47 protein-coding genes, 1 tRNA gene and 1 pseudogene (1 of these 49 cut by a window edge) are annotated in these 56,649 nt (G+C 73.1%); 19 read left to right on the forward strand and 30 right to left on the reverse strand.

Going from position 1 to position 56,649, the window contains the following annotated elements:
• Positions 1 to 363 carry the 3' portion of an IclR family transcriptional regulator gene (locus tag QWJ13_RS08640; RefSeq protein ID WP_030246527.1) on the forward strand. It extends 351 nt beyond the left edge of the window, so 363 of the gene's 714 nt are visible here — the last part of the coding sequence; the start codon falls outside the window, past its left edge; it ends in the stop codon at positions 361 to 363.
• Positions 364 to 501: 138 nt separating this feature from the next.
• On the opposite strand, the gene aspS is transcribed toward QWJ13_RS08640, so the two are convergent.
• Positions 502 to 1,809, reverse strand: coding sequence for an aspartate--tRNA(Asn) ligase (gene aspS, locus QWJ13_RS08645; protein WP_316522082.1), 1,308 nt, complete (start codon positions 1,807 to 1,809; stop codon positions 502 to 504).
• Positions 1,810 to 2,059: 250 nt separating this feature from the next.
• Positions 2,060 to 2,266, reverse strand: a complete 207-nt coding sequence (locus QWJ13_RS08650) for an EF-hand domain-containing protein (protein WP_316522083.1) — start codon at positions 2,264 to 2,266, stop codon at positions 2,060 to 2,062.
• A gap of 134 nt (positions 2,267 to 2,400) precedes the next feature.
• Between QWJ13_RS08650 and QWJ13_RS08655 the strand changes: the two genes are divergently transcribed.
• A complete protein-coding gene (locus QWJ13_RS08655) occupies positions 2,401 to 3,039 on the forward strand; it encodes a nucleotidyltransferase domain-containing protein (RefSeq protein ID WP_316522084.1) in 639 nt (212 codons plus the stop codon).
• On the opposite strand, the gene QWJ13_RS08660 is transcribed toward QWJ13_RS08655, so the two are convergent.
• The 7 genes and pseudogenes from QWJ13_RS08660 to hisC all read right to left on the reverse strand — a co-directional run bounded on the left by QWJ13_RS08660 (position 3,040) and on the right by hisC (position 9,352).
• Positions 3,040 to 3,408 carry a hypothetical protein gene (locus tag QWJ13_RS08660; protein ID WP_316522086.1) on the reverse strand — a complete coding sequence of 123 codons (369 nt, stop codon included), beginning with the start codon at positions 3,406 to 3,408 and terminating at the stop codon, positions 3,040 to 3,042.
• Positions 3,409 to 3,506: 98 nt separating this feature from the next.
• A pseudogene (locus tag QWJ13_RS08665) lies at positions 3,507 to 3,614 on the reverse strand (GNAT family N-acetyltransferase); the annotation flags it as partial.
• 378 nt (positions 3,615 to 3,992) lie between these two features.
• Positions 3,993 to 4,577 carry a DUF5666 domain-containing protein gene (locus tag QWJ13_RS08670; RefSeq protein ID WP_316522088.1) on the reverse strand — a complete coding sequence of 195 codons (585 nt, stop codon included), beginning with the start codon at positions 4,575 to 4,577 and terminating at the stop codon, positions 3,993 to 3,995.
• A 12-nt stretch (positions 4,578 to 4,589) separates the two neighbouring features.
• Positions 4,590 to 5,801 (reverse strand): ABC transporter permease, encoded by a 1,212-nt coding sequence (locus QWJ13_RS08675; RefSeq protein ID WP_316522090.1) that lies wholly within the window; start codon positions 5,799 to 5,801, stop codon positions 4,590 to 4,592.
• Positions 5,798 to 6,607: an ABC transporter ATP-binding protein gene (locus tag QWJ13_RS08680; RefSeq protein WP_316522092.1), complete on the reverse strand. Its 810-nt coding sequence runs from the start codon at positions 6,605 to 6,607 to the stop codon at positions 5,798 to 5,800. The genes QWJ13_RS08675 and QWJ13_RS08680 overlap by 4 nt, the downstream gene beginning before the upstream one ends.
• Positions 6,608 to 6,615: 8 nt before the next feature.
• Positions 6,616 to 7,986, reverse strand: a complete 1,371-nt coding sequence (locus tag QWJ13_RS08685; protein ID WP_316522094.1) for an efflux RND transporter periplasmic adaptor subunit — start codon at positions 7,984 to 7,986, stop codon at positions 6,616 to 6,618.
• 289 nt (positions 7,987 to 8,275) lie between these two features.
• Positions 8,276 to 9,352, reverse strand: a complete 1,077-nt coding sequence (gene hisC / locus QWJ13_RS08690) for a histidinol-phosphate transaminase (RefSeq protein WP_316522095.1) — start codon at positions 9,350 to 9,352, stop codon at positions 8,276 to 8,278.
• 355 nt (positions 9,353 to 9,707) lie between these two features.
• Here hisC and QWJ13_RS08695 point away from each other — a divergent pair, with 355 nt between their 5' ends.
• The 3 genes from QWJ13_RS08695 (at position 9,708) to QWJ13_RS08705 (ending at position 13,707) form a co-directional block, all read left to right on the forward strand.
• Positions 9,708 to 10,865, forward strand: coding sequence for a LacI family DNA-binding transcriptional regulator (locus QWJ13_RS08695; protein ID WP_188296553.1), 1,158 nt, complete (start codon positions 9,708 to 9,710; stop codon positions 10,863 to 10,865).
• A gap of 237 nt (positions 10,866 to 11,102) precedes the next feature.
• The gene (locus QWJ13_RS08700; RefSeq protein WP_316522100.1) at positions 11,103 to 12,401 is read left to right on the forward strand and encodes a metallophosphoesterase; all 1,299 of its coding nucleotides are present in this window, start codon (positions 11,103 to 11,105) and stop codon (positions 12,399 to 12,401) included.
• Positions 12,402 to 12,690: 289 nt separating this feature from the next.
• Positions 12,691 to 13,707: a hypothetical protein gene (locus QWJ13_RS08705; protein ID WP_316522102.1), complete on the forward strand. Its 1,017-nt coding sequence runs from the start codon at positions 12,691 to 12,693 to the stop codon at positions 13,705 to 13,707.
• Between the two features lie 34 nt (positions 13,708 to 13,741).
• Here the strand turns inward: QWJ13_RS08705 and QWJ13_RS08710 are convergent, their stop codons facing one another.
• Genes QWJ13_RS08710 through QWJ13_RS08720 form a run of 3 tightly spaced genes read right to left on the reverse strand, consistent with a single transcriptional unit; the run spans position 13,742 to position 15,195 of the window.
• Positions 13,742 to 14,218, reverse strand: a complete 477-nt coding sequence (locus tag QWJ13_RS08710) for a hypothetical protein (RefSeq protein WP_316522105.1) — start codon at positions 14,216 to 14,218, stop codon at positions 13,742 to 13,744.
• A gap of 50 nt (positions 14,219 to 14,268) precedes the next feature.
• On the reverse strand, positions 14,269 to 15,015 hold the full coding sequence (locus QWJ13_RS08715) for a LysR substrate-binding domain-containing protein (protein WP_316522108.1): 747 nt from the start codon (positions 15,013 to 15,015) through the stop codon (positions 14,269 to 14,271).
• A 9-nt stretch (positions 15,016 to 15,024) separates the two neighbouring features.
• On the reverse strand, positions 15,025 to 15,195 hold the full coding sequence (locus QWJ13_RS08720) for a helix-turn-helix domain-containing protein (RefSeq protein WP_316522109.1): 171 nt from the start codon (positions 15,193 to 15,195) through the stop codon (positions 15,025 to 15,027).
• Positions 15,196 to 15,324: 129 nt separating this feature from the next.
• Here QWJ13_RS08720 and QWJ13_RS08725 point away from each other — a divergent pair, with 129 nt between their 5' ends.
• Positions 15,325 to 15,708, forward strand: a complete 384-nt coding sequence (locus QWJ13_RS08725; protein WP_316522112.1) for a VOC family protein — start codon at positions 15,325 to 15,327, stop codon at positions 15,706 to 15,708.
• A gap of 72 nt (positions 15,709 to 15,780) precedes the next feature.
• Here QWJ13_RS08725 and thiC read toward each other — a convergent pair whose 3' ends face one another.
• Positions 15,781 to 17,595, reverse strand: a complete 1,815-nt coding sequence (gene thiC / locus QWJ13_RS08730) for a phosphomethylpyrimidine synthase ThiC (RefSeq protein WP_316522113.1) — start codon at positions 17,593 to 17,595, stop codon at positions 15,781 to 15,783.
• A gap of 355 nt (positions 17,596 to 17,950) precedes the next feature.
• Here thiC and QWJ13_RS08735 point away from each other — a divergent pair, with 355 nt between their 5' ends.
• Positions 17,951 to 20,719, forward strand: a complete 2,769-nt coding sequence (locus QWJ13_RS08735; RefSeq protein ID WP_316522115.1) for a PKD domain-containing protein — start codon at positions 17,951 to 17,953, stop codon at positions 20,717 to 20,719.
• Between the two features lie 91 nt (positions 20,720 to 20,810).
• Here the strand turns inward: QWJ13_RS08735 and QWJ13_RS08740 are convergent, their stop codons facing one another.
• Both QWJ13_RS08740 and tenA read right to left on the reverse strand, forming a co-directional pair.
• Positions 20,811 to 21,011, reverse strand: a complete 201-nt coding sequence (locus QWJ13_RS08740) for a DUF5326 family protein (protein ID WP_316522118.1) — start codon at positions 21,009 to 21,011, stop codon at positions 20,811 to 20,813.
• A 408-nt stretch (positions 21,012 to 21,419) separates the two neighbouring features.
• The gene (gene tenA / locus QWJ13_RS08745) at positions 21,420 to 22,091 is read right to left on the reverse strand and encodes a thiaminase II (RefSeq protein ID WP_316522120.1); all 672 of its coding nucleotides are present in this window, start codon (positions 22,089 to 22,091) and stop codon (positions 21,420 to 21,422) included.
• Positions 22,092 to 22,202: 111 nt separating this feature from the next.
• On the opposite strand from tenA, the gene QWJ13_RS08750 reads away from it, so the two are divergent.
• Positions 22,203 to 22,583 carry a phage holin family protein gene (locus QWJ13_RS08750; protein WP_316522123.1) on the forward strand — a complete coding sequence of 127 codons (381 nt, stop codon included), beginning with the start codon at positions 22,203 to 22,205 and terminating at the stop codon, positions 22,581 to 22,583.
• A 103-nt stretch (positions 22,584 to 22,686) separates the two neighbouring features.
• Here QWJ13_RS08750 and QWJ13_RS08755 read toward each other — a convergent pair whose 3' ends face one another.
• The gene (locus QWJ13_RS08755) at positions 22,687 to 23,112 is read right to left on the reverse strand and encodes an SsgA family sporulation/cell division regulator (RefSeq protein ID WP_316522126.1); all 426 of its coding nucleotides are present in this window, start codon (positions 23,110 to 23,112) and stop codon (positions 22,687 to 22,689) included.
• 196 nt (positions 23,113 to 23,308) lie between these two features.
• Positions 23,309 to 24,067 (reverse strand): IclR family transcriptional regulator, encoded by a 759-nt coding sequence (locus QWJ13_RS08760; protein WP_316522127.1) that lies wholly within the window; start codon positions 24,065 to 24,067, stop codon positions 23,309 to 23,311.
• A 286-nt stretch (positions 24,068 to 24,353) separates the two neighbouring features.
• On the opposite strand from QWJ13_RS08760, the gene QWJ13_RS08765 reads away from it, so the two are divergent.
• Positions 24,354 to 24,923, forward strand: a complete 570-nt coding sequence (locus QWJ13_RS08765; RefSeq protein WP_316522129.1) for an NUDIX domain-containing protein — start codon at positions 24,354 to 24,356, stop codon at positions 24,921 to 24,923.
• A gap of 24 nt (positions 24,924 to 24,947) precedes the next feature.
• Here the strand turns inward: QWJ13_RS08765 and QWJ13_RS08770 are convergent, their stop codons facing one another.
• The 4 genes from QWJ13_RS08770 to pdhA all read right to left on the reverse strand — a co-directional run bounded on the left by QWJ13_RS08770 (position 24,948) and on the right by pdhA (position 30,176).
• Positions 24,948 to 26,504 (reverse strand): globin domain-containing protein, encoded by a 1,557-nt coding sequence (locus QWJ13_RS08770; protein ID WP_316522132.1) that lies wholly within the window; start codon positions 26,502 to 26,504, stop codon positions 24,948 to 24,950.
• A 203-nt stretch (positions 26,505 to 26,707) separates the two neighbouring features.
• Complete coding sequence (locus tag QWJ13_RS08775; RefSeq protein WP_316523934.1) at positions 26,708 to 28,036, reverse strand: dihydrolipoamide acetyltransferase family protein; 1,329 nt, start codon at positions 28,034 to 28,036, stop codon at positions 26,708 to 26,710.
• A 5-nt stretch (positions 28,037 to 28,041) separates the two neighbouring features.
• The gene (locus tag QWJ13_RS08780) at positions 28,042 to 29,004 is read right to left on the reverse strand and encodes an alpha-ketoacid dehydrogenase subunit beta (protein ID WP_316523936.1); all 963 of its coding nucleotides are present in this window, start codon (positions 29,002 to 29,004) and stop codon (positions 28,042 to 28,044) included.
• Positions 29,005 to 29,033: 29 nt separating this feature from the next.
• Positions 29,034 to 30,176, reverse strand: coding sequence for a pyruvate dehydrogenase (acetyl-transferring) E1 component subunit alpha (pdhA, locus tag QWJ13_RS08785; protein ID WP_432277463.1), 1,143 nt, complete (start codon positions 30,174 to 30,176; stop codon positions 29,034 to 29,036).
• 149 nt (positions 30,177 to 30,325) lie between these two features.
• Here pdhA and QWJ13_RS08790 point away from each other — a divergent pair, with 149 nt between their 5' ends.
• A complete protein-coding gene (locus QWJ13_RS08790; RefSeq protein WP_432277464.1) occupies positions 30,326 to 30,787 on the forward strand; it encodes an Lrp/AsnC family transcriptional regulator in 462 nt (153 codons plus the stop codon).
• Positions 30,788 to 30,796: 9 nt separating this feature from the next.
• On the opposite strand, the gene QWJ13_RS08795 is transcribed toward QWJ13_RS08790, so the two are convergent.
• The gene (locus QWJ13_RS08795) at positions 30,797 to 31,381 is read right to left on the reverse strand and encodes a TetR/AcrR family transcriptional regulator (protein WP_316522137.1); all 585 of its coding nucleotides are present in this window, start codon (positions 31,379 to 31,381) and stop codon (positions 30,797 to 30,799) included.
• A 128-nt stretch (positions 31,382 to 31,509) separates the two neighbouring features.
• On the opposite strand from QWJ13_RS08795, the gene QWJ13_RS08800 reads away from it, so the two are divergent.
• From QWJ13_RS08800 to QWJ13_RS08825, 6 genes are all read left to right on the forward strand, one after another.
• Positions 31,510 to 32,778 (forward strand): hypothetical protein, encoded by a 1,269-nt coding sequence (locus tag QWJ13_RS08800; RefSeq protein WP_316522140.1) that lies wholly within the window; start codon positions 31,510 to 31,512, stop codon positions 32,776 to 32,778.
• A gap of 161 nt (positions 32,779 to 32,939) precedes the next feature.
• Positions 32,940 to 34,640, forward strand: a complete 1,701-nt coding sequence (gene paaN, locus QWJ13_RS08805) for a phenylacetic acid degradation protein PaaN (protein WP_316522142.1) — start codon at positions 32,940 to 32,942, stop codon at positions 34,638 to 34,640.
• A 142-nt stretch (positions 34,641 to 34,782) separates the two neighbouring features.
• Positions 34,783 to 36,273: an FAD-dependent monooxygenase gene (locus QWJ13_RS08810; RefSeq protein ID WP_316522144.1), complete on the forward strand. Its 1,491-nt coding sequence runs from the start codon at positions 34,783 to 34,785 to the stop codon at positions 36,271 to 36,273.
• A 507-nt stretch (positions 36,274 to 36,780) separates the two neighbouring features.
• The gene (locus QWJ13_RS08815) at positions 36,781 to 38,952 is read left to right on the forward strand and encodes a protease pro-enzyme activation domain-containing protein (protein WP_316522147.1); all 2,172 of its coding nucleotides are present in this window, start codon (positions 36,781 to 36,783) and stop codon (positions 38,950 to 38,952) included.
• A gap of 279 nt (positions 38,953 to 39,231) precedes the next feature.
• Positions 39,232 to 40,242 carry an XRE family transcriptional regulator gene (locus QWJ13_RS08820; protein WP_316522149.1) on the forward strand — a complete coding sequence of 337 codons (1,011 nt, stop codon included), beginning with the start codon at positions 39,232 to 39,234 and terminating at the stop codon, positions 40,240 to 40,242.
• Positions 40,243 to 40,638: 396 nt separating this feature from the next.
• Positions 40,639 to 41,967, forward strand: a complete 1,329-nt coding sequence (locus QWJ13_RS08825) for a peptidoglycan-binding protein (RefSeq protein WP_316522151.1) — start codon at positions 40,639 to 40,641, stop codon at positions 41,965 to 41,967.
• 44 nt (positions 41,968 to 42,011) lie between these two features.
• Here QWJ13_RS08825 and QWJ13_RS08830 read toward each other — a convergent pair whose 3' ends face one another.
• The 5 genes from QWJ13_RS08830 to QWJ13_RS08850 form a co-directional block, all read right to left on the reverse strand.
• The gene (locus QWJ13_RS08830; RefSeq protein WP_316522153.1) at positions 42,012 to 42,761 is read right to left on the reverse strand and encodes a TrmH family RNA methyltransferase; all 750 of its coding nucleotides are present in this window, start codon (positions 42,759 to 42,761) and stop codon (positions 42,012 to 42,014) included.
• A 40-nt stretch (positions 42,762 to 42,801) separates the two neighbouring features.
• The gene (locus QWJ13_RS08835) at positions 42,802 to 44,907 is read right to left on the reverse strand and encodes an FUSC family protein (RefSeq protein ID WP_316522155.1); all 2,106 of its coding nucleotides are present in this window, start codon (positions 44,905 to 44,907) and stop codon (positions 42,802 to 42,804) included.
• A 9-nt stretch (positions 44,908 to 44,916) separates the two neighbouring features.
• Positions 44,917 to 46,098: an HTTM domain-containing protein gene (locus tag QWJ13_RS08840; RefSeq protein ID WP_316522157.1), complete on the reverse strand. Its 1,182-nt coding sequence runs from the start codon at positions 46,096 to 46,098 to the stop codon at positions 44,917 to 44,919.
• A complete protein-coding gene (locus tag QWJ13_RS08845) occupies positions 46,095 to 46,757 on the reverse strand; it encodes a DUF5819 family protein (RefSeq protein WP_316522161.1) in 663 nt (220 codons plus the stop codon). Before QWJ13_RS08845 ends, QWJ13_RS08840 begins: the two co-directional genes overlap by 4 nt.
• A gap of 107 nt (positions 46,758 to 46,864) precedes the next feature.
• Positions 46,865 to 48,046 carry a rhodanese-like domain-containing protein gene (locus QWJ13_RS08850; RefSeq protein ID WP_316522162.1) on the reverse strand — a complete coding sequence of 394 codons (1,182 nt, stop codon included), beginning with the start codon at positions 48,044 to 48,046 and terminating at the stop codon, positions 46,865 to 46,867.
• Between the two features lie 280 nt (positions 48,047 to 48,326).
• Between QWJ13_RS08850 and QWJ13_RS08855 the strand changes: the two genes are divergently transcribed.
• Complete coding sequence (locus QWJ13_RS08855; RefSeq protein WP_316522163.1) at positions 48,327 to 51,116, forward strand: ATP-binding SpoIIE family protein phosphatase; 2,790 nt, start codon at positions 48,327 to 48,329, stop codon at positions 51,114 to 51,116.
• A gap of 52 nt (positions 51,117 to 51,168) precedes the next feature.
• On the opposite strand, the gene QWJ13_RS08860 is transcribed toward QWJ13_RS08855, so the two are convergent.
• Together QWJ13_RS08860 and QWJ13_RS08865 are read right to left on the reverse strand one after the other, a co-directional pair.
• Positions 51,169 to 51,930, reverse strand: coding sequence for a hypothetical protein (locus tag QWJ13_RS08860; RefSeq protein ID WP_316522165.1), 762 nt, complete (start codon positions 51,928 to 51,930; stop codon positions 51,169 to 51,171).
• 208 nt (positions 51,931 to 52,138) lie between these two features.
• Positions 52,139 to 53,968 (reverse strand): phosphatidylglycerol lysyltransferase domain-containing protein, encoded by a 1,830-nt coding sequence (locus QWJ13_RS08865; protein WP_432277465.1) that lies wholly within the window; start codon positions 53,966 to 53,968, stop codon positions 52,139 to 52,141.
• 392 nt (positions 53,969 to 54,360) lie between these two features.
• Here QWJ13_RS08865 and QWJ13_RS08870 point away from each other — a divergent pair, with 392 nt between their 5' ends.
• Both QWJ13_RS08870 and QWJ13_RS08875 read left to right on the forward strand, forming a co-directional pair.
• Positions 54,361 to 55,014 (forward strand): response regulator, encoded by a 654-nt coding sequence (locus tag QWJ13_RS08870; RefSeq protein WP_316523942.1) that lies wholly within the window; start codon positions 54,361 to 54,363, stop codon positions 55,012 to 55,014.
• The gene (locus tag QWJ13_RS08875) at positions 55,011 to 56,159 is read left to right on the forward strand and encodes a sensor histidine kinase (protein WP_316522167.1); all 1,149 of its coding nucleotides are present in this window, start codon (positions 55,011 to 55,013) and stop codon (positions 56,157 to 56,159) included. The genes QWJ13_RS08870 and QWJ13_RS08875 overlap by 4 nt, the downstream gene beginning before the upstream one ends.
• Before the next feature lie 79 nt (positions 56,160 to 56,238).
• Here QWJ13_RS08875 and QWJ13_RS08880 read toward each other — a convergent pair.
• Positions 56,239 to 56,322 (reverse strand) — tRNA-Leu (locus QWJ13_RS08880).
• Positions 56,323 to 56,649 lie beyond the last annotated feature (327 nt).

Raw genomic sequence — 56,649 nt, forward strand, 5'->3', positions numbered from 1 at the left:
CTCTCCGGCCTGCGCGACACCGTCCCCGTCGGCAGCACCCTGCCCATGAAGGCCGGCTCCGCCGCCCAGGTCCTGCTGGCCTGGGAAGAGCCCGAGCGCCTCCACCGGGGCCTCCAGGGCGCCCGCTTCACCGCCACCGCGCTCAGCGGCGTCCGCCGCCGCGGCTGGGCCCAGTCCATCGGGGAGCGCGAGCCGGGCGTCGCGTCCGTCTCCGCCCCGGTGCGCGGGCCCTCCAACCGCGTGGTGGCCGCCGTCTCCGTGTCCGGCCCCATCGAACGGCTCACCCGCCACCCGGGCCGCCTGCACGCCCAGGCCATCATCGAAGCCGCCAACCGGCTCACCGAGGCCCTGCGCCGCAGCTGACGGAACGCGCCCGAAAAGGGCCGCGCCCGAGGAATCGATCTCCTCGGGCGCGGCCCTTTCGGCTTTCCTGCTGCTCTACCTGGTCTTCCCGTTCTCCCCGTTCTCCCCGTTCTCCCCGTTCTCCCCGTTCTCCCCGTTCTACGGTTCGAGACGGTGCGGACCCCGGAAGAGGAAAGTCGCCTCGCGGATCGACGGAAGGCCGAGCGCGAGCATCAGCAGCCGGCCGAGCCCGAGACCGAGACCGCCGTGCGGCGGGGTGCCGTAGCGGAAGCAGTCGAGGTACCCGGAGAGCGGCCCGGTGTCCATGCCCTTCTCCCGGGCCTGGGCGACCAGCCGGTCGTACCGGTGCTCGCGCTGGGCGCCGGTGGTGATCTCCACGCCCTTCCACAGCAGGTCGAAGGACTCGGTGACGGTCGGGTCGTCCTCCGGCCGCAGGTGGTAGAACGGCCGGACGGCGGCCGGGAAGCGGGTGACGAAGACGAACTCGTGCCCGGTCTCCTCGGCGATCAGCGCACTGAGCGCCCGCTCGCCCTCCGGGTCCAGGTCCTCCTTGACGCCCTCCGGGTCCCAGCCGGTGGCCCGCAGCCTGGCCAGCGCGTCGGTCATCGTGATCCGCGGGAACGGCCGCTGCGGCACGACGACTTGAGTGCCGAAGTGCTCGGCGATCGCCGTCCCGTGCCGCGCGTCCACGGCGGCCAGGACGCGGTGCAGCATCCGCTCCTCGAAGGCCATCACGTCCTCGACGCCGTCGATCCAGGCGATCTCGACGTCCACCCCGGTGAACTCGGTGGCGTGCCGGGAGGTGAAGGACGGCTCGGCCCGGAACACCGGCCCGATCTCGAAGACCCGGTCGATGCCGCCGGCGATGGCCATCTGCTTGTAGAACTGCGGGGATTGGGCCAGATAGGCGGTCCGGCCGAAGTAGCCGACCTCGAACACCTCGGCGCCCGACTCGGAGGCCGTCCCCATCAGCTTCGGCGTGTGCAGCTCGGTGAAGTCCTCCTCCGCCGCCACCTCGCGCATCGCCCGCTCGACGGTCGTCTGAACGTCGAAGACCAGGTGCTGGGCAGGGCGCCGGATGTCGAGGAAGCGCCAGTCCAGGCGCTGGTCGATGCCGGTCTTCTCGTCGATCGGCAGCCTGGGCTCGGCCGGCGAGACCACCTCCACCCGGGACGGGATGATCTCCAACTCCCCCAGCTTCACTTGGGGGTTGGCAACCACCCGGCCGGTGATCTTCACGGCGGACTCCACCGTCATGCCCTCGAAGGCCGCCTCGATGGCGTCGCCCTCCCCACCGCGTACATGGGTGACCTGCACGAGACCGGTGTGGTCGCGGACGAGGACGAACTGGATGCGCCGCTGGAGGCGAAGAGTGTTCACCCACCCGTAGACGGTGACCGTCTCTTCGAGGTGGGCATGGAGTTCTGAGACGAGGGTCCGCGTCATGGCGGCGACTCCCTGGGTTGCGGACGCGTTGGTCGCGCCACATCGACGGGCGGTAAACGGCCGCCCTGGGCAGGGATCACCGTAGTGGATCAAGCGCCCCGCAGTCCCCTGGTTTTCCGCCCGCTCGCCTCGCCGAGAGCCGAACCCGCCCGAAACGCGCGCACCGGCGGCTCCTTGCGGGGTGCAAGGAGCCGCCGGAACGAACTGCCGGGGGGGGGGGGGGAGCGGGCCGCCCCGGCGATAAAGCTGATTACCGGACGAACTCGGCGTATTCCTTGAAGCTGATCTCGCCGTCGCTGTTGTCGTCCGCCCACTTGAAGAGCGAGGCGGCGTTGGCGTCGCTCACCTTGGAGTTGCCGCCCTGGAGGTGGGTCTTGAGCTCCTCGGCGCTGATGACGCCGTCGCCGTCGGTGTCGATCTTGTCGAATTCGGCCTTCTTCTCGGCTTCGCTGCTCATGGGATTCCTTTCACGGGAAGGGTTTTCGCCTTCGGCAGCATAGGGCACGCGTCCGCGAATTCTGCCGAGTCCCATTTCCACATATTTAATTACTGCGGCTTCCGCCCTCCCCTTTGTGCGCGTACGTTGACGGGGTGACCGATTCCCTGCCGCCCGGCGGCCTTGTGTTCAGTGCGGACCAGCTGGAGGCCCGATGGGCGGATGCGTGGCGGCCCGAACAGGTCGCGGAACGGCTGGCCGGGGTGGAGGTGGCGTGGTGCGTGGCGGCGGGCTGGGCGCTCGACCTGTTCCGGGGGCGGCAGTCACGGCCGCACGGCGACCTGGAGATCGCGGTGCCGGCGGCCGGATTCCCGGAAATCCGGGGCCGCTTCCCCGAGTTGGTGTTCGACGCGGTGGGCTCCGGGCGGGTCTGGCCGGCGGCCGGCGCCGAAGCCCTGGCGGCGACCCACCAAACCTGGCTGCGGGATCCGACGAACGACCGGTTCCTGCTCGACGTCTTCCGCGAACCACATGACGGCGGGACCTGGATCTGCCGCCGGGACGAGCGCCTGCGCTTGCCGTACGCGCAGACCATCGAGCGAACGGATGACGGAATCCCCTACCTGGCACCGGAGTTGGTGCTGCTGTTCAAGGCGAAAGCGACGCGCCCCAAGGACCAGGCGGACTTCGACACCGTGCTGCCGCTGCTGAGCCCGGCGAGACGGGACGCCCTCGCCGGGTGGCTGGAGCTCGCCCACCCCGGACACCCGTGGCTGGCCGAACTGGCCGGGTAGCTACTGCTTGGAGGCCAGGGCACCCGTACGGGTGAGGACGGCGATGGCGACCAGGGCGAGGGCGGAGAGACCCTGGAGGACGGCGTACCAGGCCGGACAGAGGCCCGGGACGAGATCGACGCCGATGATCGCGATCGGCATGACGGTGGAGAGCGTCCGGAGGCGGTCGAAGGCCTGGTGGGAACCGTCGGCCGCGCGGGTGGCGAGGCGGTGGAGAAACGGCGCGACGGCGAGGAGGACCGCGCCTCGGATCCCCATGAACGGGGTCGCCTCGTGGCCGGTCACCGCCATCACGGCGACGGTGCCGAGAACGACGGCGCTGACGGCGCCGAACAGTACGACGCATTTCTTTACCGCGGTGAAGTCCATGGCCCTTGTCCCTCCGTGTCGTTGTGGAACCGACGCTACGGAGCGCGGAGCGAACGCCCTATGAGTCTGGCCCCACAGATCGGTGGGGCCAGACCTACTCACCTCTGTTCCCACGCCGCCTTGAGGAGCTCGTACTCGACCTCGCCGTGCTCGGAGCCCGGGATCGCGTCCGGCCAGTCCCCGAAGTAGCCACGGAGGAAGGACAGTCACATCGCGAATCAGAAATTCAAGAACAAGGTTCTCCAGGCGGATGAGCCGATCGTGAAATTCGCGCTGTTCGAGCCGTACAGCGGGCTGGACAGCCAGCGATGGACCCTCGTCGCCCCCTAGCTTGCGCGGGGGATGGGCGGAACGGCGTACGACCCAGGGCCCGGGTCGTACGCCGCAGGTCGTCAGGCGTTGGCGGTGGCCAGGTGGTCGAAGTCGCCGGCCTTCGCGGCCTGGAGGAAGGTGGCGAAGTCGGCGGGGCGGTACGGACGATGACGTCGCCCCGGGACGCGGTCTGGCACCAGTGAGCCGCGCACACGCGAAGGCCCTCGCCCACCGAAGGGGCGAGGGCCTCGCGGTCGTCCGACGGCGCCGGGTCAGCCGCCGGACGGGTTCCTGGGGGAGCCACCACTGAAGCCCCCGAATCCACCAGCGGCGGCCGCTCCTTCGACCAACTGACTCGCGGTGTAGCCACCGTTGGCGTCGGGGGTGCCGACGACGGTCACGCTCTGGCCGGGCTGGAGGTCGGCGACCTTGCCCTCCTTGTTGAGCTGGACCTTCGTCGCGTCGCCGGTGGTGACCTTGATGGTGTTGCCGTTCGAGTCGGTCAGGTAGACGGTGTCGCCGTCGACGGCCTTGACCGTGCCCCGCGCGAAGCCGCCCTGGCTGCTCTGACCCTGGCCTCGGCTACGACCGGATCCGTTCTGCGGGTAACCGGAAGCAGCAGCCGGACGAACGGACTTCCCACCCGACGTCCCCTGGTTCTGCTGGAACCACACGCCTCCCGCGAACGCCCCCGTGGCGATCACGCCGCCCGCCAGCACCAGGCTGAGCCAGGGCAGCTTCCGCCGTGGCGGCGCGGCCAGTTCGGCGCTCACGTCCCGCGCGTCCGGCGGGGTGGACAGCAGGGCGACCTGCTCGGCCGGGGTCCCGGCCGCGACCGTGGCGATCTCTTTGCTCATGGGTATCGGGTCCTACTCGTGCCGGAGGGCGTCGATCGGCCGCAGCGAGGCGGCCCGGTTGGCGGGGTAGCTGCCGAAGAACAGCCCGATGGCGACGGCGATGGCGAACGCGCCCAGCACCGATTCGGGGATCACCACCGGCTTGATGCCGACGATGCTGACGTGCGAGCCGGCGATCCCGGCGGCCACGCCCAACCCGGCGCCGATCACCGACAGCAGGGTCGACTCGGTGAGGAACTGCCCCAGGATCACCGCGCGCGGAGCGCCGAGCGCCTTGCGGATGCCGATCTCCCGGGTCCGCTCGGTGACCGTGACCAGCATGATGTTGGTGATCCCGATCCCGCCGACCAGCAGCGAGATCGCCGCCACCGCGCCGAGCAGCACGGTGAAGGTCTTCGTCGTGCTCTCCCTCGCCGTGAGCAGTGAGGACTGGCTGGTGATCCGGAAGTCCGCCTTCGCCGGGTCGGCGATCGCGTGCGTCCCGAGCAGGACGCGGGTGATCTCGGACTGGGCCGCCGTGGTGCTGTCCGCCGAGGAGGCCTGGACCAGGATCTGGTTGACCGAGCCGAAGCCGGTGAAGGCGTTCTGGACGGTCGGCAGCGGGGCGATCACCACGTCGTCCGGGTCGGTGAAGCCGCTGCCGCCCTTGGCCTGGAGCACGCCGACCACGGTGAACGGCGTGCCGCCGAGCACCACCGTCCTGCCGACCGGGTCCTCGACGTCGAACAGCTGCTTGGCCGTTGTGGCGCCGAGCACCGCGACCTTGCGCGAGGCGAGCACGTCGTCGTCGGTGAAGTACTCGCCGTGCGCGACCTTCTGGTTGGCGGTCTCGAAGTACGACGGGTACGTGCCGACGATCGAGCCGGGGCTGTACGCGATGTTCCCGTACAGCGCCGTGCCGCCGGTGGTGACCACCGGGGCGACGGACTTGATCGCGGCCGTGTCGGCGTCGGTCGCCAGCGCCTTGGCGTCCGCCACCGTGAGCTTCTTCACCGAGGAGGTGGCCCGGGAGCCGCCGCTGGCCGAACCGGAGCTCACCGTCAGCGAGTTGGTGCCGAGCGAGGTGATCGACTCCTTGACCGCGACCGATGAGCCGTTGCCGACCGCGAGCAGCAGGATCACCGAGGCCACGCCGATCAGCACCCCGAGCATGGTGAGCGCCGAGCGCACCTTGTTGGCGGCCAGGCCGCCGACCGCGAAGCGGAGCGTCTGCCAGAGGATCACGCGAGCACCTCCGCGACGTCCGGGCCGAGGCAGGGCGGCGGCCCCTCCACCGGGGCCTGCCGGAGGTCGCTCACGATCTGCCCGTCCACCAGCCGCAGCACCCGCTTGGCGTGCCGGGCGACCTCGTCCTCGTGGGTGATCAGCACGACCGTACGGCCGGTGGCGTTGAGCCCGTCGATCAGGGCCAGCACCTCCTCCGTCGAGTGGCTGTCGAGGTTGCCGGTCGGCTCGTCGGCGAGCAGCATCGCGGGCGCCGTCACCAGGGCCCGGGCCACCGCGACGCGCTGCTGCTGGCCGCCGGAGAGCTCGTTGGGCTTGTGGCCGGCCCGCTCGGCCAGCCCGACCAGGGAGAGCGCGGCCGTCGCCCGGCGGCGCCGTTCGGCGGTCCGGACGCCCGCGTAGGCGAGCGGCAGTTCGACCTGGGCGAGGGCGGTGGTGCGGGGCACCAGGTTGAAGGACTGGAAGACGAAGCCGATCTTGCGGTTGCGCACCAGGGCGAGCTGCTGCTCGTCCAGGTGGCCGACGTCGGTGCCGTCCAGCAGGTAGCGGCCGGAGGTCGGGACGTCCAGGCAGCCGAGGATGTTCATCAGGGTGGACTTGCCGGAGCCCGAACTGCCCATCACGGCGACGTAGTCGCCCTGTTCGATGTCCAGGTCGACGCCCTGCGGCTCGCCGCTCCGCGGGTCGGACGGGCCGCGCAGCGCGTGCACGGTGGCGTCGCCGTGCCCGTAGGACTTGGTGAGCCGGCGGATCCGGATCACCGGGACGGGCCGCGCGGGGACACGGTTGTCGATGACGTGACGCATGACCGGTCTCAGCCCCTGCCGCCGCGACCGGACCCGCCGTTGCCGGCTCCGCCGCCATTGCCGCTGCCGCTACCGCCCGGGAAGACACCGGTGCCGCCGCCCCGGTTGAGCCCCGGGAAGGAGGCGTTCGGGAAGCCGTTCCCGCCGCTGGTGGTGGGGAGTTCGACCTTGTCGCCCTCCTTCAGCCCGGACACCACCTGCACCGTGCTGTCGCCCTCGACGCCGACCCCGACGGTGACCCGCTCGGAGGCGCCGTCCGGCTGCACCAGCGTCGCGGTGCGCGACGTGCCCGTCCCGGACAGGGCGGAGGTGGGCAGCGAGAGCGCGTTGTCGGCCTCGCCGGTGATCACCTGGACGGTGGCGCTCAGGCCGGTGCGCAAGGCGCTGGTGTCGCCGCCGAGTCGGAGCGTGGCCGCGTACTGCACGGCGGACGAGCCGGCACTGCTGCTCCCACTGCTGGGAAGCGAACTGACCGACAGGACGGTCGCGTTGAGCTTGGTGTCGGACTGGGCGTTCAGGGTGACGGTGGCCGCCTCGCCCTTCTTCAGCTTGAGCGAGTCGAGTTCGGAGAAGTTGGCGGTGACCTGCATCCCGGTCGGGTTGGTGAGCACGATGAAGCCGCTCGGGGCGGAGGTCGAACTCGCGCTGCCGCCCGTCGACTTGGCGGCGGAGGACGAGGACGAGGACGAACCGGAGGCGGTGGCCCCGACGGTGTCGCCGACCTTGCCGGCGACCGAGGCGACGGTGCCGTCCACCGAGGCGGTCAGGGTCGTCCCGGCCAGCGCCGCCTGGGCGTTGGCGAGGTTGGTCTGCGCGGTGCTGACCTGCTGCTGGGCCTGGGCCACGGCCGCGTCGTCGACCTTGGTGGTGGTGATCGTGGTGGTCTGCGGAGCGGGCGTACTGCTCCCGCCCGCCCCGCGACCTCCACCATTACCACTTCCGGCGGCAGGAGTCGCCCCCGGGAGCGGTTCGGTGGTCGTGGTGGTGACGCCGGCCTGGGCCTTGGTGAGGTTGGCCTGGGCCGTGGTGAGGGCCGCCTGGGCCGCGTCCACCTGCTGCTGGGCCGCCGTGGTGTCGACGGTGGCGAGCACCTGGCCCTTCTTCACGGCGTCCCCGACCGCGACCTTGACCTCGACGAGCCGGCCGCCGGTGGTGAAGTCCTGGGCCGCGTCGGTCGGTGAGACCAGGGTGCCGGTTCCGGACACGGTGGCCAGGACCGTGCCCTTGGACACCGTCGCGGTACGGGCCGCGGGCTTCGCCGCAGCCGGGCCGGAACTGCCGCTGACCGTCGCGTACACCAGGGCTGCACCGCCCAGCAGGGCCACGCCGAGCGCGGAGTTGACGAGGACGACGCCTCGCCGCCGTGGGAGCACCTTCATGCCGGACAGCTTCCCGGGGAGCTCTTGCGGAGCCCTGGGCACGGACTGGGAGAAGACTGACCGGTCGAATCCGGGCATTTCAGACGGATGTCCCGTCCTCCGTCGACGCCTTGGCAGCTCCGTGGGCCGCCGTTGGCCGAACTCCCAGCGGGCTCCCAGCAATCCACAGCCATCCGGGAGGAGGCTCGAAGCTCCGGGAGAAACGCCGCGGGGGCGCGCCGAACATTCGGCGCGCCCCCGCGATCACCCTCAGAACGCCAGACCGCCAGACCGCCAAAGAGCCAGAGCGTCAGAGCGACTTGCGGAAGGCCTCCGCCACCGACAGGAAGATCGTGTTGCCCTCGGCCTCGCCGATCGACACCCGCACGCCCTCCGGGAACGGCCGCACGACCACGCCCGCCTCGGCGCACGCGGCGGCGAACTCCTGGGAGCGCTCGCCCAGCCAGAGCCAGACGAAGTTGGCCTGCGAGTCCGGGATCTCCCAGCCCTGGGCGCGCAGCCCGGCCACCACCCGGGTGCGCTCCTCGACCAGCGCCTCCACCCGCACCAGCAGCGCGTCCTCGGCGCGCAGCGAGGCGATGGCGGCGTCCTGGGCGATCCGGCTCACGCCGAACGGGGTGGCCACCTTGCGCAGCGCGGCCGCGACCGGCTCGTGCGCGATCGCGAAGCCGACCCGCAGGCCCGCCAGGCCGTACGCCTTGGAGAAGGTGCGCAGCACGCAGACGTTCGGGCGGTCCCGGTAGAGCTCGATGCCGTTGGGCACCTCCGGGTCGCGGATGAACTCGATGTAGGCCTCGTCCACGACGACCAGGACGTCACTCGGGACGGCGTCCAGGAAGCGCTCCAGCTCGGCGCGGTGGATCACGTTGCCGGTGGGGTTGTTGGGGTTGCAGACGAAGATCAGCCGGGTGTTCGGGGTGATCGCCGCGAGCATCGCGTCCAGGTCGTGGTCACCGTTCGCCTTGAGCGGCACCGGGACGGGCGTGGCCCCGCTGACCGTGGCGACGATCGGGTAGGCCTCGAAGGAGCGCCAGGCGAACATCACCTCGTCGCCCGGGCCGGCCGAGATCAGCACCAGCGACTGGGCGATGCCGACCGAGCCGCAGCCGGTGGCGATGTGCTCGGCGGGCACGTCGAAGCGCTCGGCGAGCACCGAGGTCAGCTCGGTGACGCCCATGTCGGGGTAGCGGTTGAACGAGGCGGCCGCCGCGACGGCCGACTCCAGCACGCCGGGCAGCGGCTCGTACGGGTTCTCGTTCGAGGACAGCTTGTAGGCGTCGGCGCCGGCCGGCTTGCCGGGCTTGTACGTGGGGATGCCGTCGAGGGTCGGCCGCAGCCGCGGGCCCTGAGCTGACGTACTGCTCACGGTCGTACTCCGTTTCCTGTTGCTGAACTCTCCGGTGCGCGCTCCGGTGCGCTCGCCCGTCACGGACGGGTTCGCCGCCGTGTCCGGGTCCTTGGGACGCGCCCGGACCACCCCGGTCGGGTGCCTTGCACGATACCGATCGGCCCTCACCCGTAGGAGTGAGATGCCCGGTCGGGTTACAGGCGCGGATCAGCCATTCTGCCCGGTTCCTTTGGCACATGTCAGAGGTAAGAGGCCAGGTTTCAGGCGGGTATCGAAGGAGCGCACCCCGGCTCACTCTTGGAGAAACGTATCTCCACAGGCTTCCGATGCGCCGGTCACAGACCCTTGTCAGGAGCCATACGATCGGTCCGCCATGACAGCAGCAGCCAACCAGAGCGGTCGGCGTCCCACCACCTCACGGCGTTTGGAGCGGGCCGGCATCCGGGATGTGGCAGCAGCCGCCGGAGTGTCGATCACCACTGTCTCCGATGCGTTGAACGGCAAGGGCCGCCTGCCCGACGAGACCCGCAGCCGGGTGCGCGAGGTCGCCGAGCGCCTCGGCTACCGCCCCTCCGCCGCCGCCCGCACCCTGCGCACCGGACGGTCCGGCCTGATCGGGCTGACCGTCACGACCTACGGTGAAGAGCCGTTCACCTTCACCGAGTTCGCCTACTTCGCCGAGATGGCCAGGGCCGCCACCAGCGCCGCCCTGGGCCGCGGCTACGCGTTGGTGGTGCTGCCCGCCTCCTCCCGCCACGACGTCTGGGGCAACATCGCCCTGGACGGCACCGTGGTGATCGACCCGCCCGACCAGGACCCACTGGTGAGCGAGCTGTACCGGTCCGGCGTCCCGGTGGTCAGCGACGGCAAGCCGGGCAACTGCCCGGTCACCGCCTGGGTCGACAACGACCACGAGGCCGCCGTGCTCGGCATCCTCGACCACCTCTCCGAGGCCGGTGCCCGCCGGATCGGCCTGCTCACCGGCACCAGCACCGACACCTACACCCGGCTCTCCACCGAGGCCTACCTCGGCTGGTGCGCCAAGGTCGGCCAGGAGCCGGTGTACGAGACCTACCCGGCGCACGACCCGGCGGCCGGCGCCGTCGCCGCCGACCGGCTGCTCGCCCGACCCGACCGGCCGGACGCCGTCTACGGGCTGTTCGACCCCAACGGCACCGACCTGCTGGCCGCCGCCCGCCGGTACGGCCTGCGGGTGCCGGACGACCTGCTGCTGGTCTGCTGCAGCGAGAGCGACGTCTACGCGACCACGGAGCCACCGATCACCACGCTCTCGCTCAAGCCGCGCAAGATCGGCACCACGGTGGTCAACCTGCTGATCGACGCGATCGAGGGCGTGGACTCCGGGACGGGCGTCGACATCGCCCGGCTCTTCCCGCCCCGCTTCCGCACCGCCGGCACCGGCCCGCCGCCGGGCACCCTGATGCCGACCGAACTGATCGTGCGCGCGTCCTCCCAGCGCCGGAGTCCGCGCACCACCGTCAGCCCGCCGCGCCCTCCGGGCGAGGTCTAGACCGCCGCGCCGCCGGTCCCCGGCGCCCCGGACCGGGCCCCACGGCCCGCCGGGGACGCACGCGCCGGGGGCGCGCCGAGCGCTCCGCCGGGGTTCGACCAGAGTCCGGCCAGAGCCGATGAGACCGTACCGAGTCGGGACAAAACGGACCCTGGGGTGCCGCCCGGCTGACGCTCCGGAGGATTGGATACCCACCAGGTGACGACGGCGGGAGAGTGGTCTTCCTATGATGGGCGAATGACACCCGAGGACCGCTTCCCCGGGCCCGAGCACCCCCACCCGGGCCCCCGCCACCAGCCGGACCTCGATGTGCTGCCGTACGGCACCTATTACGAACCCGATCCCGCCCCCGGCTACTCCGCCCCCTCCTACGACGGCGAGGCCTACGACGGCGAGACGTACAGCGGCTACGGCGGAGCCCGCTACCTGGAGCAGCACTGGTCCCCCGACGCCCAGGGCCACACCGTGCACGCCCAGGGGATCGGCGTGGACCAGAGCCCGGCCTTCCCGCAGTACGAGGTCCAGGGGCAGGTCGGCTACGACGGCCAGGACCAGGGCGGGTACGACGGCCAGGACCAGGGCGGCTACGAGCCCACCCTGCCGGACCAGCCCTCCCCCGCGCTCCAGCTCGCCGGCCGCGACGACCCGCCGACCATCGAGCTCGGCCCGCCGCTGCCCGACCCGGCCGCGCCGACCTACCCGTACCCGGCCCCCGGCCCCGGCGAGCCGCCCGGCCCGGTCTACGTCGTCGGCGACGTGCACGGCTACCTGGAGGAGCTGCGCGCCGAGCTGCGCCACCAGGGCCTGATCGACGACGACGGCCACTGGTCGGCCGGCCGCGCCCGGATCTGGTTCCTCGGCGACTTCACCGACCGCGGCCCCGACGGCATCGGCGTCATCGACCTGGTCATGCAGCTGGCCGCCGAGGCCGCCGCGGCCGGCGGCTACTGCCGCGCCCTGATGGGCAACCACGAGCTGCTCTTCCTCGGCGCCGCCCGGTACGGCGACGAGCCCGTCCAGTCCACCGCCGGCACCGCCTCCTTCCTGGCCGCCTGGCGGCTCAACGGCGGCCAGCAGAACGACCTGGACCGGCTGGAGGCGCACCACATCAGCTGGCTCTCCCGGCTGCCCGCCATCGCGCTGGAGGACGGCCACCTGCTGCTGCACTCCGACACCACCGCCTACCTGGAGTACGGCGAGTCCATCCCCGACGTCAACGACGCGGTGCACAGCCTGCTCGCGACCGACAGCGTGGACGACTGGTGGGACTGCTTCCGCCGCTTCACCAAGCGCTTCGCCTTCCGCGGCGACGCCGGGCCGATGGCCGTCCACGAGCTGCTGGACACCTACGGCGGCAGCCGGATCGTGCACGGCCACAGCCCGATCCCGTACCTCACCGGCGCGGTGCACAACGACGACGGCGAGCCGCCGCACATCCCCGGGCCGTACGTGTACGCGGACGACCTCGCGGTGGCGATGGACGGCGGCGTCACCATGGAGGGGCGGCTGCTGGTCGCCCGGCTGCCGATCGGCTGACGCGGCTTCGACCGGTCGTCAACCGACCATCGGCGTCGAACAGTTGCGCCGGGCGTTCGGTCCGTTCCAGGCGCGCGTCCAGGCGTGCGTCCAGGTGTGAGGCCGGGGGCGTCCGGGGGGCGTGAAATTCCGGAAACCGACTTGTCAGCCCGGCCGCCCCCGCCCCTACCATGAGGCACACCACACCCGGCCGCCCACCCGGCGGCCCGCCTCCGCGCCCGGCTCGGCGCCCTGAGGGCCGCGCGCCCCCGGAGCGCGGCGATCCGGGGTCCGCACGAACGGGGTTCCCATGTCCAACCCCCCGCCACCGCCACTGCTCGCCGAGGACCGCGCGGAGTACGAGCGGCTCCTCACCGAAGCCCTGCGCGACCGCACCGTCCTCGCCGCCCTGCGCGCACCCGGCGCGACCGCCACCGACCAGCTGCGCATCCGCGCGCTGCGCGACGCCGACCTCGTCAACGGCGCGGCCGCCACCGAGTACGCGCACTTCACCCGGCTGCGCGAGAGCCTGCACAGCACGCCCCCGCCGTCCGGCACCGGGCCGTCCGCGCCCGGCCTGTTCGCCCAGCTGCGCTCCGGGGGCGGCGGCGCCGGGCTGTTCCCGGTGCTCACCGTGCTCACCCCGATCCTGGCCTGGGCCGCCGCCCTGTGCCTGCTGCTGGTCGGCTACCTGCTGCGCGCCACCTCTCCCGGCCTCGCGCTCGCCGACTCCCTGGTCACCGCCGGGTGGGTCGCGCTCGCCGCCGGGGTCGCCGCGCTGGCCATCGGCGTCATCGGGCTGCTGCTCACCGCCTTGCGCGACGGCGCCGCCACCACCCCGGCCGGCACCGACCCGGAGCTCGCCGCCGAGCTCACCGACGCCCACCGCGAGTGGCGCGCCGCGCTGCGCGAGCGCGGGCTCGTCCCGTACCTGCTCGACGCGCTGCCGGCGACGGGGAATGCCGAGCGGGCGGAACAGCCCGACTTCAGCAGCCCCGGCTACACCTCCCCGGCGTTCACCAGCCCCGGCCCGGACGGCCTGACCGACCCGGGGGGCCGGGGCCGGGTGCCCCGCCCGGCCGGCTTCACCCCGCCCGACTTCAGCGGGCCCGGGTACACCCCGCCCGGCTTCACCCCGCCCGACGAGGTCGGCGGCCGGGCGTCCCGTCCGCCCGGCTACACCCCGCCGGATTTCACCGGCCCCGACGACGCCCGCCTGACCGAGCCCGGGAGCCGCACGGGCCACCCGACGGCTGCCACCCCGCCCGACTTCAGCGGGCCCGGGTACACCTCGCCGGACTTCACCGGGCCCGACGACGTCGGCTGACCGCCCGCCGTCCGCGGCCGCCCGGGACGTCACGTCACATGCCGTCGGCCCCGTGCGGGCAGGGCTCGGCGCTCGGACCGTCCCCGAAGCGGCTCGGCCACGCCGGGTACTCCCCGACCGGCAGCCCGGCGGCCACCGCGTTCCAGCGCTCGGCCCAGGGCCGGGCCGGCGCGGGGCAGCACCACACCCGGTCGAGGGTCCAGAACGGGCTGCGCCACTTGGCGCGCGGCACCGCGGGGTTGTACAGGCCCCTGACCCGGAAATTCTCCAGGTGGCGTCGGCGGATGACGATGCTGATGTGGCGCCGCCCGCTGCCGCGGTGCAGCCCGACCACGTGCACGTCCCCGTCCTCGTCCGGGTAGCGGGGCGGCGACACCCAGAGCCGCGCGCCCGGCGCGAAGTGCTTGAGTCCGGAGCGCACCTCCTCGCCGCCCTGGCCGTGGGTGGTCGTGGCGGCGACGTTGGCCACCACGCCCCATTCGAGCGGCACGGCCGCGTCCCGTTCCGTCATGCGGGCAGTCCGGACCCGGAACGCGACCGTCCGCCAAGGGTCTTCCCTGGTCACCCGGCCGGCGGGACGCACAGCGGCGCCGCCCCCTCGCCCCGCTCCTCCACGACGTCCGCCGCCGCCCGTACGAAGGCGCGGACCCGGGCGGTGGTGTTGCTCTCCAGCCAGACCGGGCCGCGCTCGATCGGCGGCGCGTCGTGGATCGGCACGTACGCGACGTCCGGGCGCGGGTAGTAGCGGCGGGAGTGCTCGCCGACCGGGAGGACGCCGCGGCCCATGGCGACCAGGCTGAGCAGTTCGGAGAAGGTGCTGCCGGACGGCCCCTTGGGCACCGGGCGGCCGGACGGGGTGCGCTCGGGGGTGCGGTCCCGTTTGAAGCCCGCCGAGGTGACGGCCGGGTACTGCACCACCGGGTGGTCGGCGAGCACCTCGACCGACACCGAGCGCTCGGCGGCCAGCGGGTGCCCGGCGGCCACCGCGAGGACCCGCCGCTCGGTCAGCAGCACCGGCCCGCAGGCCATGCCGTCGAACGGGAAGGAGGCGATCAGGACGTCCACCGAGCCGTCCGCCAGGCGCGATCGGGAGTCGGAGAGCTGCACCTCGCGCACGTCCACCCGGCAGTCCGGGTGCCGCTCGCCGAACAGCGCCACCGCCCTGAGCAGCACCGGCGCCGTCCACTCCCCGAGGAACGCCACCCGCAGCTCCCCGGTCACCCCTCGGCCCGCGTCCTCCGCCCGGCGCACCGCCGCCTCCATCGCCGCCACCGCCGGCCCCAGGTCCGCCGCCAACTGCCGTCCCACCGCGGTGAGTCAGACCGATCGGCTGGTGCGGTCGAACAGCGGGCCACCGATCCGGCGCTCCAGCTTCCGCACCACCTGGCTGACCCGCCCGGTGGTCAGGTGCAGCCGCTCCGCCGTCCGACCGAAGTGCAGCTCCTCGGCGAGCGCGAGGAAGACCTCGGCCTCCACCCGCTCCAGCATCCCGCCCCGCCCCTCGATCGTTGAATCCGGCTCAACGATCGTACGGCGATGCGGCATTGATGAGCCGACCGGGCAGGAGCATCGTGGAACCCGTTCCCAGCAGTCGCACCCGAACGGAGCCGGACTCCCATGCGCGTCGTAGCCTTCGACCACCTCGTCCTCAATGTCACGGACATCGAGCGTTCGCTGGCCTTCTACTCCGGCCAACTGGGCCTGGCCCCGGTGCGGGTCGACGAGTGGCGGGCCGGCCAGGTGTCCTTCCCGTCCGTCCGGGTCACCGCCGAGACCGTCATCGACCTGATGCACCGCCCCCGGCACGCCTCCAACGTCGACCACATCTGCCTCACCGTCGAGCCCCTGGACTGGCAGGAGGTCATCGACGCGGGCACCTTCACCGTCCTCGAAGGCCCCGTCCCCCGCTACGGCGCCCGCGGCACCGCCACCTCCGTCTACGTCCAGGACCCGGACGGCAACACGGTCGAACTCCGCTGGTACCCGCAGGACGCCGACTGAGCGGCGCCGCCCCGGGGTGGCCGGGGCGGCGCTCAGGCGGTCAGGCGGTCAGGCGCTCAGGCGGTCGCGGCGTCAGTCGGCCAGCGGGAGGTAGACCCGGTTGCCCTGGGCGGCGAACTCGGCGGACTTCTCGGCCATGCCGGCCAGGGCCTCGGAGTCGAAGTCGGTGGCCACGGCCGTGGAGCCGTCGCCGTGCTCGTCGCGGATCTTCTGGGAGATCTTCATCGAACAGAACTTCGGGCCGCACATCGAGCAGAAGTGGGCGGTCTTGGCGGGCTCGGCGGGAAGGGTCTCGTCGTGGAAGTCGCGGGCGGTCTCCGGGTCGAGGGCCAGGTTGAACTGGTCCTCCCAGCGGAACTCGAAGCGGGCGTCGGAGAGGGCGTCGTCCCAGGCCTGGGCGCCGGGGTGGCCCTTGGCCAGGTCGGCGGCGTGGGCGGCGATCTTGTAGGTGATCACGCCGGTCTTGACGTCGTCCCGGTTGGGCAGGCCCAGGTGCTCCTTGGGGGTGACGTAACAGAGCATCGCGGTGCCCCACCAGGCGATCATCGCGGCACCGATGCCCGAGGTGATGTGGTCGTAGCCGGGGGCGACGTCCGTGGTCAGCGGGCCGAGGGTGTAGAACGGCGCCTCGTCGCAGATCTCCTTCTGGAGATCCATGTTCTCCTTGATCTTGTTCATCGGGACGTGGCCCGGGCCCTCGATCATCACCTGGACGTCCCGCTCGCGGGCGATCCGGCCCAGCTCGCCGAGGGTCCTCAACTCGGCCAGCTGCGCCTCGTCGTTGGCGTCCGCGATCGAACCCGGGCGCAGGCCGTCGCCGAGCGAGAAGGTGACGTCGTAGGAGGCGAGGATGTCGCAGAGCTCCTCGAAGTTGGTGTAGAGGAAGTTCTCCTGGTGATGCGCCAGGCACCAGGCCGCCATGATCGAGCCGCCACGCGAGACGATGCCGGTCTTGCGGCGCGCGGTGAGCGGGACGTAGCGCAGCAGCACGCCGGCGTGGACGGTCATGTAGTCGACGCCCTGCTCGCACTGCTCGACGATGGTGTCCCGGTAGACCTCCCAGCTCAGGTCCTCGGCCTTGCCGTCCACCTTCTCCAGCGCCTGGTAGAGCGGCACGGTGCCGATCGGCACCGGCGAGTTGCGCAGGATCCACTCGCGGGTGGTGTGGATGTTGCGGCCGGTGGAGAGGTCCATGACGGTGTCGGCGCCCCAGCGGGTGGCCCAGGTCATCTTCTCCACCTCCTCCTCGATCGAGGAGGTGACCGCCGAGTTGCCGATGTTGGCGTTGATCTTGACCAGGAAGTTGGTGCCGATGATCGCCGGCTCCACCTCCGGGTGGTTCACGTTGACCGGGATGACGGCCCGGCCGCGGGCCACCTCGGCGCGCACGAACTCCGGCGCGAGGCCCTCGCGCAGCGCCACGAACTCCATCTCCGGCGTCACCACGCCCCGCTTGGCGTAGGCGAGTTGGGTGACGGTGGCGCCACCGCGGCCGCGCAGCGGGCGACGCGGGCGGCCGGGGAAGACGGCGTCCAGGTTGCGCAGGTTCCCGCCGCGCGGCGAGGTGTGCTTGATCCCGTCGTCCTCGGGGCGCGGCTCGCGGCCGTCGTACTCCTCGACGTCGCCGCGCTGGCGGATCCAGGCGTCCCGCAGCGCGGGCAGGCCGCGCCGCACGTCGGGCTCGTACGCCGGGTCGGTGTACGGGCCGGAGGTGTCGTACAGCGGGACGGTCCGGCCGTTGGTGAGCTGCACCTCGCGGTACGGGACGCGCAGGTCGGGGCGCGAGCCCTCGCGGTGGGCCTTGCGCCAGGCCGGGGTCGGGTAGCCGGAGCGCTCGCTGCTGGGGGCGCCCTGGGCAGACTGCGGCTGTGCTTCGAACGTGGTCATCAGACCTCTACTCCCTACGCCGGCATTACCCGGTCAGGTTCCTGCGGTCGACGCAGCCTTCGGTCCGTCCGTCGACGTCCCGGTCAGCGCCCTCTCAGCCCGGTGCTCCGAGCTCCCGCGTCGCAGGCGGTGTTGCCTGCACACGACGTCCCACACGGTAGCGAGCCGATCGCCGCAGGTCCAGAGCGTGTCCCGGGCGCGCACCGGTGACACCCCGAAGCGGAATGTTTCCTACCGCACCCGCATAATGCTCACCAACGCTTCGCAGACACTCCATCAGGGCTGGTCCTGGCCCAGCCGGGTCACGGCTCGTCCGGGAGTGCGCGACTTTGACGACTCTTGGGGGAAGCACACCGTGCGCATCCGTCACGCGGCAGGCCTGAGCGCCGCCGTGGTCTCCGCGGTGGTGGCCCTGCCACTGCCCGCGGCGGCGGCCGAACCGGCCGCCGTGCTGTACGTGAACAACAACGCCGCCTCCTGCGACAACGGCGGCCCGGGAAGCCCGACCGTGCCTTTCTGCACCATCCAGGCGGCCGCGGACCGGGTGCTGCCCGGCCAGACCGTGGACGTCGTCGGCGGCGGTTACTACCGCGAGGACGTGACCGTCCGGCGCTCCGGCGAGCCCGGCAAGCCGATCGCCTTCCGCGGCCCGGGCGGGATCACCAACCTGTACACGCCCCCCACCGGCGGGCTGGTGACGATATCCGGCCAGCACGACATCGTGTTCTCCGGCTTCAACGTGCAGGCCTTCGCGCTCGACGGCGTCAGCCGGATCGGGCTCTCCGGCAACCGGATCGACCAGGGGCCGAGCGAGGCCCGCAGGCCGGCCGTCGGGATCACCGGGCCCAGCGACGGCGTGCGGGTGGAACGGTCGGTCGTCTACAAGACGGGCGGCGGTGTGAAGGCCGGCCCGGGTGCCACCGGGACGGTGATCGCCGGCAATGACTTCATCTCGTCGTACGGCGGCGCGCAGATCTCGCTGACCGACGCGCCGGGCACGATCGTCACCCACAACACCATGAACCTGACGTACAACAACCGGGTCAACATCGACCTGGCCGGTGCGTCCGACCATGCCACCGTCACCGACAACATCGTGGGCCTGGGCACCGTCCAGGTGTCCCCCGGTTCGGTCGAGGGGACCACCTACGACCACAACATCGTGCGGTGGCCCCTCGACGGCACCTACACCTGGGCCGGGGCCGCCTACAAGACCGCCGAAGAGCTGGCCGCCGCGACCGGCCAGGGCAAGCACGAGCTGAACACCGCCGTGGTGTTCGACGACGCCTTCTTCCCGCTGTCCGTGCCCAGGACCGTCAGCAGCCTGGGCTTCAGCCCCGCCATCGACTCCGCCGGCCCGGACGTGCCCGGCGTGTCGCCCGTCGACCTGCTCGGCCACGGCCCGGTCGCCCACCCCGACACCGACCGGCCCGGCCCGAACGCCGTCCGCGACCGCGGCGCGTACGAGGTCGTGGGCCTCCAGGACGTCCGGCTGGAGGCCCACGGGACCAAGAGCCCGACGCCGACCGGTCCCGTGCCGTTCGCCGTCGATCTCACCGCCACGGCGACCAACACCTGGAAGACCACGCTCCGTTACACCTTCGACTTCGCCGACGGCACCGCGCCGGTGACCTCCGCCGAACCGACCGTCCGGCACACCTACGCCGCGCCCGGCAGCTACCGGGCGAAGGTCACCGTCACCGACAGCCTCGGCGGCTCCGTCACCGGCGAGCTGGCCCAGCCGGTCCAGGTGAACGAGGACAAGCCGCTCGCCGCCTCCGTCGCGGTGTCCCCGGACAACGGCGGCGACCCGCTCGGTGTGAAGGCCACCGTGACCGCCACCGGTCCGTACCCGATCGCCCGCTACTCCTTCGACTTCGGCGACGGCACCGGCCCGACCGTGCCCAACGCGATCGTGGTCACCGAGCGCCACGTGTACGCCAAGCCCGGCACGTACACCGTGAAGGCCATCGTGACCGACGAGGCGGGATCGACCGTGACCACCAGCCGGCCGGTCACCGTCGACTACGCCCCGGCCGGCTACACCGCGATCAAGCCGACCCGCGTCCTGGACACCCGCCAGGTCGGCGGCAGCTACCCGTGGCTCGGCCCCGGCGAGACGATCAACCTGGACGTCCGCACCCCCGCCCCCGGGACGACCGGCATCCTGGTGCCCCCGGGTGCCACCGCCGTGGTGCTCAACCTGACCGCCACCCAGGGCACCGCGACCAGCCACCTGGACGTCTACCCGTCCGCCGCCGCCCGGCCGATCACCTCCAACGTGAACTTCGTCGCCGGCCAGGACGTCGCCAACCTGGTGACCGTGCCGGTCGGCCCGGACGGCAAGGTGGTGATCCGCAACAACTCGGGATTCGTGCACGCCATCGCCGACGTGCTCGGCTACTTCACCCCCGGCAGCACCGACCGCTTCGCCTCCGTCGCCCCGGCCCGGCTGCTCGACACCCGATCGGACAACACCCCGCTGGTGGCCGGCAACGCCCGCAAGCTGAAGATCGCCGGCTTCGGCGGCGTCCCGGCGAACGCCACCTCGGCGGTGCTCAACGTGACGGCCACCGACTCCGCCTCGCCGGGCTTCGTCGCGGTCTACCCGGGCGGCACCCCGCGCCCCGCGGCCGGGTCCAACCTGAACACCGTGCCGGGCCGGAACATCGCCAACCAGGTGGTGGTCCCGCTGGGCGCGGACGGCAGCGTCGAGATCTTCACCAACGCCGCCCGTTCGCACCTGGTGGTCGACGTCTTCGGCTACTACGGCGCGGACGGCAAGGGCCTGTTCACCCCGGTCATGCCGAGCCGGCTGCTCGACTCCCGGGACAGCGGCCCGTTCGGCCCGTTCACCGGCCGTACGGTCGGCGGCGTGCCGGCCGGCGCGACCGCCGCGGTGGTCAACCTGACGGCGACCGGGACCACCGAGCCCACCCACCTGACGGCCTGGGCCACCGGCACGGCCAAGCCCGGCACCAGCAGCCTGAACGCCAGCCCGGGGCTGGACGTCCCCAACCACACCACCATCCCGGTGGACGGCCAGGGCCGGTTCGACATCGCCAACAACGCCGGCACCACCCATGTCATCGCGGACCTGTTCGGCTACTACCGCAACCAGTAGGCGGACGACGCCCCCGAGAACGCCCGAGGCCCGGCTCCCCGCGAAGGGGGGCCGGGCCTCCGGACGACGTACGACGGTGCCGGGGAGCCGGTCAGCTCCTGGCTGCCTTCTTCACCAGGATCACCACGGCGGCCGCGATGCCGACCACCACCAGCAGCTTGATCACGATCGAGAGCAGGGCCCCGACGACGCCGAACACGAAGGCGACGATGTTCCAGGCCAGCACCAGGACCAGCACCGGGATGACGATGTTGCGCACCCAGGAGGGCAGCGACTTCCAGAGCTCAGCCATGTCCGTTCCTCTTCTCCCCTCGGGTCGGCCGCCGTCCGGTGCCGCATCCCGCTTGCTTTCGGTACTTCGATCGTACGGGGGCGCGAGTGCCGGAACGAGGCCCGGCGGCCCGGAGAGAACCCCGAGATCACCCCGACCCCGAACCCCCGGGTGACCCCCGAAGAATGTTCGGATCCCCCTGCGACCCGGGCCCGACCCAGACGCCCTGGAGATACCAGAGCATCCGGAACTGCCAACGCACCAGCGCTACTTGGGGGGATACCAAGCACGCGCGCCCGCACCACGGCCACCCTGGCCGCCCTGGCCGCCCCCGCTGCACCTGATCGCCGACGTGACCGGCTGCTTCGTCACCGGCTGATCCCTGCCTCCCGCCCGTCGTCCCGGAAGCGGGACGACGGGCGGGAGGGCTCAGACGGGCCAGCGCTCGCCGCGCCAGGCGGCGTCCCAGAACATCCACTCGTAGCGCGAGGTGGTCGTGAAGTGCTCGACCACCTTGCGGCGTTCGGCCGCGGAGAGGTCCTCGCCCAGCCGGTCGGTGAGCGCCAGCACCCGGCGGACGACCGCCTGGAAGGCCTCGTCGCCGTAGGTGGCGATCCACTTGGCGTACAGCGGGTCGGGCGAGCCCTGGGCGAGCAGCGCCTCGCCGACCCGGGCGTAGATCCAGTAGCAGGGCAGCACCGCGCCGACGGCCTCGGCGAAGGAGCCGCCGTAGACGGTGGCCAGCAGGTAGCTGGTGTAGGCCCGGGTGGTGGGCAGCACCGGCTCGGCGGCGGCCTGTTCGGCGGTGCCGCCGAAGGCGGTGAGGAACTCGGCGTGCATGCCCTGCTCGGCGGCCAGCGCGCCGACCGCGTCGTCGGCGAAGGCCCGGACGTCCTCCTCGCCGGGCGCCTTGGCGGCGCAGACGGCGAGCGCGCGGGCGTAGTCACGCAGGTAGTGGGAGTCCTGGACGACGAAGTGGCGGAAGGCCTCGCGCGGCAGGGTGCCGTCGGTGAGCCCGGCCAGGAAGGGGTGGGCGAGGATCTCGGCGTACACCGGCTCGATGGCCGCCCAGAGTTCTTCGGTCAGCGTCTTGGTGCTCATACCGACCGACCCTAGTCGGGGCGCTCGGCCGCCGGGCGGGGCGCTCGGCCGTTCCCTCCCCGCCGTCCGGTGGTTCCGCCCGGGCGGGGGTTGCTGCCACTCTTGGGCGGCATGAAGGGATTCGTCATCAAGACATTGATCAACGCGGCGGCCATCTGGGTCGCCGCCTGGATCGTCAGCGGCATCCAACTCGCCCAGGGCAAGGCCGACTGGCAGCACAAGACGCTGACGGTGCTCGGCGTCGCCGTCGTCTTCGGCCTGGTGAACTGGCTGATCAAGCCGGTGGTCAAGCTGTTCTCGTTCCCGCTGTTCATCCTCACACTGGGACTGATCACCTTCGTGATCAACGCCCTGATGCTGATGCTCACCTCCTGGGCCTCCGGGAAGCTGAGCCTGGACTTCCATGTGGTCAACTTCGGTTCCGCGCTGGTCGGTTCACTGATCATCAGCTTGGTCGCCTGGGGCCTTCACGTGGCCTTGGACGACGACTGACCGATGCCGTAGGGGGCAGCCGAAAGGGGCCCGTGCCCGGGTGCTCCCCTGGGTACGGGCCCCTTCGTCGTTCCGGTTCGGACGACGACCACCCCTGGACCGCTCACCCCGCGTTCTCACGTCCCCGGAGCAGTGCCGCGAGCTGGGCGTCGATGTCGCGCCCGGTGAATTCCTCGCCCATCGGCACCAGCCGGTCGGTGCGCGACAGGAAGGCGATCAGCGGCGCGGACGAGGCCCGCAGCACGGCGTCGCCGTCGGGGGAGCGCAGCACGATGCAGACCTCCGAGAGCTCCTCGCCGACCGGGCGGACGTGCACGTCGCCCTCGCCCGTCGGCCCGCTGATCCCGTCGAGCAGCAGCTCCCGTGCGAAGTACCAGGTGACCGGGGCGTCGCCGGGCAGGTGGAAGGTGAGCCGGACGGCGTACGGGTCGTCCGCCTCGTAGCCCAGGTCCACCAGGAGACGGAAGGAGAGCTCGTGCGAGACCACGAGGTTCATCACCAGGTGACCCTGGACAGTGCTGTGCTGCATGGCGCCAGTACCTCTCGTTCTGCCCGCGCCGTCGGTGTGCTGGTCCGATGGCGGCCGGACATGTTTTCGACGGTTTTTGTGACGGTTTATGCAACCAATCCACTTCGATCACCATCGTCCACGTTTGGGGATGTAGTGGACAAGGTGTGCTTTTTCAAATGGTGAACGAGCCGGACTAGGTCTAGACCAAGTAGCTTCAGAGGATGAACGACGGGCTCATCGCCCCGACCTCGCACCGCAGTTGGCGTGCCGTGGAGGCCAGTCGGTCGGACTGCTCGACCGGCAGCGACAGGGCCATGGTGGCGACCACCGGACCGATGGTGATCGGGACCGCCGCGCAGACCGTGCCGAGAGCGTACTCCTGCCGCTCCAGCACGGGCATGGTCGGACGCAGCGCGGCGAGCCGCCGCAGCACCGCGCTCTCCCCGGTGAGGGTGGAGGGGGTGAGCCCGGTCGGCGGGTGGCGCTCCAGGTGGTCACGGCGCACCTCCTCGGGGAGCTGGCCCAGCAGGCACTGGCCGATGGCGTGGGCGTGGGCGGTGGCCCGGAAGTCGGCCCACGGCTCCACGGCGGGACGATCCGGGCCCTCCACCACGTCCACCAGGTGGACCTCGCCGTCCCGGTAGAGCGCGAAGTACACGGCGGCGCCGAGGTCGTCCCGTAAGGACTGCATCCGCATCCGCAGGTCGGGCAGGCCGGGGCGGACGCGCGAGCCGGCGATGTCGTCGAGCGCCTCCCCGTGGAAGAACCGCCCCTCGGAGCGCCGCAGATAGCCCTCGTGGGCCAGGGTGCGCAGCAGGTGGTAGGCGGTGCCGAGGGGCAGTTCGGCGGCGCGGGCCAGTTGCTTGGCGGTCGCGCCGTGCCCGAAGCCGCCGACGGCCTCCAGCAGCCGCAGCGCGCGCTGGACGGAGCCGATCAGGGTGGGACCCCGGCCCGCGGTCGGCTGCCGCGGCACGGTCTGCCCGGATTCCTCTGCGATGTCGAAAGGCTGTGCGATTCGTTCCATGCCACCCAACCCCCAGCCCGAATCCCTCGTGCAGGTGCCCTGAAGGGGCATGCGGAGCGGAGCCCTCCGATTTGCCCGACAGTCGCCCATTGCAGCACAGCGGGCCCCCGAACGGATGCACCCGACCGGGTCGGCGTTTCGACCCGTTCCCAGCCCGTTTCGACCCGTTCCCCGGGTTTCGCCCCCTCCCCGGCGCGGGAGACTCCCGCACAACGCGCCAGCCCCGGAGGTGGCCATGGGCCCCGAGAACCGCACTCCGCCCCTGCGACCGGTGGTGAAGCGCACCGCCCGGGCCATCCTGCTGGAGCTGGACCAGGACGATCCGTACGGCCCGGCCTCGATCGTGCTGATCCGGCGGGTCCGGCCGGGCTCGCCGCACCCGTACTGGATCACCCCCGGCGGCGGGGTCGAGCCCGAGGACCGGACGGTGGTCGAGGCGCTGCACCGCGAGGTGGACGAGGAGCTCGGCGGCAAGGTCGTGGACGTGGTGCCCGCGTTCGTCGACACCATCAGCCACACGCTCCCCCAGCCTCCGGCCGGGGGGACCCCCATCGACGACGGGACGCTGCTGCACCCGCACGGGGTCAAGGTGCAGCACTTCTTCGTCTGCCGGCTCGCCTCGATGGACCTCAGCCGGCGGCACGGGCCGGAGGTGACGGAACCCAACGGGGAGTACGAGGTGGTCCGGCTGCCGTTCACCCGCGAGGGCGTCACCTCGGTGAACGTGGTGCCGCCCCGGCTGCGGGCGTACCTGGCGGCCAACATCGAGGGCATCCGCGCACTCCTCGCCCCCGACCTCGGCTGATCGCCGCCGGCCCCGGGGGCGCGGTCACCCGGAGGCCAGGTCACCGACCAGATCGTGCCGGATCAACTCGGCCGGCACTCCGGCCCGCAGCAGCACCCCGACGCCCCGGCGCACCATCGCGGGCGGGCCGCTGAGCACCGCCGCGCGACCGACCCACGGGCCGAACCGGCCGACCACCTCGGGCAGTTCACCGGTCGGCAGGCCGTGGCCCGGAGCGCCGCCGGAGACCACCGGACGGACCGTCAGCCAGGGGTGGCGCCGGGCCAGTTCGCGCAGCCCGTCCAGCTCGTACAGCTCCTCGGACCGGCGGGCCCCGTAGAACACCTCGACCCGGCGGCCGGGCATGCCGTGCCCGGCGACCTCCTCGACCAGCGCGCGGACCGGCGCGATGCCGGTGCCGCCGCCGAGGCAGAGCAGGTCCGCCCCCGCCGTGTGGTCGACGGTCATCGAGCCGGCCGCCGGGCCCAGCCGCAGCACGTCGCCGGGCGCGGCCCGGTGGACCAGGGCGTTGCTCACCCAGCCGGCCGGGACGGCCTTGACGTGGAAGCTCAGCAGCCCGTCCGGGCGGGGCGCGGCGGCGAACGAGTAGTGCCGCCAGACCCGTGGCCACCAGGGCGTCTCCAGCGCGGTGAACTGCCCGGCCCGGAACGGGTACGCCTGGTCCGGCCGGACGGTGATCACCGCGACGTCCCGGGTGCGGCGCTCGTGCCGGACGATCTCGCCCTGCCACCAGGGCGGCGAGGTGCGGGCGTCCTGCTCGGCCGCCTCGATCATGGTCGTGGCGATCATCCGGTAGGCGCGGCGCCAGGCCGGCTCGGCCTCGGCGTCCCAGCGGCTGCCCGCGTACCGGACCAGCGTCCGCACCAGGCACTCCTCCACCGCGACGTAGTGGGCGGCCAGCGCGCCGTGCCGGCGGTGGCCTCGGCCGAGATCGGTCAGCGTGGCGCGCAGGGCGGCCGGCTGGTCCAGCTCGCGCACCACGGCCAGCAGGGTGCGGAACAGCCGGTCGCGGTGGACGTCCATGGCGGCGGGGAAGAACGAGCGGAGCTCGGGGTGGCGCAGGAAGAGCAGCGCGAAGAAGTGCGCGGTGGCCCGGTCGGCGACCGGTGTGACGGCGGCGAGGCTGCCCCGGACCAGCTCGACGTCCCGGGCGGTGAGCTCCGGGGCCTGCGGCTCGCCCCCGGCCGGGAGCGCGGCCGGCGGTGCGGCGGAAGGGGTCGGCGCACCCCAGGCCTGGCTCCACCGGTCGCCGGGGCCGGCCCGGTTGAGACCGGGGGCGTCGACGAACAGCGGACGGTGGGCGGGAGCGGGCGCCGGAGCGGGAATGGTCGGCGGATGGGCCGGCCGGGCCGGGAGCACCGGGCGGACGGGCTCCAGCATCGACGCCGACGGCACCGACATGGGCGGCACCGACATGGGCGGCGTTGACAAGGGCGGCATCGAGACCGGCGGCAGCACCGCCGTCGGCACGTCCGTCGCCAGGCCCGGCACGGAGGCGGCCCCCGCCGCGCCGTACCCGCTGCGGACCAGCACGGTCGTACGGGACTTCACCGCGACATTGCGCTCCGCGACATTTCGCATGCTCAAGAGAATCGTTTCGCTTCCGGCCGGCCGGCGCCACCACCTGGCTTCTCCGCTGACGCCAAAGCAGCCTGGCACGCTCGGACCGACCAGCCGGGGAATCCCGCGAAGCCCTGACAGACGGGCATCGAACGCGCTACTCTCCCGCCGCCGTCGCCCTGGGTGCCCATCCGCACACCCAGGGCGACCGATCTCCCGGGGCCTCAGAGCTGCCGCAGCAGCATCCCCGGCTGCTCCACGCAGTCCGCGACGAACCGCAGGAAGCCGCCGGCCGTCCCGCCGTCGCAGACCCGGTGGTCGAAGGTGAACGACAGCTGGGTCACCTCGCGCACCGCCAACTCACCGCCGTGCACCCACGGTTTGGCAACGATCCGACCGACCCCGAGCATCGCCGCCTCGGGGTGGTTGAGGATCGGGGTGGAGCCGTCCACGCCGAACACCCCGTAGTTGTTCAACGTGAAGGTGCCGCCGGTCAGTTCGGCCGGGGTGAGCGCGCCGCTGCGCGCCGCCTCGGTCAACCGGCCCAGCTCCTCGCCGAGTTGCTCGGTGCTCCTGCTCTGCGCGTCCCGCACGACCGGGACGACCAGCCCGCGCTCACCCTGCGCGGCGAAGCCCAGGTGCACGGCCGAATGCCGGACGATCCCCGAACCATCCTCGGTCACCGAGGAGTTGAGCTCGGGAAAGCGCGCCAGGGCGACCGTGCAGATCCGCGCCAGCAGCGCCAGCACGCTCACCTTCGGCCCCGGCGTGGCGTTCAACTGCCGCCGCAGCGCCATGAGTTCGGTGGCATCGGCGTCCACCCAGCAGGTCGCCGCGGGGATCTCCCGGTGGCTGCGGCTGAGCTTCTCGGCCACCGCCTTGCGCAGCCCGCGCAGCGGGACGACGCCCTCCGACGCGGCGACGGCACCGGCGACGGCACCAGCGGCATCAGTGGCACCAGCGGGAGCCGAGGGAGCGGAAGCCTTGACGGAAACCTTGGCAGCGACCGCCCGCTCGACGTCCGCCCGCATGATCAGGCCGTCCGGCCCGCTCCCGGTGACCCCGGCCAGGTCGACGCCCTGCTCCCGGGCCAGCCGCCGCACCAGCGGCGAGATCACCGGCACCACCACCGGAGCGGCGGGAGCGGCCGGAGCAGCCGGGGCCGCGGGAGCCACCGCGACCGCGACCGGAGCAGCCGCCCCGACCCGTCGCCGCCGCCCGCCCCGGCCCGGCTCGGCGACCCCGAACCCGACCAGCGGCCGCTCCACCTCGGCGGTTTCCACGACGACGGCGGCGTCCGCCTCGGCCGGCGCCACCGCGACCGTCACCAGCGGCGCGCCCACGGCGATCTCCTCGCCCTCCTCGCCGTACCGCGCGGTGACCACCCCGCCGTACGGGCAGGGCACCTCCACCACGGCCTTGGCGGTCTCCACCTCCACCACCGGCTGGTCGACCGCGATCACCTCGCCGACCTCGACCATCCAGCGCACCACCTCCGCCCCGGTGAGGCCCTCACCGAGGTCGGGCAGCCGGAACTCCCGCACGACGGGCATCATCCTCAGTCCTCCCACTGGAGCCGGGCGACCGCGTCCAGGATCCGGTCCACCCCGGGCAGGTGATGGTGCTCCAGCATCGGCGGCGGGTACGGGATGTCGAAGCCGGTGACCCGCAGCACGGGCGCGGCCAGGTGGTGGAAGCAGCGCTCGGTGACCCGGGCGGCGATCTCCGCGCCGGTGCCGCCGAAGCCGCTGGCCTCGTGCACCACCACGGCCCGGCCCAGCGAGCGCACCACCCGGCAGACCGTCTCGTCGTCGAACGGCACCAGGGTGCGCAGGTCCAGTACCGCGAGGTCCCAGCCCTCGGCCTTCGCCGCCTCGGCCGCCGCCAGGCAGACCGGCAGCGAGGGGCCGTAGGTGATCAGCACGGCGGAGGTGCCGGTGCGGCGCAGCACCGCGGTGCCGATCGGCTCGACCGGCGCCGCCGGATCGAGCTCGTCCTTGCCCCAGTAGAGCCGCTTGGGCTCCAGGAAGACGACCGGGTCGTCGGAGGCGATGGAGGCGCGCAGCAGCCCGTACGCGTCGGCGACGGTTCCCGGGGTGACCACGTGCAGGCCGGGGGTGCTGGTGTAGTACGCCTCGGAGGCGTCGCTGTGGTGCTCGACGCCGCCGATGCCGCCGCCGTACGGGATGCGGACGGTGATCGGCAGCGGGAGCTTGCCCGCCGTGCGGTTGCGCATCTTGGCGACGTGCGAGAAGAGTTGTTCCAGCGCGGGGTAGGCGAAGGCGTCGAACTGCATCTCGACCACCGGGCGCAGCCCGTACATCGCCATGCCGATCGCGGTGCCGAGGATGCCGGCCTCGGCCAGCGGGGTGTCCAGGCAGCGGTCCGGGCCGAATTCGGCGGTGAGGCCGTCGGTGATCCGGAAGACGCCGCCGAGCGCGCCGACGTCCTCGCCGAGCACGTGCACCGTCGGGTCCTCGCGCAGGGCGTCCCGCAGCGCGGAGTTGAGTGCCTGGGCCATGCTGGCGGTACGGGGGGAGACGGACGTCGTCACTGCTCGGACACCTCCGCCTCGGCGGCCAGCTCTTCGGCCAACTGGGCAGCCTGCTCTCGTAGTTGGGCGGTCGGCTCGGCGTAGACGTGGGCGAACAGGGACATCGGGTCCAGCTCCGGGTCGGCGTGGAACTCGGCCCGCATCCGGGCCGCCAGTGCCTCCGCCTCGTCGGCCGCCTCCTGCGCCAAGTCGTCGTCCAGCACTCCCAGTTCGCGCAGCGCGTGCTCCATCAGCAGGATCGGGTCGTGCTCGCGCCAGGCGGCCACCTCGGGCTCGTCGCGGTAGCGGGTGGCGTCGTCGGCGTTGGTGTGGGCCTCGACCCGGTAGGTCAGCGCCTCGACCAGGGTCGGGCCGCCGCCGGTGCGGGCCCGTTCGACCGCCTCGGTCAGCACCGCGTGCACGGCGGGCGCGTCGTTGCCGTCCACCAGCCGGCCCGGCATGCCGTAGCCGACGGCCTTGTGGGCCAGGCTGGGCGCGGCGGACTGGGCGCTGAGCGGGACGGAGATCGCGTAGCCGTTGTTCTGCACCAGGAAGACGACCGGGGCGCCCAGGACGGCCGCGAAGTTCAGCGCCTCGTGGAAGTCGCCCTCGCTGGTTCCGCCGTCGCCGAGCATCGCCAGCGCGACCACCGGCTCACCGCGCAGCCGGGCGGCGTGCGCCAGCCCGACGGCGTGCGGGGCCTGGGTGGCGAGCGGGGTGCAGAGCGGGGCGGTGCGGCTGGCCCGGGGGTCGTAGCCGGTGTGGGCGCTGCCGCGCAGCAGGGTCAGCGCCTCCAGGGGGTCGACGCCCCGGGAGACCACGGCGAGGGTGTCGCGGTAGCTGGGGAACAGCCAGTCCTGCTCGCCGAGTGCCAGCGCGGCGGCGACCTGGCAGGCCTCCTGGCCGGTGGACGCCGGGTAGACGGCGAGCCGGCCCTGCTTGGTGAGGGTGGTGGCCTGCTGGTTGTACCGGCGGCCGACGACCAGGCGGCGGTACAGCTCGCGCAGCAGCGCCGGTTCGTACTTCTCCAGCGCGGGGGTGCCGAGCAGCCGGACGGGGGAGGGGTCCGGCAGGAGCGGGGCCGGATCGGTGCGGGGGGCGGTGGCTCCGGGCATCCAACCGGGCACCGGTGTGCGGTGTCTGTGGTCGAGAACGGTCATCTCGGGGCACCTCCTGGGGTGGCGGGGGCTCCCTACCGATTGTTCGGTCGTCTGTTCATCTTGACCAGAAGCGTGACAAGGTGGTGGACATTCGGCCTGTTCGGCGGTCGACTGGTGGCAGTGCGTCCAATCGGGGAGGGTCGGGGGTCATGTCGGCTGAACAGATGTCCAGACTCGATCGGGTCGACCGGTCGATCCTGCGGCTGCTGCAGCAGGACGGTCGCGCCTCCATCCGCTCGGTGGCCGAGCGGGTGCACGTGTCCCGGGCCAACGCGTACGCCCGGATCTCCAGGATGGTCGAGGACGGGGTCATCCGCGGCTTCACCGCCAGGGTGGACCACGAGCGGGCCGGCCAGGTGGCGTCCGCGTACATCACCCTGAAGATCGTCCAGAACTCCTGGCGGACGGTGCGCGAGCAGCTGCTGGAGCTGCCCGGGGTGGCGCACATCGCGCTGGTCGGCGGGGACTTCGACGTCCTGCTGCTGGTGCACACCGCCGACAACCAGGCGCTGCGGGAACTGGTGCTGGGCAGCATCCAGTCCATCCCGCAGGTGCTCGGCACCCGCACCATGCTGGTCTTCGAGGAGACCGACCAGGTGCCGCCGCTGTAGATCGGGGCGTCAGCGCGCCCGCAGCCCGTCGAAGGCCAGGTGGACCACCGCGTCCGCGACACCGTCGGCGGCCTTGAGCCCCGGCCGGTACCACTCCACGATCGAGTTGATCATCCCGAACAGCAGCCGGGTGGCCAGTCGCGGCTCCACGTCCGCGCGCAGCGCGCCGTCCGCCACCGCCGCCCGCAGCAGCTCGGCGACCTGGTGGTCGAAGTCCCGCCGGCGCTCCAGCGCCCACTGTTCGGTGGCGGTGTTGCCGCGCACCCGCAGCAGCAGCGTCACGTACGGCAGCTCCGCCAGCAGCACCTCGGCGGTGCGCCGCACCACGTGCTCCAGCCGCTCCACCGCCGGGCCCTGGACGGCGGCCGGCTCGGCCAGGATCCCGAACAGGCCGTCCAGCGCCCGCCCGACCGCCAGGCGCAGCAGCTCCTCCTTGCCGCGCACGTGGTGGTAGATGGACGACTTGGAGATCCCGGCCGCCCTCGACAGGTCCTCCATCGAGGTGCCGTCGTAGCCGCGCTCGTTGAACACGTCGACGGTCACCGCGAGCAGTGACTCCACGGTGTAGGCGGTGCGCGTGGTGTGATCGGCCATCCTCCGAGTATCCCCGGCCGCCGCGGGCGGTACGCGGTCGGGTCCGACTGGTCCACACCAACCCGGGAGGGCAGGGCCTAGAATCTCCGGACGATCCGTCCACGTCCAGCAGGTGGGGTCCACGGCTGATGAACGCAATACCGGCAGTCGACTCCGACGTGCCCGAGCAGCGCAAAGAGGACCCGGAGGTGGGCGCGGACACCTGGCGGGAACGCGGCCGGGCCCTGGTGGTCCGGTTCGGTCCGGCCGTGTGGTGCTACGCGCTGCTGAAGCTGGTCGGCTTCACCGTCTTCATGAAGCTGCTCTCCTTCTCCGGTGAGTACGCCAAGAAGCCGGCCCGGTTCGGCGGCGGCGCCAACCCCTGGGACGTGGCGGGCACCTGGGACGGCTGGTGGTACCAGCAGGTGGCCCAGTTCGGCTACCACCCGGCGCTGATCCCGATCCCGAACGGGCCGATCGGCTTCAACGTCGAACAGAACTCGGCCGCCTTCTTCCCGCTCTACCCGGGCCTGATGCGGATGGTCTCGGACGTCACCGGCCTCGGCCTGTACGGCGCCGGGATGCTGGTCTCCGTGGTGGCCTCGCTGTTCGCCGCGGCCGGTATCTACGCCGTGGTGGAGAAGCTGACCGGCGACGCGCGCTCGGGCGTGATCGCGGCCGGGATCTGGGCGATCGCCCCGGGCTCGGGCGCCGAGTGGGCGGTCTACTCGGACTCCCTGTTCGTCGCGCTGGCGGCCTGGGCCTGCTACTGCGTGATGGACAAGCAGTGGATCGCGGCCGGGGTGATCACCCTGGTCGCCGGGCTCAACCGGCCGACCTCGGCGGCGCTGATAGGCGCCGTGGGCCTGGCCGCGATCGTCGAGCTGTACCGCCGGGAGAGCGGCGTCGTGCGCCCGCTGGCCGCGATGCTGATGGCCCCGGTCGGCCTGCTCGGCTACGTCGGCTGGGTGGGCTGGCGGATGGGCGAGTGGGGCGGCTACTTCCGCCTCCAGCACGACGCCTGGCTGCACTACTTCGACTGGGGCCAGGGCACCTGGCACGCGGTCCGCGGCGTGCTGCTGGGCCGCAACGACTACCCGTTCGCCTTCCCGATCCCGGACCTGTTCGCCACCCTGATCGTGCTCAGCCTGCCGATGCTGATCGTGCTGCTGGTCCGGCTGCGCCCGCCGCTGGTGCTGACCGCCTACACGCTGGCCACGATCGTCTCGGTGCTGGGCAGCCTCGGCATCTTCGGCAACGTCTCGCGCTACCTGCTGCCCGCGTTCCCGCTGTTCATCGCGTTGGCGGTGGGGATGCGCAAGCTGAGCCTGCCGGTGCTGGCGACCGTCCTGGGCACCGGAGCGGTGGCCTCCGGCTGGTACGCCGGGTACGTGATCTTCGAGCTGGGCGTGCCGTAAACCGGGGCCCAGCCGGCCCACTGGGGCGCGTCCGCCACGGACGCGCCCCCGTGTCGTTTCCACGGATTTCCCCTCCCTGCACCCTCTTGAGCCGACCGATCGTTCGGTTACTCTGTGACTGATCCCGTCCTGCTTTTCGCCGCCCTCCGAGGAGCGCACAGATGTCCGCAGCGGTCACCCACCCCCTCGTCAGCGAGCTGGTCGAGCGCCACCAGGCCACCCTGGACGCCGCACTCGCCGCCGCCGCCAAGCGCGATTACTGGTCGCCCTACCCCGAGTTCCCGAAGGCCTACGGCGAGAGCGGCCCGGCGGACGGCAAGGCCGCCTTCGACGCCCTGCTCGGCGAGCCCTTCGTCCTCGACGGCCACCCCACCGACGGCGACCAGGTCGGCGGCGAGGCCTCCCCGTACGGCGTCGAGCTCGGCATCACCTACCCGCACGCCGGCCCGGACGCGCTGATCGCCGCGCTCACCGCCGCCCGCCCCGGCTGGGCCGCCGCGAGCCCGCTGGAGCGCGCCGCCGTCTGCCTGGAGATCCTGCACCGGATCAACGCCCGCTCCCACGAGTTCGCCCAGGCCGTCATGCACACCACCGGCCAGGCGTACGGCATGGCCTTCCAGGCCGGCGGCCCGCACGCCCAGGACCGCGGCCTGGAGGCCGTCGCCTACGCGTACGCCGAGCAGACCCGGCTGCCCCGGCAGGCCGGCTGGACCAAGCCCCAGGGCAAGCGCGACCCGCTGGTGATGACCAAGGACTTCACCGTCGTCCCGCGCGGCCTGGCCCTGCTGATCGGCTGCAACACCTTCCCCACCTGGAACGGCTACCCGGGCCTGTTCGCCTCGCTGGCCACCGGCAACCCGGTGCTGGTCAAGCCGCACCCGCGGGCCGTCCTGCCGCTCGCGCTGACCGTACGGATCGCCCGCGAGGTGCTCGCCGAGGCCGGCTACGACCCCAACCTGGTCTGCCTGGCCGCCGAGCACGACGGCGGCACCGTCGCCGCGACCCTCGCCGTCCGCCCCGAGATCAAGCTGATCGACTACACCGGCTCCACCACCTTCGGCGACTGGCTGGAGGAGCACGCCAAGCAGGCCCAGGTGTACACCGAGAAGGCCGGCGTCAACGCGGTGGTGGTCGACTCCACCGACGACTACAAGGGCATGCTGGGCAACCTGGCCTTCGCGCTCTCGCTCTACAGCGGCCAGATGTGCACCACCCCGCAGAACGTGCTGATCCCGCGCGGCGGCATCACCACCGACCAGGGCGACAAGTCCTACGACCAGGTGGTCACCGACCTGGCCGGCGCCATCGAGGGCCTGCTCTCCGACGACGCCCGCGCCGCGTCGATCCTCGGCGCCGTGGTCAACCCCGGGGTGCTCCAGCGCTCGGCCGCCGCGGCCGGCGGCGAGTACGGCGAACTCGCCCTCGCCCCGCGCGCGGTGACCTCCCCGGACTTCCCCGGCGCGACCCTCCGCACCCCCGCGCTGATCAAGCTGGACGCCGACAAGCCGGACGACCGCGCCGTCTTCCGCAGCGAGTGCTTCGGCCCCGTCTCCTTCGCCGTCGCGGTCGAATCCACCGCCGCCGCCGTCGAGTTGCTGCGCACCACGGTCCGCGAGAAGGGCGCCATGACCGCCTCCGGCTACACCACCTCGCCCGAAGTGGAGGCCCTGCTGGTGGAGGCCGCGCTCGACTCCGGCGTCTCCCTCTCGCTCAACCTGACCGGCGGGGTCTACCCCAACCAGACCGCCGCCTTCTCCGACCTGCACGGCACCGGCGCCAACCCGGCCGCCAACTCGGCCTACTGCGACGGCGCGTTCGTCGCCAACCGGTTCCGCACGGTGGAGATCCGCCGGCACAGCTGAGCCGTACCCACCCCACGGGCCCCGGCGGTGACCGACCGCCGGGGCCCGGCGGTTCACAGCTCCGACCTGGCCCGCGATGATGGAGGCTGGGAGAACGCCGGGAACGGCGTCCGACCACCCTCCGAGCAACGGGAGCTGATACATGGCCGTGAAGCCGACGACCGAAACCGACGTCCTGATCGTCGGCGCCGGACCGACCGGACTGCTGCTGGCCGGCGACCTCGCCGCCGCCGGAGTCGGCGTCACCGTGTTGGAGAAGCGGGCCGCCGAGTCCAACCTCACCCGCGCCTTCGCCGTGCACGCCCGCAGCCTGGAACTGCTGGACGCCCGGGGCCTGGCCGAGGAGCTGATCGCCACCGGCCTGCCGCTCGGCACCCTGAAGGTGTCCGACCGCGTCGGCATCGACCTCGCCTCGCTGCCCAGCCGCTTCCCGTTCGTCCTGGTCACCCCGCAGTACAACGTCGAACGGCTGCTGACCGAACGCGCCGAACGGGCCGGCGCCGTCCTCGTCCGCGGCGCCGAGGTCACCGCGCTGCGCCAGGACGCCGACGGCGTGACCCTGGAGACCCGTGACGGGCAGACCCACCGCGCCCGGTACGCGGTCGGCACCGACGGCGTCCACTCTGTCGTCCGCGAACAGCTCGGCATCCCCTACCCCGGCGAGGCCGTGGTCGACTCCGTCGCGCTGGCCGACGTCCGGCTGGACCAGGAACCCCCCGAGGCGATCAGCCTGGGGGCCAACGAGGCCGGCTTCTCCTTCATCGTCCCCTTCGGCGACGGCTGGTACCGGGTCGTCGCCTGGGACCGCCACGCCCAGCAGCCGGACGGCGCCACCCCGACCGTCGAGCAGCTCACCGACATCGTCCGGGCCACCACCGGCAACGACTACGGCCTGCACGACGTGCGCTGGAGCTCCACCTTCCACAGCGACGAGCGGCAGGTCCCCAACTACCGCTCCGGCCGGGCCTTCCTGGCCGGCGACGCCGCCCACTGCCACTCCCCGGCGGGCGGACAGGGCATGAACACCGGCCTCCAGGACGCCGCCAACCTCTCCTGGAAGCTCGCCGCCGCCCTCCAGGGCCGGGCCACCGACGCCCTGCTGGACACCTACCAGACCGAACGGCACCCGGTCGGCAGGATGGTGCTGCGCACCTCCGGCGCGCTGATCCGGCTCGGGCTCGCCCAGTCCGGACCCACCCGCGCGCTGCGCGGGGCGCTCACCGCGCTCGGCGGCCACCTCGACCTGTTCACCGAGCGCGGCGCCCGGATGGTCTCCGGCATCGACATCTCGTACCCCGCGCCCAAGGACGCCCACCCGCAGGTCGGCAAGCGCGTCCCGGACCTGCGACTGACGGCCCTCAGCAAGCCGGTCGAAGGGGCTCCGGCCGCCCCCGAGCGGCTCTACGAGGCGCTGCGCGCCGGGACGTTCGTCCTGGTCAGCAATGACGAGCTGCCCGCCGCCGAGCCCTGGGCCGACCGCATGGTCAGCGCCGCCCCCGCCGACCCGCACGGCAAGCTGCGCGACACCGTCCTGCTGATCCGCCCGGACGGCTACGTCGCCTGGGCCGCCGTCGACCCCGGCCAGGGCGAGCTCCGCGCCGCCCTCACCGACTGGCTGGGCACCCCGGCCTGACGTTCACCCCGGGCGGGCGCGCACCCCGCGCCCGCCCGGCTGTCAGCCCCTCAGCCCCGCGCCTTCAGCCCCGCGCGGCGGCCCCTCAGCCCCGCGCCTTCGCATAGGGCCGCGCCGCCTTCGCCCGGTTCCCGCACACCCCCGTCCGGCGGCCCCGCCGGAACGCCCCGCCCCAACCACCATCTGCGAGCGCGAGCGGCTCGCCGATCAGCGGGCGCGGGTCCCTCGGATCCGGCCGCACGTCAGTCATCGCCCTCCCTCGGCTCGCCGCTGATTCCGCGTCCGCCGCCATGACCGAAATTGGTCTGGACCACCTTCCGATTTCCGGTCATTCACCGTATGGAACCGGCGAGTTTCCCACTCTCCACAGTTGACTGTTTTTTAGCAACGAATTGCCCGGCCATGAGCCAATTCGCACATCGGTTCTGTCATGTTCGAGCCAGCGTTCTCGACCCCCGGAACGCTTGGTCCCTTGCCGGCCCCCACCGCCGGCTGGAGGAGGATCCGTTGCGCCCCCGCTCTCTTGCCCTCGCCGCGGCGATAGCCGTCCTGCCGCTCACCGCCGTCTCGCTCGGTGTCTCCACCGCGCAGGCCGCCACCCCGAACGCCGCCCCGCGCGTCGCCCTCCCGAACACCGTGAACCCCGCGGTGGCCCACTCGGAGAAGAAGGGTGACGTCCCGGCGGCCCAGCAGATCTCGGTCTCCGTCAGCCTGAAGCTGCGCGACACCGACGCCCTGGACCGCTTCCTCACCGCGGTCGGCACCCCGGGCACCCCGGAGTACGGCCACCACCTGACGCCGGAGCAGTTCACCGAGCGGTTCGGCCCGACCCAGGCCGCCGTCGACCAGGTCAAGACCTACCTGGCCCAGCAGGGTCTGACCGTCACCGGGGTGAGCGCCAACCGCCAGGTGGTCAACGCCCACGGCACCACCGCCCAGGTCTCCCAGGCCTTCGGCACCCACGAGAGCTCGTACGTCGACCCGCAGCTCCAGCGCGCCTTCTTCGCCAACGACGCCGCGGCCTCGATCCCGTCCGACCTGGCCGCCGTGGTCCAGGGCGTCAGCGGCCTGGACAACCACGCGGTGCGCAAGAACCGTCTGGCCAAGCCCGCCGCCGCCCCCGGCGCGGTCACCCCGAACACCGCGAGCGCCACCCCGAGCGGCATGGCCCCGGCCCAGTACACCGGCGCCTACAACCTCACCAAGACCGGCGCGGACGGCACCGGCACCACGGTCGCGCTGTGGGAGTTCGACGGCTACCAGTCCTCGAACCTGACGACCTACGACTCCCAGTACGGCCTGTCCGGCCCGGCGGTCACCACCGTCTCGGTGGACGGCGCCAACTACGACTCCGCCCCCGGCCAGGGCCAGGGCGAGGTCGAGCTGGACAGTGAGATCGTCCGCGGCGCGGCTCCCAAGGCCACCCAGCTGGTCTACGAGGCGCCCAACAGCGACCAGGGCGAGATCGACATGGCCAACAAGATCGTCACCGACAACCGGGTGTCGGTCATCTCGATCTCCTGGGGCTCCTGCGAGCCGGACACCACCGCCTCCTCGATGACGGCCGTCGACAACGCCTTCAAGCAGGCCGCCGCCCAGGGCATCTCGATCTTCTCCGCCTCCGGTGACGACGGCTCGCGCGACTGCACCCGCTCCACCAGCGGCTCGACCGTCAAGGCGGTCGACTTCCCGGCCTCCAGCCCGCACCAGGTCGGCGTCGGCGGCACCAACCTCAAGGTCACCAGCGGCAACGCCTACTCCTCGGAGAGCGCCTGGAGCACCGCCGGCGGCGGCGTCTCCACCGTGTTCGCCAAGCCGAGCTGGCAGACCGGCACCGGCGTCAGCGGCACCATGCGCACCGTCCCGGACGTCTCCTCCAACGCCGACCCGGCCAGCGGCTTCGCGATCTACACCGCCGGCGCCTGGCAGGTCTACGGCGGCACCAGCGCGGCCGCGCCGCTCTGGGCAGGCTACGCGGCCCAGTTCAACCAGAAGGCCAAGGCCGCCGGGCAGCCGGTCCTCGGCGAGGCGAGCCCGCGGCTGTACGCGGTCGCGAACAGCAGCGGCTACGGCAGCAGCTTCCACGACGTGACCACCGGCGCCAACCAGGACTTCTCCGCCAAGGCCGGCTACGACCAGGTCACCGGCTGGGGCACCCCGGTCGCCGACGCGCTGACCACCGCCCTGCTCGGCGGCGGCACCACCCCGCCGCCCACCGGCGGCTGCACCGCCGCCCAGCTGATCGGCAACGGCGGCTTCGAGACCGGCACCGCCTCCCCGTGGACCACCTCCACCGGCGTGGTCGACAACAGCGCCTCCGAGGCGGCCCACTCGGGCAGCTGGAAGGCCTGGCTGGACGGCTACGGCTCCGCCCACACGGACACCCTGTCGCAGACCGTCTCGATCCCGGCCGGCTGCGCCTCCGCCAAGCTGACCTTCTGGCTGCACGTCGACACCGCGGAGACCGGCACCACCGCGTACGACAAGCTGACCGTCCAGGCCAACAACACCACGCTGGCCACCTACTCCAACACGGACGCGGCCGCCGGCTACGTCCAGCGCACCCTGGACCTGACCTCCTTCGCCGGCCAGACCGTGACGGTCAAGTTCACCGGCACCGAGGACTCCTCGCTCCAGACCAGCTTCGTGATCGACGACGTCGCGCTGAACGTCAACTGACCGGTAGCACCGGCAGCACCACCGAGACCCCCGCCGGGGCGGCGCCGTCAGGGCCCGCCCCGGCGGTGTCCTGTCATGCCCCGCACCGGCCCGTGTTTCCGGGCTGTTTCAAGATCGATAACCTTCCGGTTCACCTGCCGTGACCACTGTCATACGCACGACTGATGACGTAGCCTCTCGACCGTGCATAGGGTTCCCCAAAGCTCGGTGAAGCCGCTGGCGGCACGCCCCAACGTCGGCCCGGTCCCACCGAACTCACCTGGTGGGGAGGGTTACCGCATGGGCGCAGAGCCGCCTCAGGACGCCGCGCGGCTGCGGCTGGTCGGGTCGCACACGGAGCAGACCGGCCCGTCCGCGCCGGCACCCGCACCACCCCCCGGCCCCGGCCGGCTCGCCCCGGTCGGCGGCTTCGCGGACACCCTGCACCTGGCCATCGAGGCCAGCGGCCTCAGCCTGGACCGGATCCGCGCCGCCCTCGCCGGGCGCGGCGTCAGGGTCAGCGTCACCACCCTCAGCTACTGGCGGCGCGGCCGCAGCCAGCCCGAACGGGCCAGCTCGCTGCGCGCCGTCCACCTGCTGGAGGAGCTGCTCGGCCTGCCGCACAGCGCGCTCTCCTCACTGCTCGGCCCGCCGCGCCCGCGCGGCCGCTGGGCCGCCGCGGCCACCACCTCCCACCTCGGGCTGGAGGACGTCTGGCCCGGCGAGCAGGAGATCGCCTCGATCTTCACCGAGCTGGACGCCCCGCCGGCCGGCGAGCTGGAGCGGCTGAGCATCCACGACTCCTACTACGTGGACGCCGAGCGGCGGGCCAACCTGCTGCGGATGCGCCAGGTGGTGCGCGCCACCGTGGGCGGCGTCGGCCGCTGCCTGGTGGTGCACAAGGCCGACGAGGAGGCCACCGGCTGCCCGGAGATCACCTCGGTGCGGCACGGCCGGCTGGGCCGGGTGCGCCGCCGCCCGGAGGTCGGGCTGACCGTCGCCGAGCTGATGCTGGACCGCCCGCTGGGCCTCGGCGACAGCACGGTCTTCGAGTACGAGGTGGAGATCCCGCCCGGCGGCCCGACCATGGAGTACAGCCGCCGCTTCGCCACCACGGTGCGCGAGTACGTGCTCCAGGTGCACTTCGACCCGGCCGCCGTCCCGGCGCACTGCGAGCGCTACGACCGCGAGCCGGGCGCCGACGTCGACCACCGCCGCGAACAGCTCTGGATCGGCGCCTCGGCGAGCGCCCACGTGCTGGCCCCCGACCAGCAGCCGGGCCACATCGGCATCCGCTGGGAGTGGGCGTAGCCCCTTCCCGCCCCGGCCCTCAGGCCCCGTCGGACCTCGGTCCGACGGGGCCGAGGAGACCCGGCAGGGCGTCCCGGGCGCCGAGCAGAAGGTCGAACCGACCGTCACATCCGTGCTGGAGCCGGGCCGACGACACCCCGCCGACCTGGACCGATCCGGAGCACTCGCCCGCCCTCCCGTGCTGACCGACCCTCAGAGTTCGTACCGGCACTACCTCCTTCCGGCCACTTCCGCACATCCGGAGGCCGAACGGGTTCACCCATTCGGCCTAATACATCGTGACTCCGAACGCCCGGTTTGGGACTTTGGTCCGGATAACACGCGGAATCACCTGGGAAAGGCCATTCCTGTCCCGTCGTCAGACAGGACCCGGAAAGTGCTGGAAAGAGGCGGAGCATGACCCTGACCGACCCCCTGTCCCCGCTCATCGAGTTCGACGAGGTCGAACCGGCGGAGGACTGCATATGCGGGGGCTGTAGTGCCCGCCGCCGCGCGCGGCTGCACGCCGCACCGGTCCACGAGGGCGGCCACGCCGCCGCCCGCAGCGTCCGCCGCCGTGCCGCCGTCCTGATGGCCGCCGTCGGCACCGCGCTCGGCGGAGGTGCGGCCGCCGCCGGCACCGCCACCGCCGCCCCCAGCCCCGCCCCGGGCGCCGCCCAGTCGCAGACCCCCCAGGGCCAGGTCAGCGGCCTGTACGGGAAGTCCCCCAGCGCCCGTTCCCTCGCCGCCCCGCGCGCCGCCGCCGCGCCGCTCACCCGCGCCCAGATCATCCAGCGCGCCCAGAGCTGGGTCGACCAGGGCGTGCCGTACAGCATGACCCGCTACTGGTCGGACGGCTACCGCCAGGACTGCTCCGGCTTCGTCTCGATGGCCTGGGGCCTGAACAGCAGCCAGACCACCTGGACCCTGCCGAACTTCGCCGAGCGGATCGGCAAGAACGACCTCCAGCCAGGCGACGCGCTGATCTGCAACAACCCGGCCAACCCGCAGGCCGGTTCACACGTGACGATCTTCGGCGGCTGGACCGACTCCTCCCGCACCCGGTACATCGCCTACGAGCAGACCGGCCCCTCCACCAAGAAGCGCGCCACCCCGTACGCGTACTGGAACAACTCCGGCTCCTACGTCCCCTACCGCTACACCGGCCTGTCGGGCGGCGGCACCGGCGGGGGCGGCACCTCCTCGACCGCCTTCCCCGGCGCGGACAAGTTCGGCCCCGGCGCCGACAACGCCTACGTCACCAAGCTCGGCCAGGCGCTGGTGCAGCGCGGCGGCGCGAAGTTCTACTCCGAAGGCCCCGGCCCCCGTTGGGGCGAGGCCGACCGCAAGGCCACCCAGGCCTTCCAACTCGCCCAAGGCTGGACCGGCGGCGAAGCCGACGGCATCCCCGGCAAGGCCACCTGGGACTACCTCGTCACCGGCAAGGGCCGCAACATCGGCGCCGCCACCGGCGGCACCCCGCTGCCGCCCCCGCCGCCCACCGGCACCCCCGCCTTCCCCGGCGCCCAGTACTTCGCCCCGGGCCAGAGCAGCGAGTACGTCCGGCAGCTCGGCGAGCAGCTGGTCCGCAAGGGCTTCGGCGGCTCCTACAGAGTCGGCCCCGGCCCGCAGTGGGGCGAGGCCGACCGCCGGGCCGTCCAGGCCTTCCAGCAGGCCCAGGGCTGGCGCGGCGGCGAGGCCGACGGCTACCCCGGCCCGGACACCTGGCGCCGACTCTTCTCCTGACGCGTCCTCCGTTCGAGGCGCGGTGCCCGCCCGGGCACCGCGCCTCAGCGCTTCCCGGACATCCAGTGGAACAGCCCCATCGCCACGCTGGTCGCCAGGTTGAAGCTGGACACCCCCGGCTGCATCGGCACCGCCACCAACTGGTCGGCGCGCGCCTTGAGTTCGGCCGACACCCCGTGCCGCTCGGTGCCGAAGGCGAGCAACGCGTCGTCCGGGAACGGCACATCGCGGATGTCCGCGCCCTCCGGATCCAGCACGAACAGCGGCCCGGCCGGCAGCTCCGCCGGGCCCACCCGCTCGACCGCGGTGGCGAAGTGCAGCCCCGCGCTGCCGCGCAGCACGTTCGGGTGCCACGGATCCAGATCCCCGGTGGTCACCACCCCGGTGGCACCGAACCCGGCTGCCAACCGGATCACCGCCCCCACGTTCCCCAGGTTCCGCGGATTCTCCAGCACCACCACCGGCGCCCGCCGCGGCCGCCGCCCCAGCACCGCCGCATTGGCCTCGGCCGACGGCCGCACCGCCAACGCCACCACCCCGGTCGGATGCACCCGCGGCACGACCCCCCGCAGCACCGCCTCCGGCACCTCCACCGCGAGCCCCTCCAGCGCGGGCACCACATCCGGCGCCAGCTCCCCGGCCAGCGCCAGCAACGCCCCCCGATCGGCGGCCAGCACCCGCCGCACCTCACCCCCGAACCGCAGCGCGTGCTTCAGCGCGTGGAACCCGTCCAGCAGCACCACCCCCGGCTCCCGCTCGGCCACCCGCCACGCCCGCACCAGCTCGTCATCCATACCGCCCACTCTGTCACCCCCGCCCCCGCGCGAGCCCCGCCTAAGAGGACGACCCCCGCAGGGCCCGCTCCAGGTCCCGCAGCGCCTGCCCCACCAACCGCGTCCCCGCCCGCACCACATCCCGCTGCACCCCCGCCGGCGCCCCCGCCAGCTCCTCCTCCAGCCGCGCCTGCGCCTCCCGCACCGCCCCGAACTCCACCGGCTGCCCGGTCAGCATCGCCGCCGCCGCGAGCGCCGTCGCCAGCCGCAGCTCCTCCGCGTACTCCGCCGTCCCCGGCACCGGCTCGGCGTCCGCCGCCGGCAGGTGGGCCTCCAGCAGCACGGCCGCCCGCCCGAGCGCCCCGACCGCCGCCCGGGCCCGGTCGATCTGGCGCCGGCTCACCCCGGCCAGCCCGGACTCGTGCCGCCCCGGTTCGGCGTCGGCCCGCTGCATCGCCTGGATCAGCTCGGCCCGCGCCTCCCGCGAGTCCAGCAGCGCGCTGCGCACCACCCGCCCGCGCGGCGCCGCCGGCTTCTCGTAGCAGGCGATCACCGAGCCCGCGTACCGTCCGGCCGCCGCCAGCCACTCGGCGAGCCGCTCCCCGAGCCGGGCGGTCTGCCAGGTCGGGAACAGCGCGTACGTGACGAGCGCGATCGAGCCGCCGAGCAGCGTCAGCCCGACCCGTTCGAAGGCCGTCACCAGCGGGTTCCCCTCCTGCAACCCGAGCAGGAAGACCACGTACGTGGAGATCCCGACCGTGGTCAGCGCGTACCCGGTCCGGAACGCGAGGTACGACCCGCCGATGCAGAGCACCGCCAGCGCGGCCAGCACCCACTCCCCGGGGTGGGTCAGCTGCACCACCAGCGTCGAGACGGCCACCCCGACCACCGTCCCGGCCAGTCGGGCGACACCCCGGCTGTAGGTCTGCGCGAAGTCCGGCCGCATCACCATCGCGGCGGTCATCGGCGCCCAGTAGCCGTGCTGGAACCCGGCGAGCCGGGCCAGCAGGTAGGCGACGGTGACCACCCCGGCGAGCCGTACGGCGTGCTGGAAGATCGCCGAGCGCGGCTGCAACTGCCGTCGTACGGCCCGGGCCGCCTCCGGCAGCATCCGGGCGATGGTCGGCTTGCGCAGCGATCCGCCGGCCCCGACCACGGGCGTGGTGATGGTGTCCTCGTCGTTGCGGTCCAGGGTGTCCGCGGCCTTCCGCAGCAGCCCGCCGAGCCGCCGGGAGGAGCGCCGGGCCGCGCCCTGGAGCCGCGGCCCGTCCTCCGAGCCGACCAGGGTGAGCGAGGGCGCCGAGCGGGGCAGCCGGACCGGGTCGCCGCTGCGGATCGCCCGGGCGAGGGCGTCCATCACCTCGGCGGCGGCCGCCAGCACCTCGCGGGCCCGGTCCCGCTCCGGCCCCTCCTCGGGGGCGCCCACCTTGGGGTCGGCGAGCGCGGCGATGGTGGGCCGGATGCGCTCGGCGATGCCGCGCAGACCGCGCAGCTCGGGCGGCCGGTGGCGGTCCTGCCAGGGGGTGAGGGCGGCCGCGTGGCGGGCCGTCATGAACGGCTCCGGGTCGACGTGCGCCGTCGGATCCTGCCTCAACCGCCGGGCGTAGTCGGCGAGTTCGGCGTAGGTGTCGGCGAGCGCCTCGCGCTGCGCGGTCCAACTCCCGATCGGCCACACGGTGATGACGGCGGCCTGGACGACCCCGCCGAGGGAGGCGACCAGCCCGTGCCCCAGCGCGGTGCCCACGCTGACCGGGAGCTGGACGACGATCAGCATCACCGAGACGGTGTTGGTGGCGACCACCCCGGCGGTGGGCCCGATCGCCCAGGCCAGGCCGGCACCGAAGGCCCAGACCGCGAGCAGTACCGGGAACAGCCCGGTGACCCCGGCGGCCAGGTAGCCGAGGAAGGTGCTGGCGCCGAGTCCGAACCCGGCCGCGACGGCGAGACTGGCCCGCGGCCGGAAGCTGCGCTGGAAGGTGGCCGAGCCGGCGATGAACGCGCCCATCGCGGCCGAGGTGCCGAGCGCGACCCCGCCGACCGCGAGGGTCGGGAAGAGCACCAGCGCCACCGCGACCGCCCCGCGCGCCGCCCGCTTGGGGTCGGTGAGCGCCCGGTCCAGGGTGAGCCCGGTCCGCGCGGTGTCACGAAGTGCGGCGAACCAGGACATAGCGACATCCTAGGCCGAAGATCTACGCCGGATCGGGCTGAGCCGCGCCGCCGCCCACAGCAGTGCCCCGGTCGGCAGGAACACCGCGTCCGCCGCGATCATCGCGAGCGAGAACACCGGCAGCCCCAGCACCACCGCGATCCCCACGTGCTCCAGCACCATGACGGCCAGCAGCCCGTTCTTGACCCTCCGGTTCAGCAGCGTGAACGGGAACGCCACCTGGAGGAGCACGGTGCCGTACGAGATCAGGAAGACCGGCAGCAGCGCCGAGCCGACCAGCGCGGACAGCCCCGGCCAGGGGGTGAAGTAGTCCAGGTGCAGCGGGTAGTACAGCGCGGTGCCGTCCTGCCAGCGCGAGCCCTGCACCTTGTACCAGCCGGCCGTGGCGTAGATCAGCACCACCTCGACGGCGATCACCAGCATGGCGCAGTTGTGCACCATGTTCGCGAGCGCGTCCAGCACCGCCCGCGGCTCACCGTCCGGCCGCAGCCGGCCGAGCGTCCACCAGAGCCCGGCCACCGCCCAGAGCCCCCAGAACAGCGGCGACCAGCCGAGGTACGGGAAGGCCCGGTCGGTCCAGGTCAGGCTCCGCCCGGCGAAGCCGCCGAACTGGCAGACCGCCAGGAGCGCCCCCAGCACCGCCCAGAGCACCACCCCCGCCCGCCCGCCGCGGGCGCGCCGGGCGTCCAGCGACCAGACCTCGGCGCAGCGGGTGAAGACCAGGTAGACGGCCATCAGGTGGACGACGTTGTCGCCGCCGTCGCCGAGGAAGACGTCCCGGTTCTGCAGCGACAGCACGGTGACCAGGAACAGCACCGTGCTCGCCCTGGTCCGCCAGCCCAGCAGCACGGCCAGGGCCGCCAGCACCGCCAGGTGGTAGACCAGCTCGAACCAGAGCCGCCCGCCGAACCAGGGCAGCACGGTGAACGCCCCGTTGTCGGCCAGCAGCCCCCCGGCGAGCTCCGCCGACCAGGGGGAGCGGTCGCCGTACAGCACCCGCCGGTTGGGCCACTCGCGCAGCAGGTGGGTCAGCCAGACCAGGCCGAAGCCGATCCGCACCACCGCGGCCTGGTGCCGGCCGAGCACCCGCCCGGCGACGGCCTCCATCACCCGCCCGAGCGGAGCCCCGGACGCCGCGGGCACCACCGGCAGCTCGGGTGCCGGTGGCTGCCGCACCGTCACCTCGCTCATCCGAGCAGCTCCCGGTAGTCCTCCTCCGCCACCGGCCACCACGGCAGCTCCCGCACCCGCGGCGCCTCCGGCGCGGCCTCACCGCTCCAGGACGGCGGCGCGACGGTCGCCGCGGTGGAGCGGAACTGGATCTCCCGGACGGGCTCGCCGTCCGCCTCCCGGCCGATCCGCTGGAGGGCGATCCGCTTGAGGTACTGCTCGGCCAGGCCGCCGCGCGGCGAGGTCGGCGTCTCGTCCTGCTGGTCGTGCGAGGCGTCGTAGAAGTCCCAGGCCCGGCGCAGCAGGTTCTGCTCGACGTGGCTGGGCACCGGGTTGCCCCGGATCGCGGCGATGTCCTGCGCGGTCAGCCCGATCCAGTCGTGGGTCCGGGTCGTCCCGTCGGGCCCGACGGTGCGGACCCGGGCGTCCACGCTGACGTTCTGCTGGAGCGGGTTGGGCGCGAACAGCTTCCAGTTCTGCTCGAACTCCGGGTACACCACACCGTCGATCTCGTCCCGGTACTGCCGGGACAGCGAGTTGGCGGGCGCGACGTGCAGGAACACCGCGGCCAGGAACAGCCCGGTGCCGCCGGCCAGCACCGCCCCGGCGAAGCCCAGGACCAACTGCGCCGGCCTCGACCAGGCCCTCCCCGCAGCCGGCCGATCCGTCGTCTGCCCCATGGCCTCCCCGCCCGGTCGGCGGGCGCCGCCGACCCACTGCCGACACGCCCGCGCGCGCCCATCCTGCCCTACCGGGGAAGGGGCGCCGCGCCGTCGTCAGCCGCCGCTCAGAGGACGAAGGCCTCCTGGCCGGTGCTGCTCACCATCGGGCGGCCCGCACCCTGCCAGGCGTGCATCCCGCCGTCCACGTTCACCGCGTCCCGGCCCTGCTGCACCAGGTACTGGACGACCTGCGCGGAGCGGCCGCCGACCCGGCAGAGCACGTACAGCTTCTCGTCCGGCAGCTCGCCGAGGCGGGCGATCACCTCGCCGATCGGGATGTGCAGCGCGCCGTCCACGTGGCCGGCCTCCCACTCGTCCTGCTCGCGCACGTCCAGCAGGGCGGCGTCGGCGGGCACGGCGGCGGCGTCGGCGGAGGGGATCTGCGGGAACATCGTGGGGCTCTCCTGGGATTGCGTCGGGTGGGTGCCATTGTCGCTCGGCGCCGGCTCGCCGCCGAGCAGTCGCTGCAATTCGGCCTGCCGCTCGGCGGCCTTGGCCAGCAGCTCCTCGGCGAGCTGCTCCAGCAGCCGGTCGGGGTCCTGCGGGGCGAGCGCGAGCAGCTGCCCCATCGGGGTCTGCTCCAGCCGGACCTGCTCGGCGGCGGTCTCGCCGATCTTGGCGGTCAGCCAGTCCAGCCGGCGGCGCAGCCAGTCCGTACGGTCGGGGGCGTCGACGGCGGGGGCGGCCTCCGGCGCGGTGGACCACTCGGCGGCCAGGCCCTCCAGCGCGGCCGCGTCCCCGTACGCGTAGGCCTCGTTGACCCGGGCCAGGAAGGCGGCCCGGCGCTGCTGCTCGGCCGGGTCGGTGGTCAGGTCGGGGTGGGCGCGGCGGACCAGCTCGCGGTAGACCCGCTGGGCGTCCTTGCCGGGCCGCACCCGCTGCGGCGCGGCGGGCGGCGGCGGGGCGTCCTCCCCACCCCGGCCGGACTGCTCCCGCACCTCGTCGAACAGCGCGTCCAGGTCCGGCAGTTCCTCGACCTGCTGCCGCGCCTCGGCGGCCCGGCGCACGTCCTCCGGCCGCCCGGTGCGGGCCGCGACGGCCTCGGCGACCAGCGCGTCCAGCTCGTCCAGCCGGGCGTAGAGCGGGCCGAGCAGCTGGTGGTGGATCAGCGCGAAGTTGTCGATCTCGACCCGCAGCGTCTGCACGTCCACGTCCATGCTGAGCCAGGCGAGCTCGGCGGCGGCGACCCGCTCCTCCAGCTCCCACTGCTCCGGATCCGTCCAGCGGGCGGGGCTCTGCGCGCTCACTTCTCGCCTCTGTCTCGTCCGGCCGACTGCGTCCTGCGGGCCCACCCGTACGGGCGGTCCGGCCTGCCACCCTACCGCCGTGTTCGCGGACCCCGTCCGGGTGAACCAGGGGTACGAACCGGCGTGCGGCATCCGACACGCAACCGATCCTGAGGAATCTCCCCGTTTCGGTGTCGAGCCCGGCCCGGTCCGTGCTTCGCTGGTACCCGCAACAGCGTGCCTTCCTCCGAATAGACGGCTGCCCCGGGCGCGGCGGCCAGGACGGGAGCAGAGCGGATCCATGGTGGCCGAGTCCAACTCCACACCGCGGCCGGCGGGCGACGGTACCGCGCCGGGCGAGCACCCGACCGGGGTGGCCGCCCTGATCAGGCTCGTCCCCGTCCTGATCGACCGGTCCGGCCGGATCGCGCGGTGGGGCCGGGCCGCCGAGGAGCTCTTCGGCCACCGCGCCGAGGTCGCCCACGACCGCCCGGCCTCCGGCCTGCTGCCCGCCGTGGAGTCCCGGGTGCTCGACCGCTGCTCGGTGCGCCGCCACTGCGACACCTTCGACACCCTCGCCGAACGCACCGCCGCCGGCCGCCCCTGGGCCGGCCGGCTGGCCGTCACCGACCGCGAGGAGCACCAGCGCGACGTGCTCTGGTGGGCGTACCCGCTGCCCGGCCCGTCCGGCGGACTGCTCGCGCTGGCCGCCGACGCCCGCCCGCTGCGCACCACCGGCCCCCGGCTCGCACTCGGCGAGCGGCTGCTCCCGTTCACCGCCGCGCCCGGCACCCGGGGCGGCTTCCACACCGTGGCCGCGGTCCTCACCCCGGCCCGCCCGCCGGTGCCCGAGCCGCTGGCCCGGCTGCTGCCGGCCGGCCACCGCACGGCCCTGCTGGCCGCGCTGGAGCGGGGCGGGCTGCCCGCGCTGCGACTGGACCAGGCCACCGTGCTGCCGGTGCTGCCCGCCGACGCCCAGCCCGGTACGGCGCACGCCGCCGCCGGGCTCGGCCGCCGCTACCCGACGCCCCAGCAGCGGGCGGCCAGGGTCGGCCCGCCGCCGCAGCCCGAGCAGGGCGCGCCCGGCCGCCGCCCGTCCGGTCCGCTGCCCGTCCAGCGCGAGGCCGCCGAGCGCGAGGCCCACCAGCCCGCTGTACCCTCCGCTGTGCCCTCCGCCGTCCGGCCGACGGCCGCCGTCGGCGGAGCCGCGACGGGCGGCGGCCCGCCCGTCCCTCTCCCCGCCTCCGGCCGGGAGGCCCCATCCAGCGGAGGAGCTGCCGCCATGGAGCACACCGCCGTCGAGCCGTCCGCCGACGCCCGCCCACCGCTGCGCGCCGGCCAGGCCCCGCCCGTCACCGTCCCGCTGCCCGCCCCCGCGGACGGCGCGATCCCGCCCGGCGGCCGGCTCGGCCCGTTCCTCACCAACGGGCACGCCGGCGAGCAGCTGGCCCTGCTGAACGAGGTCGGCGGCAAGGTCGGCACCACCCTGGACCTCGGCTTCACCGCCCACGAGCTGTGCCGGGTGCTGGTCCCCAGGATCGCCGACTTCGCCTGCGTGGACCTGGTGGACGGGCTGATCTCGGACTCCGAGCTGCCGGCCGCCCGCCCGGACGACGACACCATGCTGCGCCGGGTCGCCCTGGTCTACAACGAGACCGGCGGCGCCTGGGACCACGTGCTCGCCGAGGGCTCCCTGGTCAGCATGCCGCGCCGCACCCCGCCCGGGATGGCCCTGCAGCTGAACCAGCCGGTGCTGGTCCCGGTGGTCAGCCCGGACGTCGCCGTCGACTACGCGATCGCGCTCGGCGGCGCCAAGCTGGCCCCGGTGGTGACCGGCCGCTCGATGCTGGTCGTCCCGCTCTCCGCCCGCGGCACCGTGCTGGGCATCCTCAAGCTGCTCCGGCTGCCCGACCGCGCCCCCTTCGACGAGGGCGACGCCGCGACCCTCAAGGAGCTGGCCGTCCGCGCCGCCCTGTCGCTGGACAACGCCCGGCTGCACCGCGCCGAGGCCAGGGTCGCCACCACCCTGCAACGCTCGATGATCCCGACCCGCCCGCCGCAGATCCCCGGTGTCCAGATCGCCCACCGCTACCTGCCCGGCGATCCGAAGGCCGAGGTCGGCGGCGACTGGTTCGACGCGATCCAGCTGCCCGGCAGCCGGGTCGCCCTGGTGGTCGGCGACGTGATGGGCCACGGCCTGCACTCGGCGGCCGCGATGGGCCGCTTCCGCACTGCCATGCAGACCCTCGCCGCCCTGGACCTGCCGCCCGGCCAGCTGCTGCGCCACCTGGACAACCTGGCCCACAAGCTCGGCGACGACCACCTCGCGACCTGCCTGTACGCGGTCTACGACCCGATCAACCGGACCTGCGAGCTGGCCAGCGCCGGCCACGTCCCGCCCGTCCTGGTGCACCCGGACGGCACCGGCGAGCTGCTGGAGATCCCGGCCGGCGCCCCGATCGGCGTCGGCGGGGTGCCGTTCGTCGCCAAGACCATCGACGTCTCGGACGGCTCGATGCTCGTCCTGTGCACCGACGGCCTGGTCGAGGTCCGGGGCGGGGACATAGGAGCGGGCCTGGCGGCGCTCTGCGGCAACCTGATCGACCCGCAGCAAAGCCCCGAGCAGGCCTGCGACGAGGTGCTGCGGCGGCTGCACTCGGAGGACCGCAAGGACGACGTCGCCCTGCTGGTGGCCCGGTTCGACGGGGTCGCCCCGTCCGAGGTGGCCACCTGGGACCTCACCGTGGACCAGCGCGAGGTCCGCCGGGCCCGCTCGCTGGTCCGCGAACAGCTGGCCGGCTGGCACCTGGAGGCGCTCAGCGACACCACCGAACTGCTGGTCAGCGAGCTGGTGACGAACGCCGTCCGGGTCGCCCGGGACACCGTGCAGCTCCAACTGATCCGGGTGGACAAGCTGCTGGTCGAGGTCAGCGACGACAACCACAACCTGCCCTCGCTGGAGCCGGCCGAGCAGCTCGGCGAGACCGGCCGCGGCCTCACCCTGGTCACCAAGCTCGCCGAACGCTGGGGCACCGCCCGCAAGGCGGTGGGCAAGGTCGTCTGGTTCGAGCTCCCGCTCCCGCACGCCTGAGAACGCCGAACGGCCGCGTACGGCACCCGTACGCGGCCTGGGAGCCAGAACGTCAGGGGATGACGGCCCCCGCCGAGCGGCGCCGCCGGGCCTCCGCCGCGACCTCCATCGAGGCGGTCGCGGCCACCGAGGCGGCGGCGCCGACCCCGGCCAGCACCCTCGGCCAGAAGTCCCCGAAGACCTCGACCGAGACGGCGATCAGCAGCGCGGTGATCACCGCGACCACGTGCTCCAGACCGGCCAGGTTGGGCAGCACCACGGCCTCGCCGATCATCACCGCCACCACCAGGCCGGCGGTGTACCAGGCCCGGCTGCGGAACGCGATGCAGATCGCCAGCGCCACCACCGCGGCCGAGGGCCCGGTGTCCCGCACGTAGGCGACCCACTTCGGGAAGCCGAACAGGTGGTGCGGCCCGATCGCCACCCCGACCCGGGCGAACAGCGTGCCCGCCAGAGTGCAGACGTAGGCGACCACCAGGGTCATCCGCCGGCCGAGCACGATCTCGGCGATCGCGAAGACCACGAACACCTGGGCCAGCGCCCCCCAGACCGGAAGGTCCAGCGCCGGCACGTACAGGGAGAGCGGGGTCCGCAGCAGCGACACGTCCAGCGGCAGCGCCGCCCGCACCACCCCGATGTTGTTGACGAAACGCTCGCCACCCGGCAGGTGCTGGACGATGCTGAACAGCAGGATCAGAAACGTCGCCACCGTGGCCAGCGGAACCGCGGCGAACTTCTTTCGCACCACCGCGTCCCGGACCATCGCGAACAACGTTCCCCACTCGGCGACAGCGGCCGATCTGGCGAATGCCAACGGCCCCTTTCGCACGCCCCCCGCGTGGGTCCTGTGAATCACAATCGTTTCTCCGAATCCCCGAACTCTCGACTACTCCAACATTAGAAGCCGGTTGACAAAGCCACATCGGCACGGATGGTGAGGTCGGTCATCCTCTGGGGGGAGGTCCTACCCCCATCGGACCCCCATTTCGGCCGACCGGCTCCCTCCGCCCCCCGACGGAGGGCTACCCCTTCCCGTCCCGGGCCGCCACCGGCACCCGGGGCGCCACCACGGCGGCCCGGGCGTGCCGGCGGCGGAACAGGGCGGGCAGGCTCGGCGCGACGATGAATCCCTCGGCGCGCGCGCTCGCGATGCCGATCCGCGGAATCTCGCTGCTCTTCTCGAAGAGCAGGTAACGCGGCTCCCAGATCGGCCGGTACTTGGCATTGGCGCGGTAGAGCGACTCGATCTGCCACCAGCGCGAGAAGAAACCCAAGGTGGAACGCCACAACCGCAGCACCGGACCGGCGCCGAGACGGGAACCGCGCTCGAAAACGGAACGGAACATCGCGAAGTTCAACGACACCCGCTTCAGCCCGACCTCGTCGGCGCGCTGCAACAGCTCGATGACCATGAACTCCATCAGGCCGTTCTCGGTGTCCCGGGCCCGGCGCATCAGGTCCAGCGAGAGCCCGTCCGGGCCCCACGGCACGAAGCTCAGCAGCGCCCTGAGCTCGCCGTCCCCGTCGTGGCACTCCAGCATCACGCAGCGGCCGTCGCCCGGGTCGCCGAGCCGGCCGAGCGCCATCGAGAAGCCGCGCTCGGTCGCCCCGTCGCGCCACTCGTCGGCCTTGGCCACCAGCTCGGCCATCTCCGCCTCCGAGATGTCCTCGTGGCGGCGGATGCGCACCGTGTACCCGGCCCGCTTGACCCGGTTGTAGGCCTGCCGGACCACCCGCATCGCCCGGCCGTCCAGCGAGAACTCGTCCAGCTCGACGATCGCCTCGTCGCCCAGCTCCAGCGCGTCCAGCCCGTGCCGGGCGTAGATCACCCCGGCCTCCTCGGAGGCGCCCATCACGGCCGGCGCCCAGGCGTGCTCACGGGCCTCGGCCAGCCAGGCGTCGATCGCGCCCGGCCAGGCCTCCGGGTCGCCGATCGGGTCGCCGGAGGCCAGCGAGACGCCGCCGATCACCCGGTAGGTGACCGCCGCCTTGCCGCTGGGGGAGAAGATCACCGCCTTGTCCCGGCGCAGCGCGAAGTAGCCGAGCGAGTCCCGCTCGCCCTGCTTGTCCAGCAGGCCGCGCAGCTTCGCCTCGTCCTCGCCGGTGAGCAGCTCCTTGCCGCGCGGGCTGCGGAAGGCCATGTAGAGCACCAGCAGGAAGAGCAGCGCGCCCATCGTGTTGATCGCGGCGTTCGCCCAGGTCGGCGCGGCGATCACCGAGCGCAGGTGCTCGGACGGGGTGATCGTGATCATCCGGCCGACCGAGTACCGGAACAGGTCCCAGAAGCCGGCGCCGGGCAGCTCGTTGGTCGTCCAGACCAGCAGCGCGCCGACCGCGCCGCCGAACGCCAGCCCGCCGACGAAGGTGGCCGCCGCGGTCTTCGGGTTGGAGCTGTCGCCCTTGGACGTGAACTCCCTGCGCCCGATCAGCAGCGCCAGCACGAACAGGCAGGTCAGGACGGTGGAGAAGTAGTTCAGCGGGTGCCGGTCGAAGCGCTCGCCCGGCACCAGCATGGCCGCCACGTAGAGCAGCGCGAACATGCCGCCGAGCGCCGTGTTGAAGATCCACGCGGCCCGCTTGCGCCGCCGCATCGCGATCGCGAGGAACACCGACAGCACCGCGCTGGCCAGGCCGGCGGTCATCAGGTACGGGGTGAAGTACTCGCCCTCGTTGTGCTCGTAGACCTGGTCGCGGAAGGGCACCAGCAGCACCGTCGCCACGTTCAGCAGCGCGATCAGCCGCAGGTACCAGACGGAGGCCGCGGCGGCCCTGGGGCGCCAGCGGTCGAGCCCGCCGACGGGCCGGGGCTCTTGGGACGTGGCGGACGGCTCCGACTTCACAGTGGACGACACAGCTCAATTCCAAACGATCAGATGGTGGGGCGCATCCGCAAACAGCCCGACGCCGGGCGCCCGCACGGGCCCGACGGACTGACCGGTGACCTTGCCCGGCCGACCGCCCGAGGTGGAGAAGCAGCCGAATAGGGTCAGCCAACTCCATGGTTCACCACCGAAGCTGAGAATCGCGTGAACCGGGTAGCGGATTCCCACCCCCGCCGAACGGCGGGGGTTCACACCCCCCGACCGTTCGGCACCCGGGCACGGCCGGCCAGGAGGCCTGTCGCCCGGGTCCCTGCCGGGTTCGCGAAGACCCGGGTGACAGGCCCTACTCTCGAAGCGACCCACGCGGACCGCCCCGACCCGGCCGCCCGAACCGAGGAGGCACCATCACCACCACCCGCGTGCTGATCGTCGACGACGAGATCCTGGTCCGCTCCGGCCTCGGCCTGATCGTCGGCTCCGCCGCCGACCTGGAGGTGGTCGGCGACTGCTCCGGCGGGCAGGCCGAGGAACACGTCCAGCGGCTGCGCCCGCACGTGGTGCTGCTCGACATCCGGATGCCCGACCTCGACGGCATCTCGGTGCTGCGCCGTCTGCGCGCCCTGCCCGACCCGCCCGCCGTGGCGATGCTCACCACCTTCGACACCGACGAGTACATCGGCACCGCGCTGCGGGGCGGCGCGGCCGGCTTCCTGCTCAAGGACACCGCCCCCGACCAGCTGGTGCACGCCGTCCGGGTGCTCGCGGCCGGCGGCAACATCCTCTCCCCGACCGTCACCCGCACCGTGATCGGCGGCTACGTGGACGGCGGCGGCCCGGACGCCGAGGCCACCGCCCTCGCCCGCACCCTCACCGGCCGCGAGCTCGACGTCCTCGCGCTGCTCGGCGAGGGCCTGTCCAACGCCGAGATCGCCGACCGGCTCTTCCTCGGCACCGGCACCGTCAAGGACCACATCAGCGCGATCCTCGGCAAGCTCGGCGCCGCCAACCGGGTCCAGGCCGCCGTGCTGGCCCACCGGGCCGGGCTGGTCCGGCCCAAGCCCGGCAACGGGGCATGACGGCCGCCGACCAACTGCCGTCCGGACGGCTGCCGGCCTGGTGCACCGCCCCCTGGCTGATGCTGCTGCTGCCCGTCCTCTACTCCCTGCTGGACGCCGCCCTGGTCGCCCGGGACGCCGCCTGGTGGCAGGTCGCGCTGTCGACGCTGGCCGCCGTCGCCCTGTTCTGGCGCCGCCGCTTCCCGGTGGTGGCGCTGCTGCTCACCATGCCGGGCAGCTGGGTGGACGAGATCTGGCTGGCCCCGATCACGGCCGTCTACTCGGTGGCCGCCGAGCGCCCCCGCCCCCGGATCGTGATCCCCTGCGGCGTCCTGTTCGCCCTGGTCGAGTTCTTCCACTGGCCACTGCCCGCCGACCTGGTCGACGTCAGCCGCGCCACCGCGCTGGACGCCATCCAGGCCGTGATGCTGGCCGCCGGTCCGGCCGCCACCGGCCTGCTCGCCCGCACCCGGCGGGAGCTGGCCGCCCGGCTGGACGAGCTGACCCGCGGCCAGGAGCGGGAGAGCCGGCTGCTCGCCGAGCGGGTCCTGATCAGCGAGCGCGGCCGGCTGGCCCGGGAGATGCACGACGTGGTCTCGCACCAGGTCAGCCTGATCAGCATCCAGGCCGGCGCGCTCCAGGTGAGCAGCACCGATCCGGCCGCGGTGTCCTCCGCGCGCACCATCCGCGAGCTGTCCGTCCGGACCCTGAACGAGCTGCGCCAAATGGTCGGGGTGCTGCGCGGCACCGGCGGCGGGCTGCCGGACGCCCCGCTCGCCCCGCAGCCCCGGCTGGCGGACCTGCCGCGGCTGATCGAGCAGAGCGGTCTGGCCGCCGACGCCGAGCTGGTCCCCGGCGACCGCCCCTGGCCGGAGGCCGTCGAGCGGGCCGCCTACCGCACCGTCCAGGAGGCGCTCACCAACATCACCAAGTACGCCCCGGAGGCGTCGGTGCACGTGAAGGTGCGGGCGAAGGGCCGCCGGCTGCGGGTCGAGGTCCGCAACGACGCCCCGCCGGTGCATCCGGCCGAGACCCTGCCGGGCGGTGGCCACGGACTGGTCGGCCTGCGCGAGCGCGCCCAGCTGCTCGGCGGCACCCTCACCGCCGGGCCGACCCCGGACGGCGGCTTCGAGGTCCGCGCCGACCTCCCGGCCGGCCCGGGCTGATCCGGCCGACCCCGCCGGAAGCACGGCCCCGGGAACAACAAAAAGCCCCGCAGATCCGTAGATCTGCGGGGCTTCACTGTGCGCGAGGGGGGAGTTGAACCCCCACGCCCTTTCGGGCACTGGAACCTGAATCCAGCGCGTCTGCCTATTCCGCCACCCGCGCATGGGTGTCGTCTTCGTTGCCGACCGGACTTCCGAACCGCTCCGCACCATTCGGTACTTCGCGCTTCCTTGGTCCGGCCTCCCTTCCGGGCGGCCCTTCCGACGTGGAAAACATTAGCACGACCTCGGGGGATGCTCCGAATCCGTTGTCCGGGGAGGCCGACGACATTCGAACGAATGCCCTCCGAACGCCCGTACGACCATCGGAAGCGCGCCCCGACGCGCACACCTGGCGTGCCGCACCCGACATGCGTCACCCTGTGTGTCCGAGCCCACCCCCGGGCACCACACGGTCCGGGAACCGTACGGAAGGGCCCGGCGTGGATAC

This window comes from Kitasatospora brasiliensis, assembly GCF_032654805.1.
Classification (GTDB): Bacteria; Actinomycetota; Actinomycetes; order Streptomycetales; family Streptomycetaceae; genus Kitasatospora; species Kitasatospora brasiliensis.

Coding starts and splice junctions, on each gene's coding strand:
- aspS (WP_316522082.1), bottom strand. CDS start 1,809: ATGACGCGGACCCTCGTCTCAGAACTCCATGCCCACCTCGAAGAGACG.
- QWJ13_RS08650 (WP_316522083.1), bottom strand. CDS start 2,266: ATGAGCAGCGAAGCCGAGAAGAAGGCCGAATTCGACAAGATCGACACC.
- QWJ13_RS08660 (WP_316522086.1), bottom strand. CDS start 3,408: ATGGACTTCACCGCGGTAAAGAAATGCGTCGTACTGTTCGGCGCCGTC.
- QWJ13_RS08670 (WP_316522088.1), bottom strand. CDS start 4,577: ATGAGCAAAGAGATCGCCACGGTCGCGGCCGGGACCCCGGCCGAGCAG.
- QWJ13_RS08680 (WP_316522092.1), bottom strand. CDS start 6,607: ATGCGTCACGTCATCGACAACCGTGTCCCCGCGCGGCCCGTCCCGGTG.
- QWJ13_RS08685 (WP_316522094.1), bottom strand. CDS start 7,986: ATGAAGGTGCTCCCACGGCGGCGAGGCGTCGTCCTCGTCAACTCCGCG.
- QWJ13_RS08695 (WP_188296553.1), top strand. CDS start 9,708: ATGACAGCAGCAGCCAACCAGAGCGGTCGGCGTCCCACCACCTCACGG.
- QWJ13_RS08700 (WP_316522100.1), top strand. CDS start 11,103: ATGACACCCGAGGACCGCTTCCCCGGGCCCGAGCACCCCCACCCGGGC.
- QWJ13_RS08705 (WP_316522102.1), top strand. CDS start 12,691: ATGTCCAACCCCCCGCCACCGCCACTGCTCGCCGAGGACCGCGCGGAG.
- QWJ13_RS08710 (WP_316522105.1), bottom strand. CDS start 14,218: ATGACGGAACGGGACGCGGCCGTGCCGCTCGAATGGGGCGTGGTGGCC.
- QWJ13_RS08720 (WP_316522109.1), bottom strand. CDS start 15,195: ATGCTGGAGCGGGTGGAGGCCGAGGTCTTCCTCGCGCTCGCCGAGGAG.
- QWJ13_RS08725 (WP_316522112.1), top strand. CDS start 15,325: ATGCGCGTCGTAGCCTTCGACCACCTCGTCCTCAATGTCACGGACATC.
- thiC (WP_316522113.1), bottom strand. CDS start 17,595: ATGACCACGTTCGAAGCACAGCCGCAGTCTGCCCAGGGCGCCCCCAGC.
- QWJ13_RS08740 (WP_316522118.1), bottom strand. CDS start 21,011: ATGGCTGAGCTCTGGAAGTCGCTGCCCTCCTGGGTGCGCAACATCGTC.
- tenA (WP_316522120.1), bottom strand. CDS start 22,091: ATGAGCACCAAGACGCTGACCGAAGAACTCTGGGCGGCCATCGAGCCG.
- QWJ13_RS08750 (WP_316522123.1), top strand. CDS start 22,203: ATGAAGGGATTCGTCATCAAGACATTGATCAACGCGGCGGCCATCTGG.
- QWJ13_RS08755 (WP_316522126.1), bottom strand. CDS start 23,112: ATGCAGCACAGCACTGTCCAGGGTCACCTGGTGATGAACCTCGTGGTC.
- QWJ13_RS08765 (WP_316522129.1), top strand. CDS start 24,354: ATGGGCCCCGAGAACCGCACTCCGCCCCTGCGACCGGTGGTGAAGCGC.
- QWJ13_RS08770 (WP_316522132.1), bottom strand. CDS start 26,504: ATGCGAAATGTCGCGGAGCGCAATGTCGCGGTGAAGTCCCGTACGACC.
- QWJ13_RS08775 (WP_316523934.1), bottom strand. CDS start 28,036: ATGCCCGTCGTGCGGGAGTTCCGGCTGCCCGACCTCGGTGAGGGCCTC.
- QWJ13_RS08780 (WP_316523936.1), bottom strand. CDS start 29,004: ATGGCCCAGGCACTCAACTCCGCGCTGCGGGACGCCCTGCGCGAGGAC.
- pdhA (WP_432277463.1), bottom strand. CDS start 30,176: ATGACCGTTCTCGACCACAGACACCGCACACCGGTGCCCGGTTGGATG.
- QWJ13_RS08790 (WP_432277464.1), top strand. CDS start 30,326: ATGTCGGCTGAACAGATGTCCAGACTCGATCGGGTCGACCGGTCGATC.
- QWJ13_RS08795 (WP_316522137.1), bottom strand. CDS start 31,381: ATGGCCGATCACACCACGCGCACCGCCTACACCGTGGAGTCACTGCTC.
- QWJ13_RS08800 (WP_316522140.1), top strand. CDS start 31,510: ATGAACGCAATACCGGCAGTCGACTCCGACGTGCCCGAGCAGCGCAAA.
- paaN (WP_316522142.1), top strand. CDS start 32,940: ATGTCCGCAGCGGTCACCCACCCCCTCGTCAGCGAGCTGGTCGAGCGC.
- QWJ13_RS08810 (WP_316522144.1), top strand. CDS start 34,783: ATGGCCGTGAAGCCGACGACCGAAACCGACGTCCTGATCGTCGGCGCC.
- QWJ13_RS08820 (WP_316522149.1), top strand. CDS start 39,232: ATGGGCGCAGAGCCGCCTCAGGACGCCGCGCGGCTGCGGCTGGTCGGG.
- QWJ13_RS08825 (WP_316522151.1), top strand. CDS start 40,639: ATGACCCTGACCGACCCCCTGTCCCCGCTCATCGAGTTCGACGAGGTC.
- QWJ13_RS08830 (WP_316522153.1), bottom strand. CDS start 42,761: ATGGATGACGAGCTGGTGCGGGCGTGGCGGGTGGCCGAGCGGGAGCCG.
- QWJ13_RS08835 (WP_316522155.1), bottom strand. CDS start 44,907: ATGTCCTGGTTCGCCGCACTTCGTGACACCGCGCGGACCGGGCTCACC.
- QWJ13_RS08840 (WP_316522157.1), bottom strand. CDS start 46,098: ATGAGCGAGGTGACGGTGCGGCAGCCACCGGCACCCGAGCTGCCGGTG.
- QWJ13_RS08845 (WP_316522161.1), bottom strand. CDS start 46,757: ATGGGGCAGACGACGGATCGGCCGGCTGCGGGGAGGGCCTGGTCGAGG.
- QWJ13_RS08855 (WP_316522163.1), top strand. CDS start 48,327: ATGGTGGCCGAGTCCAACTCCACACCGCGGCCGGCGGGCGACGGTACC.
- QWJ13_RS08875 (WP_316522167.1), top strand. CDS start 55,011: ATGACGGCCGCCGACCAACTGCCGTCCGGACGGCTGCCGGCCTGGTGC.